At 70.8% G+C, this 53,368-nt stretch carries 78 protein-coding genes (1 of these 78 running past the window's edge); 28 read left to right on the top strand and 50 right to left on the bottom strand.

Features of this window, described 5'->3' with window-relative positions:
- Both AC067J_RS18905 and AC067J_RS18900 read left to right on the top strand, forming a co-directional pair.
- A protein-coding gene (locus AC067J_RS18905) for a glutamate-cysteine ligase family protein (RefSeq protein ID WP_478300544.1) crosses the window boundary here: on the top strand, window positions 1-1,465 show its 3' portion. 41 nt of this gene lie to the left of the window's left edge; only the last 1,465 of its 1,506 coding nucleotides appear in the window; its start codon lies off the left edge, out of view; it ends in the stop codon at window positions 1,463-1,465.
- Window positions 1,466-1,600: 135 nt separating this feature from the next.
- Entirely contained in the window at window positions 1,601-2,389 is a 789-nt protein-coding gene (locus AC067J_RS18900) for a CPBP family intramembrane glutamic endopeptidase (protein ID WP_478300542.1), read from the top strand.
- 117 nt (window positions 2,390-2,506) lie between these two features.
- Here the strand turns inward: AC067J_RS18900 and AC067J_RS18895 are convergent, their stop codons facing one another.
- Window positions 2,507-2,806: a hypothetical protein gene (locus AC067J_RS18895; protein WP_478300540.1), complete on the bottom strand. Its 300-nt coding sequence runs from the start codon at window positions 2,804-2,806 to the stop codon at window positions 2,507-2,509.
- Window positions 2,807-2,927: 121 nt separating this feature from the next.
- On the opposite strand from AC067J_RS18895, the gene AC067J_RS18890 reads away from it, so the two are divergent.
- Entirely contained in the window at window positions 2,928-4,520 is a 1,593-nt protein-coding gene (locus AC067J_RS18890; RefSeq protein WP_478300538.1) for a recombinase family protein, read from the top strand.
- Between the two features lie 61 nt (window positions 4,521-4,581).
- On the opposite strand, the gene AC067J_RS18885 is transcribed toward AC067J_RS18890, so the two are convergent.
- The 41 genes from AC067J_RS18885 to AC067J_RS18685 all read right to left on the bottom strand — a co-directional run bounded on the left by AC067J_RS18885 (window position 4,582) and on the right by AC067J_RS18685 (window position 36,087).
- Window positions 4,582-4,803, bottom strand: coding sequence for a hypothetical protein (locus AC067J_RS18885; protein ID WP_043477742.1), 222 nt, complete (start codon window positions 4,801-4,803; stop codon window positions 4,582-4,584).
- Window positions 4,804-4,827: 24 nt separating this feature from the next.
- Entirely contained in the window at window positions 4,828-5,022 is a 195-nt protein-coding gene (locus tag AC067J_RS18880; RefSeq protein WP_405007482.1) for a hypothetical protein, read from the bottom strand.
- Window positions 5,019-5,621 (bottom strand): hypothetical protein, encoded by a 603-nt coding sequence (locus tag AC067J_RS18875; protein ID WP_478300535.1) that lies wholly within the window; start codon window positions 5,619-5,621, stop codon window positions 5,019-5,021. The genes AC067J_RS18880 and AC067J_RS18875 overlap by 4 nt, the downstream gene beginning before the upstream one ends.
- The gene (locus AC067J_RS18870) at window positions 5,605-5,775 is read right to left on the bottom strand and encodes a hypothetical protein (RefSeq protein WP_478300533.1); all 171 of its coding nucleotides are present in this window, start codon (window positions 5,773-5,775) and stop codon (window positions 5,605-5,607) included. Before AC067J_RS18870 ends, AC067J_RS18875 begins: the two co-directional genes overlap by 17 nt.
- Window positions 5,772-6,077, bottom strand: coding sequence for a hypothetical protein (locus AC067J_RS18865; protein ID WP_478300531.1), 306 nt, complete (start codon window positions 6,075-6,077; stop codon window positions 5,772-5,774). The genes AC067J_RS18870 and AC067J_RS18865 overlap by 4 nt, the downstream gene beginning before the upstream one ends.
- An 18-nt stretch (window positions 6,078-6,095) precedes the next feature.
- A complete protein-coding gene (locus AC067J_RS18860; protein WP_159400751.1) occupies window positions 6,096-6,272 on the bottom strand; it encodes a hypothetical protein in 177 nt (58 codons plus the stop codon).
- Between the two features lie 58 nt (window positions 6,273-6,330).
- Window positions 6,331-7,386 carry a sigma factor gene (locus tag AC067J_RS18855; protein ID WP_478300529.1) on the bottom strand — a complete coding sequence of 352 codons (1,056 nt, stop codon included), beginning with the start codon at window positions 7,384-7,386 and terminating at the stop codon, window positions 6,331-6,333.
- A gap of 214 nt (window positions 7,387-7,600) precedes the next feature.
- Window positions 7,601-7,984, bottom strand: a complete 384-nt coding sequence (locus tag AC067J_RS18850; protein ID WP_478300527.1) for a hypothetical protein — start codon at window positions 7,982-7,984, stop codon at window positions 7,601-7,603.
- A 172-nt stretch (window positions 7,985-8,156) separates the two neighbouring features.
- Window positions 8,157-8,603 carry an endonuclease domain-containing protein gene (locus AC067J_RS18845; RefSeq protein ID WP_478300525.1) on the bottom strand — a complete coding sequence of 149 codons (447 nt, stop codon included), beginning with the start codon at window positions 8,601-8,603 and terminating at the stop codon, window positions 8,157-8,159.
- Window positions 8,593-10,452 carry a DNA polymerase gene (locus tag AC067J_RS18840; RefSeq protein WP_478300524.1) on the bottom strand — a complete coding sequence of 620 codons (1,860 nt, stop codon included), beginning with the start codon at window positions 10,450-10,452 and terminating at the stop codon, window positions 8,593-8,595. The genes AC067J_RS18845 and AC067J_RS18840 overlap by 11 nt, the downstream gene beginning before the upstream one ends.
- An 11-nt stretch (window positions 10,453-10,463) precedes the next feature.
- On the bottom strand, window positions 10,464-12,005 hold the full coding sequence (locus AC067J_RS18835) for a DNA primase family protein (RefSeq protein WP_478300522.1): 1,542 nt from the start codon (window positions 12,003-12,005) through the stop codon (window positions 10,464-10,466).
- Window positions 12,002-12,907, bottom strand: coding sequence for a toprim domain-containing protein (locus AC067J_RS18830; RefSeq protein ID WP_478300520.1), 906 nt, complete (start codon window positions 12,905-12,907; stop codon window positions 12,002-12,004). The genes AC067J_RS18835 and AC067J_RS18830 overlap by 4 nt, the downstream gene beginning before the upstream one ends.
- Window positions 12,908-12,929: 22 nt before the next feature.
- On the bottom strand, window positions 12,930-13,334 hold the full coding sequence (locus AC067J_RS18825; RefSeq protein ID WP_478300519.1) for a hypothetical protein: 405 nt from the start codon (window positions 13,332-13,334) through the stop codon (window positions 12,930-12,932).
- Window positions 13,334-13,513 carry a hypothetical protein gene (locus AC067J_RS18820; RefSeq protein ID WP_478300518.1) on the bottom strand — a complete coding sequence of 60 codons (180 nt, stop codon included), beginning with the start codon at window positions 13,511-13,513 and terminating at the stop codon, window positions 13,334-13,336. The genes AC067J_RS18825 and AC067J_RS18820 overlap by 1 nt, the downstream gene beginning before the upstream one ends.
- Window positions 13,510-13,689: a hypothetical protein gene (locus tag AC067J_RS18815; protein WP_478300517.1), complete on the bottom strand. Its 180-nt coding sequence runs from the start codon at window positions 13,687-13,689 to the stop codon at window positions 13,510-13,512. The genes AC067J_RS18820 and AC067J_RS18815 overlap by 4 nt, the downstream gene beginning before the upstream one ends.
- On the bottom strand, window positions 13,686-13,991 hold the full coding sequence (locus tag AC067J_RS18810; protein ID WP_478300515.1) for a hypothetical protein: 306 nt from the start codon (window positions 13,989-13,991) through the stop codon (window positions 13,686-13,688). Before AC067J_RS18810 ends, AC067J_RS18815 begins: the two co-directional genes overlap by 4 nt.
- Before the next feature lie 85 nt (window positions 13,992-14,076).
- A complete protein-coding gene (locus AC067J_RS18805) occupies window positions 14,077-14,829 on the bottom strand; it encodes a recombination directionality factor (RefSeq protein WP_478300514.1) in 753 nt (250 codons plus the stop codon).
- A gap of 117 nt (window positions 14,830-14,946) precedes the next feature.
- The gene (locus AC067J_RS18800; RefSeq protein WP_478300512.1) at window positions 14,947-15,744 is read right to left on the bottom strand and encodes a hypothetical protein; all 798 of its coding nucleotides are present in this window, start codon (window positions 15,742-15,744) and stop codon (window positions 14,947-14,949) included.
- A gap of 775 nt (window positions 15,745-16,519) precedes the next feature.
- A complete protein-coding gene (locus AC067J_RS18795) occupies window positions 16,520-16,717 on the bottom strand; it encodes a hypothetical protein (protein WP_478300511.1) in 198 nt (65 codons plus the stop codon).
- Window positions 16,714-17,265 (bottom strand): deoxynucleotide monophosphate kinase family protein, encoded by a 552-nt coding sequence (locus AC067J_RS18790; protein ID WP_478300509.1) that lies wholly within the window; start codon window positions 17,263-17,265, stop codon window positions 16,714-16,716. The genes AC067J_RS18795 and AC067J_RS18790 overlap by 4 nt, the downstream gene beginning before the upstream one ends.
- Before the next feature lie 191 nt (window positions 17,266-17,456).
- Entirely contained in the window at window positions 17,457-18,083 is a 627-nt protein-coding gene (locus AC067J_RS18785; RefSeq protein WP_478300507.1) for a hypothetical protein, read from the bottom strand.
- Between the two features lie 187 nt (window positions 18,084-18,270).
- Entirely contained in the window at window positions 18,271-18,519 is a 249-nt protein-coding gene (locus tag AC067J_RS18780) for a hypothetical protein (protein WP_478300505.1), read from the bottom strand.
- Window positions 18,520-18,596: 77 nt separating this feature from the next.
- The gene (locus AC067J_RS18775) at window positions 18,597-18,836 is read right to left on the bottom strand and encodes a hypothetical protein (protein WP_478300503.1); all 240 of its coding nucleotides are present in this window, start codon (window positions 18,834-18,836) and stop codon (window positions 18,597-18,599) included.
- Complete coding sequence (locus tag AC067J_RS18770; RefSeq protein ID WP_478300502.1) at window positions 18,836-20,659, bottom strand: LysM peptidoglycan-binding domain-containing protein; 1,824 nt, start codon at window positions 20,657-20,659, stop codon at window positions 18,836-18,838. Before AC067J_RS18770 ends, AC067J_RS18775 begins: the two co-directional genes overlap by 1 nt.
- Window positions 20,660-20,747: 88 nt before the next feature.
- The gene (locus AC067J_RS18765) at window positions 20,748-21,269 is read right to left on the bottom strand and encodes a hypothetical protein (protein WP_478300500.1); all 522 of its coding nucleotides are present in this window, start codon (window positions 21,267-21,269) and stop codon (window positions 20,748-20,750) included.
- Window positions 21,266-22,435 carry a hypothetical protein gene (locus AC067J_RS18760; RefSeq protein ID WP_478300499.1) on the bottom strand — a complete coding sequence of 390 codons (1,170 nt, stop codon included), beginning with the start codon at window positions 22,433-22,435 and terminating at the stop codon, window positions 21,266-21,268. The genes AC067J_RS18765 and AC067J_RS18760 overlap by 4 nt, the downstream gene beginning before the upstream one ends.
- Complete coding sequence (locus AC067J_RS18755) at window positions 22,435-23,583, bottom strand: hypothetical protein (protein ID WP_478300497.1); 1,149 nt, start codon at window positions 23,581-23,583, stop codon at window positions 22,435-22,437. The genes AC067J_RS18760 and AC067J_RS18755 overlap by 1 nt, the downstream gene beginning before the upstream one ends.
- Before the next feature lie 14 nt (window positions 23,584-23,597).
- Entirely contained in the window at window positions 23,598-24,803 is a 1,206-nt protein-coding gene (locus AC067J_RS18750) for a phage distal tail protein (protein WP_478300495.1), read from the bottom strand.
- Window positions 24,804-24,807: 4 nt separating this feature from the next.
- The gene (locus AC067J_RS18745; RefSeq protein ID WP_478300494.1) at window positions 24,808-26,979 is read right to left on the bottom strand and encodes a hypothetical protein; all 2,172 of its coding nucleotides are present in this window, start codon (window positions 26,977-26,979) and stop codon (window positions 24,808-24,810) included.
- 44 nt (window positions 26,980-27,023) lie between these two features.
- Window positions 27,024-27,563, bottom strand: coding sequence for a hypothetical protein (locus AC067J_RS18740; RefSeq protein WP_478300492.1), 540 nt, complete (start codon window positions 27,561-27,563; stop codon window positions 27,024-27,026).
- A complete protein-coding gene (locus AC067J_RS18735) occupies window positions 27,524-27,868 on the bottom strand; it encodes a hypothetical protein (RefSeq protein WP_406111272.1) in 345 nt (114 codons plus the stop codon). Before AC067J_RS18735 ends, AC067J_RS18740 begins: the two co-directional genes overlap by 40 nt.
- A 561-nt stretch (window positions 27,869-28,429) precedes the next feature.
- The gene (locus tag AC067J_RS18730) at window positions 28,430-29,029 is read right to left on the bottom strand and encodes a phage tail tube protein (RefSeq protein ID WP_478300489.1); all 600 of its coding nucleotides are present in this window, start codon (window positions 29,027-29,029) and stop codon (window positions 28,430-28,432) included.
- 19 nt (window positions 29,030-29,048) lie between these two features.
- Entirely contained in the window at window positions 29,049-29,477 is a 429-nt protein-coding gene (locus AC067J_RS18725; protein WP_478300487.1) for a phage tail termination protein, read from the bottom strand.
- Window positions 29,474-29,761 (bottom strand): DUF5403 family protein, encoded by a 288-nt coding sequence (locus AC067J_RS18720; RefSeq protein WP_478300485.1) that lies wholly within the window; start codon window positions 29,759-29,761, stop codon window positions 29,474-29,476. Before AC067J_RS18720 ends, AC067J_RS18725 begins: the two co-directional genes overlap by 4 nt.
- Window positions 29,742-30,125, bottom strand: coding sequence for a hypothetical protein (locus tag AC067J_RS18715; protein WP_478300483.1), 384 nt, complete (start codon window positions 30,123-30,125; stop codon window positions 29,742-29,744). Before AC067J_RS18715 ends, AC067J_RS18720 begins: the two co-directional genes overlap by 20 nt.
- On the bottom strand, window positions 30,122-30,559 hold the full coding sequence (locus tag AC067J_RS18710; RefSeq protein ID WP_478300482.1) for a hypothetical protein: 438 nt from the start codon (window positions 30,557-30,559) through the stop codon (window positions 30,122-30,124). Before AC067J_RS18710 ends, AC067J_RS18715 begins: the two co-directional genes overlap by 4 nt.
- Window positions 30,556-31,482, bottom strand: coding sequence for a major capsid protein (locus AC067J_RS18705; RefSeq protein WP_478300480.1), 927 nt, complete (start codon window positions 31,480-31,482; stop codon window positions 30,556-30,558). The genes AC067J_RS18710 and AC067J_RS18705 overlap by 4 nt, the downstream gene beginning before the upstream one ends.
- A 163-nt stretch (window positions 31,483-31,645) precedes the next feature.
- Entirely contained in the window at window positions 31,646-32,134 is a 489-nt protein-coding gene (locus AC067J_RS18700; RefSeq protein ID WP_478300479.1) for a hypothetical protein, read from the bottom strand.
- An 8-nt stretch (window positions 32,135-32,142) separates the two neighbouring features.
- Window positions 32,143-33,003 carry a VG15 protein gene (locus tag AC067J_RS18695; protein ID WP_478300477.1) on the bottom strand — a complete coding sequence of 287 codons (861 nt, stop codon included), beginning with the start codon at window positions 33,001-33,003 and terminating at the stop codon, window positions 32,143-32,145.
- A complete protein-coding gene (locus AC067J_RS18690; RefSeq protein WP_478300475.1) occupies window positions 32,963-34,426 on the bottom strand; it encodes a phage portal protein in 1,464 nt (487 codons plus the stop codon). Before AC067J_RS18690 ends, AC067J_RS18695 begins: the two co-directional genes overlap by 41 nt.
- Entirely contained in the window at window positions 34,426-36,087 is a 1,662-nt protein-coding gene (locus AC067J_RS18685) for a terminase (RefSeq protein ID WP_478300473.1), read from the bottom strand. The genes AC067J_RS18690 and AC067J_RS18685 overlap by 1 nt, the downstream gene beginning before the upstream one ends.
- Before the next feature lie 75 nt (window positions 36,088-36,162).
- On the opposite strand from AC067J_RS18685, the gene AC067J_RS18680 reads away from it, so the two are divergent.
- Window positions 36,163-36,486: a hypothetical protein gene (locus AC067J_RS18680; RefSeq protein WP_478300471.1), complete on the top strand. Its 324-nt coding sequence runs from the start codon at window positions 36,163-36,165 to the stop codon at window positions 36,484-36,486.
- A gap of 6 nt (window positions 36,487-36,492) precedes the next feature.
- On the opposite strand, the gene AC067J_RS18675 is transcribed toward AC067J_RS18680, so the two are convergent.
- From AC067J_RS18675 to AC067J_RS18665, 3 genes are read right to left on the bottom strand one after another with little or no spacing between them, the layout of a single operon-like run.
- On the bottom strand, window positions 36,493-36,723 hold the full coding sequence (locus AC067J_RS18675; RefSeq protein ID WP_478300470.1) for a hypothetical protein: 231 nt from the start codon (window positions 36,721-36,723) through the stop codon (window positions 36,493-36,495).
- Window positions 36,724-36,735: 12 nt separating this feature from the next.
- Window positions 36,736-37,086 (bottom strand): hypothetical protein, encoded by a 351-nt coding sequence (locus AC067J_RS18670; RefSeq protein ID WP_478300468.1) that lies wholly within the window; start codon window positions 37,084-37,086, stop codon window positions 36,736-36,738.
- Window positions 37,083-37,406 carry an HNH endonuclease gene (locus AC067J_RS18665; protein ID WP_478300466.1) on the bottom strand — a complete coding sequence of 108 codons (324 nt, stop codon included), beginning with the start codon at window positions 37,404-37,406 and terminating at the stop codon, window positions 37,083-37,085. The genes AC067J_RS18670 and AC067J_RS18665 overlap by 4 nt, the downstream gene beginning before the upstream one ends.
- Before the next feature lie 572 nt (window positions 37,407-37,978).
- On the opposite strand from AC067J_RS18665, the gene AC067J_RS18660 reads away from it, so the two are divergent.
- From AC067J_RS18660 to AC067J_RS18595, 14 genes are all read left to right on the top strand, one after another.
- The gene (locus tag AC067J_RS18660; protein WP_478300465.1) at window positions 37,979-38,185 is read left to right on the top strand and encodes a hypothetical protein; all 207 of its coding nucleotides are present in this window, start codon (window positions 37,979-37,981) and stop codon (window positions 38,183-38,185) included.
- 36 nt (window positions 38,186-38,221) lie between these two features.
- Entirely contained in the window at window positions 38,222-38,611 is a 390-nt protein-coding gene (locus AC067J_RS18655; protein ID WP_478300463.1) for a hypothetical protein, read from the top strand.
- Between the two features lie 30 nt (window positions 38,612-38,641).
- On the top strand, window positions 38,642-39,475 hold the full coding sequence (locus tag AC067J_RS18650) for a hypothetical protein (RefSeq protein WP_478300462.1): 834 nt from the start codon (window positions 38,642-38,644) through the stop codon (window positions 39,473-39,475).
- A 68-nt stretch (window positions 39,476-39,543) separates the two neighbouring features.
- Complete coding sequence (locus AC067J_RS18645; RefSeq protein ID WP_478300461.1) at window positions 39,544-39,708, top strand: hypothetical protein; 165 nt, start codon at window positions 39,544-39,546, stop codon at window positions 39,706-39,708.
- Between the two features lie 46 nt (window positions 39,709-39,754).
- On the top strand, window positions 39,755-40,063 hold the full coding sequence (locus AC067J_RS18640) for an antirestriction protein ArdA (RefSeq protein WP_478300459.1): 309 nt from the start codon (window positions 39,755-39,757) through the stop codon (window positions 40,061-40,063).
- A gap of 115 nt (window positions 40,064-40,178) precedes the next feature.
- Window positions 40,179-40,493, top strand: a complete 315-nt coding sequence (locus AC067J_RS18635; protein ID WP_478300457.1) for a hypothetical protein — start codon at window positions 40,179-40,181, stop codon at window positions 40,491-40,493.
- 97 nt (window positions 40,494-40,590) lie between these two features.
- Window positions 40,591-40,836, top strand: coding sequence for a hypothetical protein (locus tag AC067J_RS18630; protein WP_478300455.1), 246 nt, complete (start codon window positions 40,591-40,593; stop codon window positions 40,834-40,836).
- Window positions 40,833-41,069, top strand: coding sequence for a hypothetical protein (locus AC067J_RS18625; protein ID WP_478300453.1), 237 nt, complete (start codon window positions 40,833-40,835; stop codon window positions 41,067-41,069). Before AC067J_RS18630 ends, AC067J_RS18625 begins: the two co-directional genes overlap by 4 nt.
- Before the next feature lie 88 nt (window positions 41,070-41,157).
- A complete protein-coding gene (locus AC067J_RS18620) occupies window positions 41,158-41,628 on the top strand; it encodes a hypothetical protein (protein WP_478300451.1) in 471 nt (156 codons plus the stop codon).
- Between the two features lie 93 nt (window positions 41,629-41,721).
- Window positions 41,722-41,916, top strand: coding sequence for a hypothetical protein (locus AC067J_RS18615; protein ID WP_478300449.1), 195 nt, complete (start codon window positions 41,722-41,724; stop codon window positions 41,914-41,916).
- Window positions 41,917-41,990: 74 nt separating this feature from the next.
- The gene (locus AC067J_RS18610) at window positions 41,991-42,488 is read left to right on the top strand and encodes a hypothetical protein (RefSeq protein WP_478300447.1); all 498 of its coding nucleotides are present in this window, start codon (window positions 41,991-41,993) and stop codon (window positions 42,486-42,488) included.
- A gap of 90 nt (window positions 42,489-42,578) precedes the next feature.
- Entirely contained in the window at window positions 42,579-43,055 is a 477-nt protein-coding gene (locus tag AC067J_RS18605) for a hypothetical protein (protein ID WP_478300445.1), read from the top strand.
- Window positions 43,056-43,104: 49 nt separating this feature from the next.
- Window positions 43,105-43,314 (top strand): hypothetical protein, encoded by a 210-nt coding sequence (locus AC067J_RS18600; RefSeq protein WP_478300443.1) that lies wholly within the window; start codon window positions 43,105-43,107, stop codon window positions 43,312-43,314.
- The gene (locus tag AC067J_RS18595) at window positions 43,311-43,712 is read left to right on the top strand and encodes a hypothetical protein (protein WP_478300442.1); all 402 of its coding nucleotides are present in this window, start codon (window positions 43,311-43,313) and stop codon (window positions 43,710-43,712) included. Before AC067J_RS18600 ends, AC067J_RS18595 begins: the two co-directional genes overlap by 4 nt.
- Here AC067J_RS18595 and AC067J_RS18590 read toward each other — a convergent pair.
- A complete protein-coding gene (locus AC067J_RS18590; RefSeq protein WP_478300441.1) occupies window positions 43,642-44,856 on the bottom strand; it encodes a hypothetical protein in 1,215 nt (404 codons plus the stop codon). The two genes, AC067J_RS18595 and AC067J_RS18590, sit on opposite strands and share 71 nt — an antisense overlap.
- A gap of 136 nt (window positions 44,857-44,992) precedes the next feature.
- Between AC067J_RS18590 and AC067J_RS18585 the strand changes: the two genes are divergently transcribed.
- On the top strand, window positions 44,993-45,208 hold the full coding sequence (locus tag AC067J_RS18585) for a hypothetical protein (RefSeq protein ID WP_478300439.1): 216 nt from the start codon (window positions 44,993-44,995) through the stop codon (window positions 45,206-45,208).
- A 285-nt stretch (window positions 45,209-45,493) separates the two neighbouring features.
- On the opposite strand, the gene AC067J_RS18580 is transcribed toward AC067J_RS18585, so the two are convergent.
- On the bottom strand, window positions 45,494-45,868 hold the full coding sequence (locus AC067J_RS18580) for a hypothetical protein (protein WP_478300438.1): 375 nt from the start codon (window positions 45,866-45,868) through the stop codon (window positions 45,494-45,496).
- Window positions 45,868-47,124: a helix-turn-helix transcriptional regulator gene (locus tag AC067J_RS18575; RefSeq protein WP_478300436.1), complete on the bottom strand. Its 1,257-nt coding sequence runs from the start codon at window positions 47,122-47,124 to the stop codon at window positions 45,868-45,870. The genes AC067J_RS18580 and AC067J_RS18575 overlap by 1 nt, the downstream gene beginning before the upstream one ends.
- A 362-nt stretch (window positions 47,125-47,486) precedes the next feature.
- On the opposite strand from AC067J_RS18575, the gene AC067J_RS18570 reads away from it, so the two are divergent.
- The 9 genes from AC067J_RS18570 to AC067J_RS18530 all read left to right on the top strand — a co-directional run bounded on the left by AC067J_RS18570 (window position 47,487) and on the right by AC067J_RS18530 (window position 51,604).
- The gene (locus tag AC067J_RS18570) at window positions 47,487-47,717 is read left to right on the top strand and encodes a hypothetical protein (RefSeq protein WP_478300434.1); all 231 of its coding nucleotides are present in this window, start codon (window positions 47,487-47,489) and stop codon (window positions 47,715-47,717) included.
- Between the two features lie 54 nt (window positions 47,718-47,771).
- Complete coding sequence (locus tag AC067J_RS18565; protein WP_478300432.1) at window positions 47,772-47,942, top strand: hypothetical protein; 171 nt, start codon at window positions 47,772-47,774, stop codon at window positions 47,940-47,942.
- On the top strand, window positions 47,939-48,241 hold the full coding sequence (locus AC067J_RS18560; protein WP_478300430.1) for a hypothetical protein: 303 nt from the start codon (window positions 47,939-47,941) through the stop codon (window positions 48,239-48,241). Before AC067J_RS18565 ends, AC067J_RS18560 begins: the two co-directional genes overlap by 4 nt.
- Window positions 48,242-48,247: 6 nt before the next feature.
- Window positions 48,248-48,397 (top strand): hypothetical protein, encoded by a 150-nt coding sequence (locus tag AC067J_RS18555; RefSeq protein WP_478300428.1) that lies wholly within the window; start codon window positions 48,248-48,250, stop codon window positions 48,395-48,397.
- 134 nt (window positions 48,398-48,531) lie between these two features.
- A complete protein-coding gene (locus AC067J_RS18550) occupies window positions 48,532-48,702 on the top strand; it encodes a hypothetical protein (protein ID WP_478300426.1) in 171 nt (56 codons plus the stop codon).
- A 115-nt stretch (window positions 48,703-48,817) separates the two neighbouring features.
- Window positions 48,818-49,744 (top strand): hypothetical protein, encoded by a 927-nt coding sequence (locus AC067J_RS18545; RefSeq protein ID WP_478300425.1) that lies wholly within the window; start codon window positions 48,818-48,820, stop codon window positions 49,742-49,744.
- A gap of 34 nt (window positions 49,745-49,778) precedes the next feature.
- Entirely contained in the window at window positions 49,779-51,032 is a 1,254-nt protein-coding gene (locus AC067J_RS18540; RefSeq protein ID WP_478300423.1) for a tetratricopeptide repeat protein, read from the top strand.
- A gap of 49 nt (window positions 51,033-51,081) precedes the next feature.
- Window positions 51,082-51,267: a hypothetical protein gene (locus tag AC067J_RS18535; protein WP_478300421.1), complete on the top strand. Its 186-nt coding sequence runs from the start codon at window positions 51,082-51,084 to the stop codon at window positions 51,265-51,267.
- A gap of 109 nt (window positions 51,268-51,376) precedes the next feature.
- Window positions 51,377-51,604 (top strand): hypothetical protein, encoded by a 228-nt coding sequence (locus AC067J_RS18530; protein WP_478300420.1) that lies wholly within the window; start codon window positions 51,377-51,379, stop codon window positions 51,602-51,604.
- A gap of 76 nt (window positions 51,605-51,680) precedes the next feature.
- Here AC067J_RS18530 and AC067J_RS18525 read toward each other — a convergent pair whose 3' ends face one another.
- Both AC067J_RS18525 and AC067J_RS18520 read right to left on the bottom strand, forming a co-directional pair.
- Entirely contained in the window at window positions 51,681-51,917 is a 237-nt protein-coding gene (locus AC067J_RS18525; RefSeq protein WP_478300419.1) for an HAD domain-containing protein, read from the bottom strand.
- 100 nt (window positions 51,918-52,017) lie between these two features.
- On the bottom strand, window positions 52,018-53,340 hold the full coding sequence (locus tag AC067J_RS18520) for an MFS transporter (RefSeq protein ID WP_478300417.1): 1,323 nt from the start codon (window positions 53,338-53,340) through the stop codon (window positions 52,018-52,020).
- Window positions 53,341-53,368 lie beyond the last annotated feature (28 nt).

Below are 53,368 nucleotides of genomic sequence, written 5' to 3'. Positions count from 1 at the left end.
CCGGCAGCTCTACCGGCGCAAGCTGCAGTCCTGCCTCGACGTGCTCGGCCGAATGCTCGAAGAGGACCGGTTCGACCGGCCACGGGCCGTGATGGGGCTGGAGATCGAGCTCAACCTGGCCGACGAGCAGGGCCTGCCGGTGATGAACAACGGGCAGGTGCTCACCGCGATCGGGTCCAGCGACTTCCAGACCGAGCTCGGCCGGTTCAACATCGAGGTCAACATCGCGCCGCACCGGCTCTGCGGGCACGTCTTCGAGGACCTGCGCGAGGAGATCGACACCGGGCTGCGCTACGCCGACCGCCGGGCCGGCGAGGCCGGTGCGCGGATCGTGATGGTCGGCATCCTGCCGACCCTGGAACACGACCACACCGGGCTGGACTCGATGTCCCACAACCAGCGGTACAGCCTGCTCAGCGACCAGATCCTGGCCGCCCGGGGCGAGGACATCACGCTGGACATCGAGGGGGTCGAGCACCTCCAGCTGGAGTCCATCACCATGGTGGCCGAGGCGGCCGCCACCTCCCTCCAGCTGCACCTGCAGGTGACCCCCGAGCGGTTCTCCTCGGTCTGGAACGCCGCCCAGGCGATCTGCGGCCCCCAGCTCGCGCTCGGCGCCAACTCGCCGTTCCTGTTCGGCCGGGAGCTGTGGCGGGAGACCAGGCCGGTCCTCTTCCAGCAGGCCTGCGACACCCGTTCGGCGGAACTCAAGGCGCAGGGGGTGCGCCCGATCACCTGGTTCGGCGAGCGCTGGGTGGACTCGGCGTACGACCTGTTCGAGGAGAACCTGCGGTACTTCCCGGCGCTGCTGCCGATCTGCGACGACGAGGACCCGGTCAAGGTGCTCGGTTCCGGCGGCGTGCCCCGGCTCGCCGAGATGCGGCTGCACAACGGCACCATCTACCGCTGGAACCGTCCGGTGTACGACGTCAGCGGCGGGGTGCCGCACCTGAGGGTGGAGAACCGGGCGCTGCCGGCCGGTCCGACCGTCGCCGACACGCTCGCCAACGCGGCGTTCTACTACGGCGTGGTCCGGGTGCTGGCCGAGCAGTCGCGGCCGATCTGGACCAGGCTGCCGTTCGAGCGGGCCGACGAGAACTTCCGGCAGGCGGCCCGGTACGGCGTCGACGGGGTCTTCCAGTGGCCGCGGTCCGGCCGGGCCGGACGCGGCGGCGGTCTGACCGCGGTGCCCGCCGTCGACCTGGTGCTGGGCGAGCTGCTGCCGATGGCCCACCAGGGACTCGACGCCTGGGGCGTGGAGCCGGCCGACCGGGACCGCTACCTCGGCATCATCGAGCAGCGCTGCCTGCGCCGGACCAACGGCGCCGCCTGGCAGAGCGCGACCTTCCACCGGCTGCGCGAGCAGTACGGGATGGACCGGCCGGCGGCCCTGGCGGCCATGACCCGGCGGTACATGGAGTACTCGCGCGGCGGGGAGCCGGTGCACACCTGGCCCGTGGGGTAGCGCGCGCCCGGGCGCCGCGGACCCGGACCGGGCCCCGGGACGCGCCCCGGGGCCGCTGTGGAAGGATGACCGCTCCGGCGGTCGGCCGACGGCCGGAGCGACGCCCGTCCGCCGCCGTCCGCGCTGGAGCACCTGGTGACCACCGTCCCGACCGAACCGGAGACCGCGAAGCCCACCCGCCGGCTGCTCGGGGTGGAGCTGCTGACCGTCCTCGGCCTGTCCCTCGGGGCCAGCGGCGTCGGCGCGCTGATCAGCTTCGCCGGCTCGCTCACCGAACCGCTCAACCTGGGCCGCCAGGTCGCCACGCTGAACGGCTCGCGCGCGCCCGGCCGGCCCTGGCTCGACCTCCTCTGGCAGCTGTACTACATCGGCCGCGGACTGATGCCGGTCGTGCTGGTCGGCTACCTGCTGGTCCGCGAGGGCGTGGCCCTGCGGGTGCTCGGCTTCGACCTCGGGCAGAAGCTGCGCGACCTGGGCCGGGGCACGGCGGTCGCGGCCGCGATCGGCGGTTCGGGGCTGGTGCTGTACCTCGCCTCGCAGGCGGCCGGCTACAACCTGACGGTCGCGCCGTCCGGGCTGCCCGACGTGTGGTGGCGGATCCCGGTGCTGGTCGCCTCGGCCTGGCAGAACGCGATCCTGGAGGAGGTCGTCGTCCTCGGCTACCTGCTGCGCCGGCTGGGGCAGCTGGGCTGGTCGTGGCCGGCCGCGGTGGCGGCGAGTTCGGTGCTGCGCGGCTCGTACCACCTGTACCAGGGGGTCGGCGGGCTGGTCGGGAACATCGTGATGGGGGTGGTGTTCTGCCTGCTGTACCGGCGGTGGGGGCGGGTGATGCCGCTGGTGGTGGCGCACGCGCTGATCGACACGGTGGCCTTCGTCGGGTACGCGTTGCTGGCCGGGCACGTGAGCTGGCTGCCGACCGGGTGAGGCCGGGAGGCCGGTTCGGCGGGTCCGGTTGGTCCGACGGGGTCGGTGGGTCCGGTGGGTCCGGTCGGGTGGTTCGCCGTGCGGGCCGGGTGGGGGTGGAGGGGAGTCAGCGGGGGGTCAGCCGGCCCCGGGCCGGGCGACCGGCGGGCGGAGGGCGGCGGGACGCGGCGGCCGGGCCAGCAGCCGGTCCACGTGGCGGCGTTCGAGGCCCTGGCCGGGGTCGATCGGCAGCAGTACGCGGTCGCGGCGCCAGAGCGCGTTGCGGACCAGCCGGCCCGGGATGACGTCGTCGATCCAGGCGAACGGCCGGCCGGCCGCGTAGCGCAGCAGCGGGGCCCACTTGCGGGCGGAGAACAGCTCCATCAGGGGGACGCACGGGTCGCCGGGCTGCGGCGTGTAGCCGGTGAAGCGGACCACCGGCAGCTCCGGCAGGCCGATCGCGGGGGCGATGTGGGTGTTGGCGTGCTCCTCCCAGAGCGACGGGTCGCCCTTGCACCTTCAGGATGCAGGCCCGTGCCGCTGACTGGAGAGTGGAACCATGGCTCGGAAGCCTGCCGGACCGGTGCGATATGTCGACCTGCTTCTGCGGAAGTCGCAGGTCGTCCGGGGTACGGCTGCCCGGGACATCCTGTCGCTGAAGGCGCAGGAACTGAGGGGCCGGGCGTGGGCCAAGCGGGACGGGTACGAGATCCGCAGGATCTTCCGCGAGAACCTTTCGGCCTACAAGAAGGGCGTGAAGCGTCCCGACTTCGACGCGGCGGTGCACGCGCTGCTTGACGGCGACTCGGACTGCCTGTGGGTGTACGACTCCTCCCGCTACTCCCGGCAGGGTGCGGGCGACGTGCTCAAGATCCTGGACGTCCCGGGCAAACGGCTCGTGTTCGACCTGGACCGGCTGGACACCGACATCCCCGCCGACCGCTCCCGCATCGTCGGCAAGGCGGAGGACGCCCGCGAGTACAGCCGGGTGCTGTCGGAGAAGGTCCGCGACACGAAGGCCCAGCAGCGCGAAGAGGGCAAGTGGCTCTCGATGGCCCCCTACGGGCTGAAGGTCACGAAGAAGCGCAAGCTCAAGCACGGCAAGTTCTGGCCGGTGATCGAGCGCATCCACCGGGAGGCCGCAGAGGGCAAGTCGAACTGGAAGATCGCGCTGGGGCTGAACGCCGACGGCTTCCGCTCGACGCGGGGCGGACCGTTCCGCTCGAACACGGTTGGCAAGATCCTTCGGAACCCGGTGTACCTCGGATGGCAGGTCGTGATCGTGAAGCGGCAGAGCCAGATCTACCTGAACGCGAAGGGCAAGCCGGTTCGGGTGTTCGCCAAGGGGGTGGAGGGCATCCCGCAGGAGGTCTGGGACAAGCACCGCAAGATCGCGGCCGGGATCGACCGGCGCGGGAACCTGCCGACGGTGGAGGAGCAGGCCAAGCCGGTCGAGCGCTCGCCCGCGTCGGGGCTGATGTGGTGCGACGGCGGGGGCCGCGACCCGAAGAAGGGGCACAGCGCGACGATCCATGGCGGCTCCTTCCGCTGCGGCCCGCTCAACCTCGGCGAGAAGACTTGCCCCGACCCGGTGACCGGGATGCGGACCTCGGTGGAACGGGTCCTCGCCAAGGAATGGCACACGAAGCTGACCACCGCCAGCCCGCTGGACCCGGTGATGCTGGCCGTCGCCGAAGGCTGGGTGGCCCTGGCACACCCGGAGGAGAGCAAGAAGGAGAGCGAGGCGCGCGGGCAGATCAAGCTGGCGGAGGAGGCCGTGGCCAAGCTCGACCGGCTCAACGCGGGTGGCGCGTACACCGGCCGCGACGGCGAGGAGACGTTCATCAAGCTGCGCCGCGCTGCGGTGGAGGACGTGGAGAGCGCGCGGAAGGAGTGGGAGGCTGTGGCCAAGCCAATGGCGGACATCGCGGTGCTGAGAGATCCCGAGCGCTGCCTGAAGCTGTGGGAGACCGGGGACGCGCACTACCGGGGACAGCTGCTGCGCCTCGCCATAGACAAGGTGTTCTTGAAGAAGGCCCCTTACCAGGGAGCGCGGTTCAAGGCGGACCGGTTGGACATCGTGTGGAAGACGCCGCGCGGGTGGAAGCCGCCGAAGAAGGCGGAGAAGAAGCCCGGGGCGGGCGAGTCCTGAAACGTAGAAAAGGCCCCCGGTCAGCACTGTGCGAGCAGTGCCGGCCGGGGGCCTTGGTGTGTCAGGAGACGAGGGTTTGGAGGATGGCGAGGGCCAGCCTGCGGGTGCGGCCGATGTCGGCCAGGAGGGGTACTGCCTCGGCGGGGACGCGCGGGGCGTTCAGCAGGGCTCGGGCTTCGGCGGTGCTGACGTACTGGGTCAGCAGATACTCGCCGTTTCGCCGGTCGGCTTGGAGCACACTGAGAACCACCTCGGCGATCACCCAGCATTCGGGCTCGCGCATCTTGCTATCAAACCACCGCAGGTGTCACCACCCGAGGCTTTCGATGTCATTGGACAGATCGAGCGCCACGTGCTCCGGAAGGGGGACGACCGTGCGGGTGATCTGGCCGGGAGCGTGGTGCTCGGTCTCGATGACGATGACGCGCTCTCCGGCGGGGGTGCGGGCCTCGTAGGCGCGGGCGGCCTGGTGGACGACGGCGTGGACCACGGGGACGCTCACGACGCGCCCTTCAGGAGGTAGTTCGCCATGGCGATCTTGGAGGCGACTCCGGCGTCCGGGCCGAGCAGTTCGGAGGCGCGCAGGAACGCGCGCTCGCGCTCGGCGGTGCCGGGCTGCGGGAGCATCGTGTCGGCGAAGGTCGGCGGCTGTGGGGCGGGGTAGGCGGTCGGGTAGTCGGTGACGATCGGCTGCGGGGCAGTGAGCTGGTCGGCCAGGACCGGCTGCGGGAGGGCGGAGGGCGAGGTGGAGCCGCCGGCCGCGAGGTAGGGGGTGCCGTCCTGTCGCGCCTGCTCGGCCTGGCGGGCGGCCTCCATCTCACCGAGGCGTCGGGCGGCCTCGGCCTCCTCCTGGCGTACGCGCTCGATCTCCAGCGCGGTGGCGCGGGACTGGGCGGCGGCCTGGACGAGGGTGGCGCCCAGGGACTCGGCCACCTCGGGGTTGAGGTAGATGGAGGCGGCGGTCTCGCCGCAGTGGACGAGCAGGCCGATGTCGCCCTCGCCGTCCACGTGGGTGCGTGCGTAGTCGCGGGGGCCGTCGTACTTGCAGGGGAAACGGTGCTCGTCCAGGTGGACGGTGTGCTGCTCAGTCGCGGTGGTCATCGGTGCTCTCTCCGGTGGGTGCGGTCAGGAATTCGGCGATGCGCAGGACGGCGCTCACCCGGGCGTCGATCGGCTGGTCCTGGTAGCCGCGGGCGTTGGTGGCCATCTCGGTGACGGTCTTCTGGGCGAGGGCCAGGGCCTCGGGGCGGTTCACCGCTTCTCCCAGTGCGAGTCGATGCCGAACAGGGGCGGCGGGGCGGGGCGGTCGTACAGGCCGCCGGCCGTCGGCTTGGGCGCGGAGACGCGTTCGGCCTTGGCCTCGCGGTCCAGGACGCTGGCCTGTCGGGCGAGGTAGGCGGACAGCTCGCGGCACTGGTCGGCGGTGAGGCGGGCGGGGCGGGCGGTCTCCGCACCCACGGACAGGGCGAGGACGCCGTGCATGCGCTCGTTGCGCACGCCGACGACGGAGCCGAGTCGGACGGTCAGGGTGGCCTTGTGCTCCGTGCTCTCGATCATGGGGTTCTCTCTCCTCGGTCAGGTGAACAGGTTCATGAAGGCGTGGACTTCGCGGGCGGTGTGCCCGCCGTCGTAGCGGACGCTCTCGCCGTTGTGGGTGATCTCCAGGCCGTAGCCGTCGCTGTGGCCGGGGTCGGCGAAGACGCGCAGCACCGCGCCGCCGGACAGCTCGTAGGTTCCGACCGGGGACTTCATCTCGCGTTCCTTCCGTAGGGGCTCGGAAGGGTTGAGTCGGGGCGGTTAACAGCGGCGGTCACGCGGCGGCCCTCATCTTCTTCAGGGCGCGCGACCACGTGGCCTTCACGGTGCCGGGGGTCTTGCCCAGGGCCTCGGCTATCGCGGTGGCGTCGAGCTTCCCGGCGGAGGTGAGCATCGGGGGCTCGCCGTCGAAGCCGAAGGCGGCGCGCGCGATGGCGGCCTCGCCCGGGGACATCGCGGCCAGTAGCGCACCGGCCTTCACCTCGGCGGCGGCGGTGAAGCGGGCGCTGGTGTCGGCGTCGGCTTCGTGGTCCACGATCGCGCCGCTGGCGTGCTTGCCCCGCTTGGTGCCGGTGACCTTCACGCCCTTGCAGCGAACGGCGTCGCGCGAGACCTCCAGGGGGTTGAGGGCCAGGGAGGGCTGGAGGGTGGTGCACCAGCCCGCAGTGGTGGCGGCGGCGACGACCGGCAGCCCGTCCTTGACGGCCAGGCGCAGGCGGGCGGCACGGGGGGTGGTGCCGAGCTGGGTGTACTCGACCAGACGGTCCGGGTCCTGCGCGGTGGAGGCGTCGAGCGCGCTGTCCGGCACGGCGGTGATCGGCACGGGGCGCTCGAAGGCTGCGGCGACGGTGGCGGCCCGGTCGGGCGAGAAGCGGGCGCTGGTCTCGGGGTGGTTGATGAGTTCGGCCTTCGCGGCTTCGAAGTCCCCGCCGGAGCGGGCCAGGGCGCCCATGAACGTGCCTGCGCTGTCGCGGGCCACGCCGGGGGCGATCTCGCGGGTGGCCGCCGAGCGGCCGTCGAGCTTGGCCCGCTGGAAGGCGTAGCTCGTGAACTTGGCGGTGTTGTCGCCTTCGGTGTCCCAGGTGTGGATCGCGCGCCAGAAGGAGAGGCGCATCTCCTGGGCGATGTCCTGGGCGGCCTGATGGCTGTCGCCCTCCATGTGTGCCGCGCGCTTGCGCGCCACCGAGCGGGCGATGCCGTCCAGCTCGGTCAGGATCTCCTCGGTGGCGACCCGGCCTCGGTCGAGCTTGCCCATGCCGGTCAGGGCGGTGAGGGGCTTGGGGGTCTGGGCGAGGGAGATCAGGGCGGGCGTGATGCAGGACGAAGACATGGTGGTTCCTTGGCATGTACAGAACAGATAGGTGGGCGTGCGGTATCGCCGCGCGGCGGACCGCAGAAGGGCATGGCGAAGCCCACGGCCGGCGGATCGGCCGTGTCAGGGCATGAAGAAGCCCCGGCGGGCACTGGGCCGCGTCGGGGCATGAAGAAGCCCCTGCTGTGTCGGGTCAGCCGAGAGCAGGGGCGGGCGGCGGACTGACGTCAGGTCAGGCCGCGGGTACTCCCGGGCCGCTTCGGCAGGGGCCGGGCGAGTCCGAGAGGGTGAGGCGTCGGGAGATCAGGGCCATGCAGCGCGACAGTCGCAGGTGGGCGGCTCGCATGCGCCGCACCTGGCGGGGGGCGAACCGCACCGCCCGGTGGGCGTGCCGACCGGCTAAGGCCCGCAGCATCTGCCGGATGAAGTCGCATCCGGCGGGCTCGGCGGCAAGCGCCTCAAGGGCGAGGTGGCTGCCGTCGATGATCCCCATCGCGCGGCGTACGGCCAGTGCGATGGTGGGGGTGATGGTGCGCGCGACCTCTCGGCGGACCCGGCCGATACGGCGCAGGTGCCACCGGGAACCACAGGTGCGCGACCATCCGCCCCGCCTCATCGTGACTCCCAGTAGTGGGCCGCGCATCCTCCGGCGCAGCATGTGAGGCGAGCCTAAACATGTGTCTGTTGTGTGCTCAACAGGTGTATGTCGAGTGAATAGAGACTTTCGTCCCGATCATGGCCACTGCCTGCGGATTCGTGGGTAAAAGGGAGGTAATGTGACGTCTGCCTCACTTGCCGTGTATGCGTAGATAGTCCGCTCCTCGGTCGAGCCGGGCGGAGGAGTCCCCGAAGTGCCCCAGGGCGCTGTTCTCGCCCCTGCACAGAAGCCTTCTGACGGCCTGTCCGTAGGGTTTGTCGTGGTCGTGGTCGACCACCAGACGGTCCCCGGCGGCGGCCTTCTGGCCACAGATCGCGCACCGCCACCGCTGGCTGCGACCCATTCGTTCGTAGTCGCTCAGGGTGATGCCGTAGACCCTGCGGAGCCGGGCGTCGCGCCGCTTGCGGATGACCTGCGGGTCGCGGCTGGCCCGGTTGTTGGCGGCCTTCACGCACGGCCGGCACACGTTCGCCCGCCCGTTGGGGGCGCGCTTGCGCTTCCCGAACTGCGGCAGGGGCTTCTCGTCGTCGCAGACCTCGCAGAACTGCGTGAACTCGCTTTCCGGTTCACGCCGCATAGGCCCACTCCTTCGGCAGCTTGTAGCCGTCGGCCCAGCTCGGCCCGTAGACCTCCGCGTCGGTGTCCAGCGGGACGCCCAGCAGGTCCATCCGCATGGCCTCGGCGCAGGCGCGGGCGACGTCCGCGGCCTCCTTCTTCGGGGCGGTGCCCACGACTTCGTCGTGCACCCACATGGTCAGGTAGGGGGTCAGGCCCTGCTCGTCCATCTTGATCAGCGCCTGTCCCATCGTGTCGCGGGCGGTGGACTGGCAGGCGTAGGCGACGCTCTTGTACAGCTTGTCCCGGTCCAGGTGGAGGCGGCGGCCGGTGACCGTGGTCATCGTGCACCGCTCCGCCAGCGCGACCCGTTGCATCTTGCGGGCCCAGCGCTTGATGCCGGGGAACGCCTTGCCGTAGCGCTGGAGGGTGTCGCGCATGACGTCGACCGGCTGACCGGTCTGCTTGGCCAGCGTCACCGCGCCGCCCTGGTAGGCGGTGCCGAGCCCGGCAATTTTGGCCAGGGTCCGCTGGGCCTTGGTGTACTCCTCGCCGAACATCAGCGTGGCGGCGTAGCCGTGGAGGTCGTGGCCTTCGGCGATGGCCCGGGTCATCCGGGTCTCGCCCGACAGGGCGGCCAGCACCCGAAGCTCGACCGCCTGCTGGTCCACGCTGAAGTACACGTGCCCCCGCTCGGCGACCACCGCGCGCCGGATCTCCCACCCGTGGGAGGGAAGCTGTGCCATCGCCGGGTCGGAGTGCGAGGCACGACCGGTCTGGGCGCCCAGTGGGTTGATCTTCGGATGGATGCGGTCGAACGCGTCGCGGCCCGCCAGCATCGCCTGGGCATAGCTGGTCGACCACTTCCCGGCCCTCTTCGCCCGCAGTACGGCGTCGGCCAGGACGTTGGGCTCGCGCATCCCCAGGCGCTTCCAGTCCTGATCGAGATCGGCCAGCGGCAGAAGCACCTCCTTGGCCACCGACAGCGCGCCGCTGTCGGTTTTCTCCGTCAACCGCTCGCCCATCCCGAGCAGCGCGCCGGCCACCTGGTCCGGGGAGTTCACCGAGTCGACGCCGAAGCGCGCCGCCACAGCGGAGAACTTCTCCTTCTGCGCGCCGAGCCGACCGACCAGGCCCTCGGTGTACTCCGGGTCGATCAGCATCCCGCGCCGCTGGAGCTTGGCGCACACCAGCGCGAGGCGGTGTTCGTAGGGCAGCAGCGCCGAGCGCAGTCCCTCGGCCTTGTAGCGGGCCAGCAGCCTGGGCAGCAGCCTGGCGACCAGCAAGGCGTCGAGACCGGCGTACAGCTCGAAGACGGGGTGCGAGAGGCTGATGCCCGCCCACCCGGTCGCCTTCGTGAACCCCAGCCCGTTGAACACCTGCGTCAGGTCGCCCTGCGTGTCGGGCGCGGCCGGGTCGACGTACCAGGCCGACAACGGCTTGAGGGACAGGCCGATGCCGCCCTCGTAGTCGTGGCGGCTGTCCAGGAGGTGGGCGGCCACCCGGGAGTCCTGCGCGCGGGGGTAGAGGTCTTCGAGCCGGATGCCGAACTCGGTGTCGACCTTCAGCGCGTCGAAGCTCAAGTTGTGCGCGACGAGGTTGGGCAGCTTCGCCAGGGCCTCGCGGGCGGCCTCGCGGAACGCACCGCCGAGTTCGACGGGGATGACGTACGCGGTGTGGGTGTCGCCGAACTGGACGAGCCGTATTCGGTCCGTCCACGCCAGGCCGGTGGTCTCGGTGTCGAAGCCCAGCAGGGTGCCGGCCGCCGCGTGGGCGGTCCACCAGGTGCGGAACTCCCGCAGGTCGGCCGCCCGTTCGGCGACCTTGATCTCGACCGGCTCTCCCGCCAGTCGGTACGGGTGTACCCGCATGTGCTCGCTTCCTAGTAGTCGTTGGTGGTGTCGAACACTCCCGGCCCGGCCGGAACCGCCTGGCCCGCGAACCTCACGCCGAGCAGCACCCGGCCCTTCGTCATGCGGTGCTGGCGGATGCCGCGCTCGTCCAGTGCGCTGATGAATCCGCGGCGCGTCCATGCCTTCTCGCCCTGCGCCTCCGACCAGTCCCGATACGCGTTGTAGGCGTCCTGGGCAGGCACGTGGCTCTTGTCGCTGTCGACCTTCACCAGCACGTCCGTCAGGAACTCCGCCAAGGCGTCGGAGTTCTCCTTGAAGTTGGAGGTGGCGGACTTGATGCAGTCGGGCTCCTTCAGGCCCTCGGCGTACCACTCGACGGCTCCCTGGACGGCCCACGCGGCGATCCCCTCGGCCTCCTCGCGCAGATCGGCGAAGATGCCGTGGTCCCGCTCCTCCGGCTTGAAGTACCGGTCGAACTTGATCAGCTTCACGCGCCTCCACAGGCCGGTGTCCTGCGAGCGGAAGTTGGGCGAGTGGTTGGAGGCCAACCACAGGAGGAAGGTCGGCTGGTAGGTGAAGAAGTTCTCCCGCATGAACCGGGCGGTGAGGCGGTCCGAGCCGGTGGCGCGCTTCAGCACGCTCTCGCTCATCGGCTTCCCGGCCTCGCCCTCGCTGGCCATCACCATCCGGGCCCCGCGCAGCGCGGCCAGGTCGGCGGGGATCGAGCTGCCCCGGTCTTCGAACGTTTCGAAGCGGGTGGTCTCGGACAGCGCGTCGAAGACGTAGGACAAGGTGTCCAGGAACACCGACTTGCCGTTCGCGCCGACGCCGACCAGCACCGCGAACGCCTGCTCCGCGGTCGACCCGGTGATGCCGTAGCCGCACAGGCGGCGCATGTAGTCGACCATCAGCGGCTCGTTCGGGAACACCTCCTTCAGGAACCTCCGCCACCGCTTGGCCTTCTTCAGCCGGTCGTACTTCCACGGGAGGGCCTTGGTCAGCATGTCCGCCGGGTCGTGCGGCTGAAGGCGGCCCGTGCGCAAATCCACGGTCCCGTTGGCGAACGAGATCAGGTGCGGCCGGTTGTCGAAGTCGTCCACGTCGCAGTGCACGCCGCGCACCGACGCCAGTTCGCGGATCAGGTCGTCAATCCTGCGGGCCATCGTGAAGCCCTTCGCCGCCTTCGCCAGCGGCAGCGCCTGCACCTGCTTCTCGTACTCGGCGTCCAGCGCCTCCCCGGCGAGCTTCAGTTCCAGGGCGGCGCGGATGATCTCCTTCTCGCGGGCCAGCGTCTCCACCATCGCCGCCCCGAGGTCGTGGGCGGCCTGGCGCACCAGCACCTCGGACCGCGTCCAGCAGGTCCCCGTCCACACGTGGAAGCCGACGCCCTCGGCGTACTTGATGCCGCCCTTCATGAACTGGACCAGGGCGTGGGCGTTGACGATGTCGCTCGCCCCGTACCGGGACGCCGCCTCGCGGTAGGCGGCCACCGCCTCGGCCGGCGGCAGCGTCAGCGCCGCCTTCTGCGGCGCGTAGGGGGTAGTCAGGCTGTCGATGGCGTATGCCGTCATCGCTTCTCTCTCCATACTGCGTAGTCCTTGAAGCCCTCGGGCAGCGTCAACTGCCGGGCGGTCACCTCCCGTTGGTGGAGGGCGGCGAGGATGGTCCGGGCGAACTCCCGCCCGGAGCGGTCGTTGTCGCCACACACCCGCACGTCGCGGCCGGCCAGTCCGGCGGCCAGCGCGTCCAACGTGGTCGGGTCGTTGTTGAGCAGCGCGGCCCCGCGCACGCCGACGGCGTTGTAGCCGTCGGCGACGACCGCCAGCGGGTCCGACAAGCCTTCGGCCACCACCCACGGCGCGGCCGGGTCGGGCCCGGGGAACACACCGAAGCGCTGCCACTCGTAGCCCTCGGGGTTGGCGAGCGAGATCCACCGGCCGGGGCAGCGCCCCGTCAGGTCCCGGCCCTGGGCGCCCCTGGCCACTCCCGCAAAGTCGGCCATCGGCACTACGAGGCGGGGATACCGGACGAACGAGACCGGAACCCAGTCGGGGCACGGCTGCGGCCCCGGCCACCAGCGCAGGCCCAGCCGGCCCTGCTCGGCCGCCGACAAGCCGAAACGTTTCTGCGTGTAGGACGTGGCCGGGGCGGCGTCGACCTCACCGGCCGGCAGGGAGTCCAGCCACACCCGCAGGCCCGCCGTCAGGAACGGGGAGACCGGTTCGGGCCGGGCCTCGGCGACGGCGACCAGGCCCTCGGCGTCCACGTTGAACAGGTGCCGGGGCAGCAGGTCCAGCGCGGCGACGATGTCCTCGAAGCGGCACCCGGCGCGGCAGGCCAGGCCCACCATGCCGCTGGTCTTCAAGTTGATCCACAGCGACGGCTTCCCGTCGTCGTGGGCCGGGCAGCGCGCCACCCACTCGCCCGCCTGGTAGTCCCGCCACTCCTCCAGGCGATCCAGGATCTCCCGCATGCGCACTGCCCTGCTCCTCTCTTCAGTAGCCGGCCTCCCGCAGAGCGCGGACGATCGCGGCGTGCGTGCGGATGGACGTGACGGCGTACCCGTCCTCGGTCCGGGCCCGGGGTCGCTTCACGTACGCGACGCCGAACGGCAGCCCCGCGTTCTTCGCCTCGACCTCGGCCTGGCGGACGTAGGCGGCGAGGTCGTACGACTTCTCGGCCTTGCACTCACCGGCGAACGGGCGCACCCCGAGATCGCCGATGTCGTTGACGCCTTCCTGGACCTGGCGGCGGATGTTGTCCGGGTCCAGGGGGTCCTTCCATCGGACAGCGCGGTCGCCGTCCTTCCACAGCTCCCGGTATTGGCCGAGCTGTTCGTTCAGGTAGTCGGCCACCGCGGTCTCCCAGCCGGTGCCCTTGGCTTTGTTGCGGTTGGCCACTAAGCGGTCACCACCGTCAGGCCCGCGCCACGGAACACGGCCACCGCAGCGGCCTCCCAGTAGCGGGCGAAGTCCGGGCGCTGCCGGGCGTCGTGGAGGAAGAGGACCAGGTCCCCGGGGCCTGCGGTGCGCAGGTCACCGAGGGGTGGGGCGATGCCCGCCCCGACGCGGTACGTCACGTCTCGCCCTCCCCCTGGCGCGGTTCGCGGAAGTCGACGGTGTGGGCGGCGTCCGAGGCCCGCAGCAGGCGGCGCGGAGAAGCACCTTCGGCGGCCAGCGCCCGCGCGCGGGCGTGCAGGAAGGCCCGGCGTTCTTCGGGCGGGACCTTCCACAGCGGCGTGGAGTGGTCGGTCACCGGGCCGGGCCCTCCTCCGGCAGATGCGTCCAGGAGGTCCGGCGCGCGATGTGACGGCATGCCCGCTCGGAGATCTCGAAAGCCTCGGCGAGGGCGGAGAGGCTGGCGCCCAGGTCGGCCGCGCGCCTGATCGCGTGGACCTTGCGTTCGGTCAATTTGGCCTGGCTGTTGCGGGTGCCGGCCGACGGCGGCCGGGGCGACTCGCGGAAGGCCATGCGCATGATCTCCTGCGCTCGGTCGGTCGCAGGCAGGACGTTGACGAGGCGGGCCGGGATCGGCTCCGCCGTGGTGGGGGTGTGCACGGGGTTCTCTCTCCAGGGAAACGGGAGCGGGACCGGCCTCCGAAGAAGCCGGTCCCGCTGGTGGTGGTGCTGGGTGGAGCGCCGGTTAGAACGGCGGCTCCTCCTCGACGGCCGAAGCCGGAGTGTCGGTGATGGCCTGCTCGTACGCCTTGATGACCTTGGCGGTGAGCTTCTGGTAGTCGACCTCTCGGCCGGCCTTGTTCGTGTAGTTCACGCGCTCGTTGATCAGGTTGACCAGCGCGGGGCCGTCGACCTTGGCCAGCGCGTTCTTCAGCGCGGGCAGCTCACTGATCAGCGACCAGCCGCTGGACTTGTAGCGGAAGACGCCCAGGTGCGGGTCGTGGGCCAGGGTGAAGGCGATGCGGATGTCCGGCTTGGGGCCCCGCTCGTCCTTCGCCCGCGCCTTCAGCTCCGCGATGGTGCGCGGGCAGCGGCACGGCACGCCCACGTCCTCCGGCGGGGACAGGAAGGCCCGGGTGTCGCAGTGGTGGGCGAGCTTGCCGTTGACCCAGTGCTTCATGTCGAACTGGATCGCGTCGGGGCCGTCGATGACGACCTCGACCCGGTCGGTGTCGGTGTCCACCGCGATGGCGTCCTCGGCCTCGGTGTCCAGCTCGTGAGGCGTGCCGCCCAGCAGTTCCGCCACGGCGTCGGCGGTGGCCGGCACCGCGCTGGTGACGCGCCACTTGTGCAGGGCACGGGGGAAGCCGCCGTTCGGGTCGGGCTCGTAGGCCCGGAAGGTCCCGGCGATGTCCGGGCGGGCGTTGGCCTCGGCGCGCTCCGCGCGCTCCGCCAGCTCGGGGTCGGAGTTGAAGATGTTGTCGAGTGCGTCGCTCAAGTGCAGTCCGTTCTTTCGGGTCGGTGGCCGCCGGTCGGTCGGCCCCGTGGGTGTTGAGTCGTGGCGGTTAACAAGCCGCCCCGAGAGGGTTGAGTCGTGGCGGTTAACAGGCCCTGGTCAGGAGGCGCGCCGGGCGGTGCCGGTCACGTGGCCGGACTCGTGCTTCCAGGCGACGCGGCCGATGATCCCGGCGTCCGAGGCCCGGTCGTCGGCGAAGCGCTGGCGCAGGGTGAGGAACCGGTCGAAGATCGGGCGGTCGATCGTCACCGGGCGGAACTCGGCGCGGGTCGGGGTGATGTGCAGCACCGCCCCGGCGTCGACCTTCGGGAACGGCACGATCCTGCGGTCCACGGTGATCAGGTGGTCCGCGTGGGCGTAGGCCGCGAGCTGGTAGGCGACCGACAGGTACACGCTCTTGCTGGTCTTCAGGTCGCCCAGGACCGTCTTCCCGTTGATCTTCACCATGAAGTCGAAGCTTCCGGCGTAGTTGTGGCTGGACGACCAGGCGACGTCTTCCGCGTTCAGCAGCTCGGGCTGGTAGCGGTCGAGCCACGATTCGATCGCCGGGACGTACGGCTCCACGTCGTGGTGCGGGTAGGGCACCTCCTCGCCGCGAAGCCGCAGTTCGAAGAAGTCGTGGACCAAGCTGCCGACGTCGGCGCGCAGCTTGGTGTACCGCTTCGCGGAGTACTTGAGGAAGTCCACGGCCGCCTGGCGGTCGCGGGCGGCGATGCGCTGGACGACATCCAGGTCGGTCACCGCGGCCTCGGCCGCCATGCCGGCCGACCAGTCCTGAAGGAAGGGCTTCGCCTCCATCGACAGGATGCTGGTCACCGAGGGGGCGAGGTCGCCCGACTCCGGGTGGACGTAGTAGCGCGAACCCTTCTGGTGGATCGTGCGGACGCCTTCAGACATGTGTTCCTTTCGGTGGCGGGCATGAAAAAGCCCCGACCGTCCAGAGGACGGCCGGGGCCCAGGCTTACCTGCCTTACTTACCTTACTTTGCTTGCTTGTACGTGACGGCGGAGCAGCGCCCATAGGAGAGGTGCGGTCGTGCCGACAGTAGCGGCGGCCATCACTGACCAGCCGTCCTGCTCATGGAGAACCACAGTCGTCAGCGCACCGTGTGCGCCAACCACCACGTCTCCCCAGGTCACGGGCCTACTGGCCCCTGCGGGAGGAAGGGGATTCCACTGTGTCATGATGGGGGGCGTTCCTTTCGGGTCCCTAAGAGAGTCGCGCGAGGAATACGAGGGCCACCCCCTGTCCGGGGTGGCCCTCACTCGCATTTGGCATCTTAGGGCCCGTCAGATACGCGCGCCAAATCGCCGACCCCGAAGATCGATCAGCGGACATCGATGCAGGTCAGAGGCTTTCCGAATGACTGTCATGTTGCAACCTGTGGCGATGTCAGTTGGCGTCCGGGGAGGCCAGTTGCCAGACATTAGCCTTTGGGGTCCCAAAGGCTAACTTCAGAGCATGATTACAAAGCTCCGGGCTAACAAGTATTGAGAAGCAAAACGATTACTCTTTCAGCCTAACGAAACGATTGCTCTTTCAGCCTAACGAAACGGATAGTCTTTGAGACTAACGAATCCGTTATCTTTGGGCCTAATCGGCACGGTATCCATCCCGTATCGAGCTGGTTAGACATACGACACGGACCGTATGTCATCCGCGTTAGACCCGGTCAGGCAGCGGAGAGCAGCGAGGGCAGGGTGTCCGAGAAGCCGGGCACCTCCGCCTCGACTCGCCCGTTCGCGGCCTGCTCGTCGGCCTCCCGCTCGTCCGGCGTCAGCAGGTCCGGCACGGGCGTGTAGATGAAGACGACGTTCTCGATCGCGGTAGCGGTGCGGTCGATCGCGTCGAAGCGCTCGCGCAGTGTCACAGGGCCTCCAGGGCTTCGCGGATTCGGGTGTGGAAGTCGGGCAGGGTGCCGGTGTTGGGGACCACCAGGTCGGCGTGCTCGGGTCCGAGCTGTTCGCTCGGGTGCTCGCCGTCGGCTCCGCCCCGGTCGATGAACCAGACCGCGAAACCCGCGTTCCGCAGCGCGTCCACCTCGTTCACGAAGCGCACGTCCGTAACGACGACCGGGCCAGCGATTGCGGCGGCGGTGCGCAGGCAGCGGGTGATCCAGAAGTCCGGGTCGACGTGGCGGCGGACGCCCTCCGTGCCGAGCCGCTGAAGGAAGCGCCGGGCCTCCGGGAACCTGTCCTTCACGGCCTCCCAGCCGTGGCGGTCCACCGCGTCGGCCAGGTGGACCGGCACCGGGGCGTTAACGCCCAGCAGCTCGATGCCCACCACCGGGTCGATGTCGTAGGCCAGGGCCTTCAGCGGGTCGGCCAGCGCGAGCCGGGTGACCCCGTACTCGGCCAGGACCCCGGCCGCCGTGTCCTTGCCGGACCGGGCCCGGCCGATCAAGGCGATGTTTCTCATGTCTAGACCTCCTCGCCACTGTTAAGCGGCCACGGTTAACACCGGCACCCTGGGCCGCGCGCCGGCCAACCCGGTGCACCTCTCCACAGCCGTTGAGGCGCCACGGTTAACAAGCACGCCAGCGGCAGGCCCGGAACGCGAAAAGGCCCCGCCCTCCCCGAGGTGGGGAAGGCGGGGCCTGGGGTCGGAGGTCAGCTCAGGGAGTCCTCCAGCGCGAGCAGCGCGGCGCGGGTCTCGGCGAGTTCCTGGCGGAGCTGGTCACGGGTCTCCGCGTCCAGCGCCTGCGGGCTGAGCGTGGCGAGGGCGAGGCGGAAGCTGCGGACCACCTGCGGGCTGCGGGCCGGGGGGATCGCCAGGTCTTCGTCCTCGGCGAAGGCGATGCGGCTGGCGACCTGGAGTGCCCGGCGGTTCGCCGAGACGATCTCCTTCTGAGCCTGCGGCACGATCCGGTAGTACGCGAAGATCTCGTCCGACGAGGCCAGCCCGGGGAACAGCTTCTCCCGCTGGGCGGGGTCGTGGTCCAGGCTTCGGACGTAGTCGACCCGGACCTGGGACATGGCCGCGCGAACGGCGCGCGAGGCGGTGTCGCGGTCCTCCTTCAGCTTCTTCCGCCGCTCCGTGGAGTCGCCCGGAACAGGCTTCAGGCCCATGGCGTCCAGGAGATCGGACATCCACATCCGTGCGGCGTAGCTCTCTCGACGCAGGTCCGGCCGACCGTCGGCGTTCGTGAACAGCAGCGCAGTCTCGAACACGACTTCCGCGAGGGGCCCGTACTCGCGAGCTTGGACAGTCTTGGCGAGCGGCAGGGCCCTGTCCATGATCTCTTGGGCGCCAGGGACGTCCTGCCAGCTCGCTTTGGACGGTTTCCTCGCGGCCATGGATTCCTCTCAGGTGGATCGGGCGGAATCCGGTACGAACACCGTCCGCCAGCCATCCATTCCACCACGCCGTCCCCCGGAACGAGGAAAGGCCCCGGCCCGCCCGAAGGCAGGCCGGGGCCCGGGTTCATCGCTTGATCTTCATACCGTCCTCGCCGACCACCGGGGCCTGGCTCTGCTCGGGGTGCGGGCAGGCGCAGCACTCGGCGAGGGCTTCGGTGCGGGCGGCCTCGCTGTTGGCGGCGTCGGTGGCGTGGGTGACGACGCGCTTACCCGCGGAGTGCCCGCCGGCCATCGCGGCGGCGGCGAGCAGCAGGCCGACGATGGTCTCGTTGGTCTCGATTCCGGCGAGCTTGGGCACGACGGTGCCGAGCACGGTCAGCAGCGCGACGACGGCCGAGCGGGCGCGGACGGGGTTGTCGGTGATCCAGGTCTTCAGGTTGTCGATGGTGGTCAGCCCTTCAGGCGTACGACGACGTCGGTGATCAGGGCGGTGCCGCCCGCGAGGCCGGAGGCGACGACGCCGTAGCGCCAGACCTCCAAGGCGCGGACCCGGTCTTCGTGGTCGCGCAGGGTCTGGTCGACGGCGTCACTGCTCTGGGCCAGCGAGCGGACGTCCTCCCGCACGCCCACCAACTGGTCGTATATCTCGCGCGGGCCGATGACCACGCCCAGAGGCTCGTTCTCGGGCATCAGTAGCCCCCTTCGTTCCAGGCGATCGACTCGAAGCTGCCGTAGGTCGCGTTCGCGTAGCGAACCCCGGCGACGATGGAGTCCACGGGGTTGAGGATGTTGCGGTGGCCGGGCAGCGAGTACGCGTCGAACGTGGGCTTGATGGTCTGGAGCAGGCCGTACGTCCCGCCGTAGAGCGCTTCGTTCGAATCCCAGTGGTTTTCGGCGAGGGGGTTGCCGCCGGACTCGACCATCGCGCGGTGTTCGATCGCCGCCGCGCTGGGGACGAGGTCGCCGTTCGCCCGGAGGATGTCCCGGGCCTGTTCGATCCACCCAGCGAGGTCGTCGGAGTAGCCGGTGTTCGGGGTGGCCGGCACCTCCTCGACCTGCGGGGCCGGGGCGGGTTCGGCCGGTGCGGACGCGGCGGGCTCCGGAGCCGGGGCGGGGGCTGCCTTGGGCGGGGCCGGGCGCGGGACGGGGGCGGAGCCGTCCGGGATCACGACGTCCTGGCCGGGGAAGATCAGGTCGGGGTTCGCCACGGTGCCCGCGTTGGCGGCGACCAGCGCCTCCAGGGTGACGCGGCGGTCGGCGGCGATGTCCCACAGGGTGTCGCCGGGCACGACGGTGTGGACCGGCGCGGCGGCGGCCCCGGCCGTGGCGGTGGGCAGGCTGATGACCTGCCCGACCTCGATCCGGTCGGGGTCGAGCACCTGCGGGTTGGCGTTGACCACGGCGTCCAGGCCGACGCCGTGGCGGGCGGCGATGGCCGAGAGGGTGTCGCCCGCTGCGACGGTGTGGGTGGCCGCGCCCGGGGCCGGGGTCGGCAGCGGGTCCGGGTTCGGGGCGGGCTGCTCGGTCTCGGCCGGAGCAGGGGTCGACTCCGGGGTGGGCTGCTCGGTGGCCGGGGCGGCGGTCGGGGACGCGGTGGCGGCGGGGACGGTGATCTGCTGGCCCTCGGTGATTCGGTCCGGGTTGTCGATCTGCGGGTTCAGCGAGAGCAGCCCGGCAACCGTGGTGCCGAGCGCCACGGCGATGCCGCCCAGGGTCATGCCCCGGCGGACGGTGATCGTGCGGGTGGCCGGCGGGCGCGGCACGGGGGCGTCGCCGAACTGGGCGAGAAGGCGGGCGAGCTGCCGGGGGCCGGGGATGCCGTCGGCGTCGGCGGTGTCGCCGAGCTTGAGCTGCCAGGCACGGAAGGACTCGGTGTCCGCGCTGCCCCAGACGGGGCCGGGGCCCTCGGTGTAGCGGGAGCAGCCCGCCCGGACGAGGGCGCGGCCCATGACGGTGATGTGCTCGCCGCGCGCACCCGGGCCGTACGGCTTGCCGTCGATGGTGACGGCCTGGCCGCTCGGGGTGCCGGTGCTGCCGCTGGTGGTGTAGGCGGGGCGGCCGACGCCGAGCACGACGGAGCGGGGGCGGACCTTGCGGGCGACGCAGCCGCCGGAGCCCTGGCCCGCGCCGGAGCTGCGGGCGGTGTTGCCCTCGACGGTCTTCACCTGCTGGCCGGGCGCGGAGTCCTCCAGCACGATGCCCACGTGGTCGGCGGTGGGGCCGCCGTCCCAGGTGAAGAAGATGACGTCGCCGCGCTTGAAGGCGGCGTCGCGGCCGAGCCACTGGCCCTTGTTGCGGAACGCCTGGACGTGGCTGGGGCAGTAGGCGAAGCGGCCGACTGCTGCGGCCTCGCCGCCCTTGTCGGCGCACCAGGAGACGAACATGTCGCAGAAGGGTTCGTGGTTGAAGCCCGGGGCGTACCACTTCCCGAAGGGGGTGTCGTAGTACTTGCCGTTCGGGGAGAGGCCGCCCCGGTAGTTCTGGTCGGCCCACTTCAGGGCCTCGGTGATCATTGCTTCGCGGGAGATGGAGCAAGTTCCTTTCGGGCATGGCGAGTGGACCTCCTCGTTGGAGGAGGTCCACTCGCCATCAGCTGGGGGGTCAGGCGTAGCCGGGCGGGAGGGGGACGAGGGTCCAGGTGCCGGCCTCGGTCGCCTGCGGGGCTTGGTTGAAAGGGAGGGCCATGGCTACGCCGGGGTCGACGGTGCCGCCTCCGGTGACGTCGGTTCGGGTCTGGAGCAGGACTCGCTGCCACTCGCCGGGCTGGCCTCCGCCTCGGGGCAGCACCCAGTCCAGGCGGACCCACGAGTTGTTGAGCGCGCCCCCGGTGTACTGCCACTCCGCGGTGACCGCGCGGGCCTTGTCGACGTCGAACAGGCGGAGCCAGACGTTGGCGCCCTGCTTGGAGGAGACGCGGCAGTCCAGGCGGATGACGGGGTGGGCGATGCCTGCGGTGGGGATGGTGGCGGCGGCGCGCCAGGTGGTGGCGACGTCCAGGCCCTGGCGGTAGGGGGTCATGGGCAGCACCGCGCCGAGCGCGGACGCGGTGCGTTCCATCGCGGACAGCCGGGTGTCGATGCCCTGGAAGGAGTCGGCGAGGGTCGGCCGGCCGTAGACGGTCATGCGGCCATCACCAGCTCTCCCTTCACCCAGTCGTCCACGCGCTCGAAGACGGTCGTCGGGACCAGGGCGAGGGTGGTCTCCTCGCCGCTGCTGGTGACCCTGGTGGCGATCTCCTGGACGACGTATTCGGCGTCGATGCCGGGCCACTTCGCGGTGCGGGCGCGGACGCGGATCTTGTGGCCGACGCGCAGCTCGGCGGCGGAGTACTCGCCGCCCGGGTGCAGGGTGACCTCGGGGACGACGATCGGGAAGGCCCCGACCGCGACCATGCGCTCGGCCTGGGCGGTGAGCGTGTCGACGCGCACCACGGAGTTGTTGGTCTCGACGGCGGCCAGGCGCGGGATGCGGCGGCCTTCCTCGGTCTCCAACTGGCCGTTGTACCACCAGCTCTTGAGCTGGCTCCAGCCTTCGCCAGCGCCGTTGACGCCGGTCTCGGTGCACATCTTGTCGCCGTCGGAGGTGACGGAGGTGACGGTGCAGTTGGTGCCGTGCTCCAGGACGATGCCGGTGTCCACGCCTCCGGCCGGGTACAGGAACCGGAAGCGGTTGCGGATCACCCGGGCGTCCACGTCCCAGTCGTGGTCAATGCGGAAGTCGAAGCCCTTGATGACCCCGCCGAGCTGTTCGACGGCCTCACCCACCGACTTCCACTCGTACCAGGGGTAGGTGCGCTCCCGGGCCATGGTGGTCAGGTCGGGGCCGAAGGTGAGTGCGCCGGGCCCGTTGCTGCCCCAGTAGCCGGGCTGGCCGGGGGCGACCGGAGAGGGGTTGTCGGCGAACTGCTGGATCAGCTCGCGGGCGATGGTGGTCTGCTCGCGCGGCACGGTGCCGGTGGAGTACCCCAGGTTGATCATGTTGCGGCGGTAGTACTCCCACAGGCCCACGCAGTCGAGCGTCATCTCCTCGGCGGCCAGGTCCACAGACCAGGTGAGCAGAGGGCCGCCCCACAGGACGCGGCTGCCGCGCTGGACGTGGGCGATGATCCGCCAGGGCGAGATCAGCGACCAGTCCAGGCCCGCGAGGGGTTCGGCCGCCAGTGGCACGCTGAAGGTCGCGGAGCCGGGGGCGTTGAGGATGGAGCGGAAAGACAGGCCCGAGACGGGCAGCTCGGCGAGCAGAGCGCCGCCCTTGAACTCGGACAGGATCACGCGGTAGTCGTCGCTCATCAGGCCGCCGGGACGGTGAACGCGTCGGCGGCGCTGGTCCAGGCCGCCACGAACCGCACGTTGTTGTTCTGCGTGTTGTCGGGGCTGACCATGCTGGCGACGCTGAGTGGAGTGCCGGCCGGGACGCGGATGGTGGCGCTGCCCCGGGCGTCGCGGGAGTCCCCGGCCCGGACGTACTGGGGTCGGCCCGCGCGGCGGCGCTCACCGTGGCCGGTGACCAGCGGGGTGATCCAGCCCTCGCCGAACTCGCCCTTGTACGACACCTCGAAGGAGACGGTCACCAGACGCGGGAAGGTCGCGGCGGGCGCGGTGAACTGGTGCCAGCCCTCCGCGCCCCACGCGCCGTCCCCGGCCTGGTAGGAGGCGTCCAGGCGCACGGCCCCGGGGACGAGAGGGGCGGTGGTGTTCGGGCCGGTGACCTTGTGCATCGCGGTGCTGACCGAGTCGTAGACCAGGCTGCCGGCCGGAGCCCCCACGGCGGCCTGGGCGATGCCCTGGGCGCCTGCGGTGCGGAGCTGGCGCAGCGGGGTGGTGTCGAGCTGGCCTGCGACGACGAACCGCTGGTCCTCGATGCCGGTGATGCCGGTCTGGGCGATGTTCACCAGCGCCAGGCGGATGCAGTTGGACGGGACGGGCCAGTCGCGCGCGCCCGGGGTGGACTCGGCGAGTACGGCGATCGACCACCCCTTCGCGCCCTCCTTCGTGACCTGCGTACCGGAGGCGGCAGCGGCGTAGGGGGTGCCGTCGGCGGCGTAGGTGACGGGCTGCATGTACTGGTCCGCGGTGGTGCGGATGTCCATCAGCAGGGGACCTGCCGGGGCCGAGTCGGGGTCGGCGAAGGCCACCACCATGTCGGTGCGCGCGGCTTCGCCGGGCTTGGGGGTGGAGCACTGGAGCTGAATGCTGGCGTCCAGGTTGGCGAAGTGCACGGCCCCCTTGTGGGAGACAGCCACATCGTCCGGCAGCCACACGGAACCTGCGGCAACCGAGATCCTGGGGGTGGGGTTGTCGACCTTCTCGACCAGGAGGGCGGTAGGCCCGGAGACGCCGACGTGGGCGCCCCGGGTACCGCCGATCATCGTGCGCAGGTCCAGCGCGTCGTAGCGGCCCTGCTGCACGAAGAGCGGAGCACGGAGTTCAACAGCCAAAGAAACAGGGGTCCTTACATCCAGGCGGAGCGCCAGGAGACGTCCGCCGTGACCCCGTCGGGGCCTTCCAATACGTCGAGTTGCACGGTGCTGCCGCCCGGCGGCAGGGCGAACCAGGACGAGCCGGGGTCGACCTGCCCGAACCGGGAAGCGCCGTTGAGGGTGATGCGCCGACGCCCCATGTCGATCACCAGGGCGTCCCCCCGGCCGACCCGCAGTCCCCGGACGGCGAAGCGCTGACGCACCCCGCCGTGGACGAGGGTCAGCGACGGGTCGCGGATCTCGCCCGTGGCGGGGGTGATCCGCACGGTTGGCCAGGTGTCGACCGAGCCCCGGTTGTCGATGTCCGGCGCGGAGCGCGCGGCGGGGCCGGTACCCATGTCGAAGGGGAACGTCAGCGGGAAGATGGGCCTGCCGCCCCGGGGGACGGCCACCGCCACCTTCGCCCGTGCCTCGTCGGCCGAGTACAGGCGGGGGTCGGTGGCCAGCAGCTCGACCGTGACGCGACGGCGTCCCGCGTGGAACTCCTTGTCCACGGTGACGGCCCGCTTGCGGACCCGGGCCATGATCCGTCCGCGCCCGCCGGCCACCCCGGGGAACGCGAACTCGAACGGCTTCTCCGGCCCGCCGGGGGCGGTCGCGGCCAGCAGCTCGGGCAGCTCGTGGTCGTCCAGGGCCAGCATCGTCAGGGTGACGGTGCGCGCGCCCATGTAGTCGGTCCCGGGGGTGAGGCCGTCGCGCTGAAGCAGCTCGGCGTCCGAGGTCCGCACATCGGGTGCGTCCAGCAGCCCGGCCACCTCCTCCAGGACGACGGAGGAGTCCTCACCGAGCAGCAGCCCGCCCCACGACGCGGTCCAGGGCTGGCCGGTGTAGGGGTTGAGGGCGCTGGGCTGGCGGCCGGTGTCCGGCAGGGCCGGGGGCGGCAGGTCCGGCAGCGTGCGGAACACCACCGGCTCCGACCAGAGGTCCAGGCCGGGGCCGGTGGAGTGGTAGCGGACCCGGTACTCGGTGTCCGGCTCCAGCGGCGGGTCGTCCGCCAGCGGGCCCCGGTCGCCGACCAGCGCGGTGCCCGGCCACTCGGGGTCCTCGCCGTCGTAGTGGGCTTTGCCCGTAACGGTGTTGGTGGTCTCGATGTCCGTCCACGCGCCCGGCGTCTTCGTGAAGAAGACGCGGGCGGTGTGGGCGGTGACATCCGAGATGAAGGGTGGGGAGAGCCCCAAGCAGTTACCTCCCGGAGGTCTTCAGCTCCCAAGCGATGGCCTTGCCGATCTCGTGGGGGTCCGCGTTGGTGCGGGCGTTGACGGTTATGGCCGTGCCGTAGCGCTCCCGGCCGGCGTCCTTGGACGCGGTGTCGGGATGGCGCAGACCGGCGGCGGCGCGCTGGCCGTAGCCGTAGGAGTCGAGCGAGCGCAGCCCGGAGGCGACCGGGCGCAGGGCCTGCTCCAGCGGGCTCGCGTACGCGGCCACCGGCACGGCGGCCAGCGCCATCGGCGCGGCCATCAGGGAGCGCGGAGCGGCCTGCGGGGCGGGCGCGGACTTGAACGGGTTGAGGCTGCTGACGATCCCCGAAGCGATGCTGCCGACGTTGATCGACTTCATGCCGTTGATCAGCCCTTGGATCGCCGACTTGCCCTTGTCGTAGAGCAGCGAGCCCAGGTCACCGATCGCGCCCAGGATCTTTCCGGGCAGCCCGGCGACCAGCGAGACGACGTTGCCGATCCCAGTCGTCACCGCGCTGGCCGTACTCGACCAGGCCGAACTCACCGTGCTGACACAGGAGTTCCACGCCGATGACGTCCAGGAGGTGACGTTCCGCCAGCCTGCGGCCACGGCCGAGCCCGCCGACGAGACCGACGACGACACGGTGGACGTCACGGACGCCCAGGACGACGAGGTCCACGACGTCACGGAACCCCAGGTGGACGACGTCCAAGAAGAAACGTTTCTCCACCCGGCCGAGACGGCGTTGCCCGCCGACGACGCGGCGTCCGAGACCCACGAACGCACGGACGACCAGGTCTCCGACGTCCACGACTTCACGTTCGACCAGGCTGCGGACGTGGCGGATGTCAGCCCATCCCAGGCTGCCTGGACGGCGTGCCAGGCCCACACGGCACCGGACGCCAGCGCGTCCCAGCCGGCCATCGTGACGCCGAAGGCCAGCACCAGGGCGCGCAGCCCGAGGTCGACGGTGCGCATCAGCATTGCCGTGGCCTGCGCGTTGTCCTTGAAGACGTCGAAAAACTGGCGCAGGGTGTCCGCGAACCATGAGATCGACGCGGCGATCTCGGGTGAGAACTGCACCGCCAGGGAGGCCATCCCCTGGAGCACGGCGTCCAGGACGCCGACCAGCGGGCTCAAGATCAGCTTGAGCCGGTCGCCCCCGGTGGACAGGGTCAGGAAGAAGTCGCCGAAGGCGGCTCCGATGCCGACCAGCGCCACCGGCAGCTCGTCGGTGAACGCCTTCATCCCCGGCGACGACATCGCCGCCGTCAACTTCGGGAAGAGGACGTCCGTGAAGTCGGTGATCGACTTCACCATGGGGCGTACGAACTGCGCCCCGGCGTCGAAGAACGCCTTGATCACCGGCTCGGCCTGGCGGAACCAGGCCGTGACGTCCTTGACCGCGCCGCCAAACTCGTTGCGGATGGCGGCAGTTGCAGGCTTCAGCGCCTCGGACGCTGCCTGCATCGCCTCCTCGGCCTTCTTGCCGAGGGCCTTCATGTCGCCCGCTGCCGCGATGGCCGCGAGGCCGATCGGCAGCACCGGCAGCGCCGCCAGCGCGATGACGGCGACCAGCCCGGAGGCGACCACCGTCACCCAGGAGGCGATGGCGGTGACCGCCACCAGCAGGGGCAGCGCGGCGGCGGCGGACTGGGCGAATCCGGCCGCGATGCCCAGGGTGCCCTGGGCAGCCGAGCTGATCCCCGACCCGATGCCCTGGAGGGCGGAGGCCGTCTGCTCGATGCTGAGCGTGAACAGCCGGCCGAAGTTGCGGGCGACGTCCGCAGCGCCCGAACCCAGCGTCGAGAGACCGGACTTGACCCGCTCGAAGCCCCCTCTGGCGAGGTGGACGTTGATCCCCAGCCGCCAGCGGCGGCCGGTGAACCGGCGGATCTGGGCCTCGGCCGGGCCGGTGTCGGCGTCGACATCGGCCCGGATGCGGACCGTTCGCTCGCGGGTGAGCGCGGCGATCCTCGCTGCGGCCTCCGCCGTGTCGGCGAAGACGTTGACCCGGGTGGTGCGGTCCTGAGTCAGCTCCCGCAGCCGGGCGGAGACCCCGGTGGTGTCAAGGTCCAGTTTGACCTTGAGCTTGGTGTACTTCTCCAGCATCTCCAGGTACGCCTTCAGGCGCTGGCGGAAGTCCGAGGTGTCGGGCAGGACGCGGACGTGCACGCGCCCGGCCTCTTTGCCGCCGGGACCGGCCATCGGCTCACCTCCTACGTGAGTCGGACCGGTGCCGGCCGGACCGGCGCGGCGGAGCGCGCGAGCACGGCCGCCGGTAGGCGGAACGTTTCTGCAAGGGGGGAAGAAGGCTCGGCGACGGCCGGGCCTCCGCCTTCGCCGACCTCGCGCTGGAGGGCCTGGGCGAAGGGGTTGGTGGCGGCCTGCCGACGGGCCCGCTTCGCGTACGGGCGGGGGTAGGGCTTCGGCCGCTCGACCGAGCGCGGGTTCTTGGCGCCCTTGGCGACCTGGACGTGGGTGAGCGCCTGGACGGCGTCCACCAGGTCCGCCAGGACGTACGTCGCCGCGTCCCAGCCCAGGGCCTCACGGCCCCCGCGGAGTGCGGCCAGCGTCGCCGAGTCATCGGGAAGCGTCCCGATCAGGGCGAGGACGAGACGGGCGGAGTGCCGACCCCGGAACCAGTCCAGGATGTCCACGCCGAAGTAGCGGCGCAGGTCGGCGGTGATCTCTGCGCCGTGCTTGTCCAGCAGCCTGATCAGGCCGACGCTTCCCCCGGCGCGGCCTGCTCCATCCACGCCTCGACCACGGTCATGGTCTGCTCCAGCGGCAGCGCGTCCACGCTCTCGCGCATGGCCTTCTTGTCGGAGGCGACCGCGACGAGCAGGCCCGTCATCGCCTCGATGCGGCGCTCGTTGCTGACCTTCTTCGACTGCACCAGGTCCAGCAGGGACAGCGCGGCCTTCAGGTCGCCGCCGGGCAGGGCCTCGATCCGGCGCAGCCGGACCTTCTTGCCGCCCTTGGCGACGAACTTCAGGCCCTTGCCGGTGTGCTTGCGCTCGGCCTCGGCGGCGAGGTCGGTGAACGTCAGGGTGGTGCTCAAGTGCGCGCCTTTCCTTGATGATTTGACAGGCGTGACGCTCCGTCAGGTAGGGTGATGAAACGATCGGCTCACGCCGGGTCGGTGTTAAAGATCCGTCCACATGATGCTTTTGCTAGCGCAGCTATGTGCCGGTGGGCATGGCAGCGTAATCCAGTTAGACGCCTGAGTCCCCGCATGTGCGGGCTGTGATTTGGTTTTGCGTGCGGCATGTGCCGCTACATCTCCGTATCGAAGCGTGCTTCGATAAGCACTCGATGACCTGCACCGGCGGGTCTCGATTCGACTACCGCTTGCGGTGGGTCGGGTCGAGCCTGCCCTCTTACAGGTCCACTCCCGATCTGCCTTCAGATACAGGGAGTTACGGGTGCAGATTCCTGAGTGGATGTGGACTGCGGGCGCCATCATCGGTGGTGTTCTCTATGGAGTCCGGCTCGTGCTTCGCCGATGGATTCCATCGCTGAGCGAGGACACGATCATCTCTATCCGCGCGATCCGCAGGGTCCAGGCGGAGTTGCGGAAGGGCCGGGTACCCGCACGGTCGACACTCCCGAACCCCGATGATCAAGCCACGGGTTGAAGCCCGGCGGCCAGGTCGAAAACGGGGGTGACGGAGCCGAGCGGGGTCGCCTGGTTGAGGGCGACGACGGTCGCCTTCACCGGCATCTCGCCGAGTGCGGCGGGGTCCATGGTCACGCTGTCCGCGCCGATGATGCTGGTCTTCGGGTAGTGCCAGACCACGGCCTTCGTGCCGTCCACGGCCGCGACCATCAGCGCACGGTTCTGCGCGGTGGGGGTGGTCGGGATGGAGAACATCCCCTTGGCGTCCAAGCCCTTGTCGGTGCCGTAGTACAGCCGGTACGACTCCGCGGTGAAGTCGGACAGGTTGATCGTCACGGCGTAGGTCTTGCTCGGGTCGGTGGTGCGCAGGGACTTGCTCTGCCAGCTCCCCAGCACCTCGGGCTCGTCGCCGTCGACGCTCATCTCGATGCCGTTGTCCAGGCTGGTGTTCCCGATGGACTTCCAGGTCAGGCCCTCGGGGCCCCACTTGGTCGAGTCCTTCGGGTCGAACCCGGCCTTGCTCAGGTCCGGCAGCGCGGTGCCCGGCGGGGCGACGTAGATGTATCCGGTGCCCGGTACCAGGACCGAGGGGTCGTCAGCCAAGCTGAGTCCGTTCCGGCCCTCAACGGGGCCTCGTAGTGATCATGTAGTTGGCCGAGAAGCGGAAGAAGTCCGTCTGGGCCTCGGTCATGGGGTCGGTCGTCATGAACGGCCCCGTGGCCTCGCGGAACCTGCTGAGGTAGCCGTCCGCGTTGCCCCACTGCTCGAAGGTCAGGCGGACCAGGCCGGCGCGGGCCCGGCGGGCGAGCAGGGAGGCGTCCGCGCGGCTGGTGGCGTAGGTCTGGACGGTGAACATGCCCTCGTCCACGTAGCGCTTGTCCTTCATCACCCCGCCGACCCGGCGGGCGATCACCAGGCCGCCCGACTTGCGCAGCGAGAGCTGCCAGTCGGTGGGCAGGTAGACCGCGCAGCGGTGTTCGGGGAGGACCGTGCGCAGGGCTTCCAGGAGGATGCGCTCGGAGTCGGGCATCAGGTACGGCTCGCGGGTCACCACAGGGCGGCCTCCATCGCGTGGATGCCGTCCACCGGCCGCCCGGCCCGCTCGTTCCAGCCGCCCCAGTTCTTGTGGGCGGCCAGCGGGTCCAGATTCACGATCGCGTAGCCCTTGGCGTGGCGGCGCACCTTGATCCCGGCGATGAACTCTCCGGTGTCGATGTGCAGCGCGGCCTTCGCCACGACCCGGGCGGCACGCTCCTCGGCCTCCAGCTTGAGGGCGCCCATGACGCCGGGGAGCCCGGCGATCACGGAGTCCAGGTCAGGACGGATCTCCGCCACTCTGGCCACCACCTTCCACGACGACGGTCACGAAGCGCATGCGGTCCGAAGCGCCGTGGTGGGCGCGGGGGGCGTCGACCACGGCCCAGTGGGTGCCGGGGTCGCCCTGGTCCTCGAAGGTGACACCGGACCACTTGTCGATCACGACTTCCGGGCCGAACACGATCTTGCGGCGGACCGGGGGCGACCAGCCGACCTGTGCGCCGACCGGGGCGCGCCAGCCTGCGGCGTCGCCGACGGGGGCGACCCAGGCCGAGTAGGTGGCGGACGGTCCGGGTGCCGGCCGACGGTCGCCGTAGCCGTCATCGACCATGACGACGGTGTGGACGCTCACGCGGGTGCGGCCCCGCTCCAGCAGGCTCACGCGGCACCCCAGGCGTCTTCGGGGTCCGGGAACGGGTAGCCGGTGCGCAGGCCGCGCGAGGCGACCTCGCGGCGGGCCTGGACGGAGCGCAGACCACCGCGGCCTGCCACCCGCTCGATCAGGGCAACCTCGCCCCGGGTCAGGGACAGACCCATCGGGGAGCCGTCCGGCATCCGGTAGGACACCTCTCCGGCCTGCTCCTGGACGTACCCCTCCGGGTTGCGGAAGCGGCGGTCGGCGACGGCCAGGGCCAGGGTGCGGATCACGGGCGGGTGCCGCTCGGGCGACCACGCCGGGTGGCCCTGCGCGCGGATCACCCAGAACGCGTCCTCGATCGCGGCGGACGCCCGCGCCCAGTCCGGGGTGTCCGGCACGGGGGCGGGGCGTCCGAGCCGGGCGAACAGCGCGTCGACCGTCAGCCCGGCTGCCGTCACGCGGCCAGGGCGAGCTTCGGCTCGCCGGTGAAGGTGACCCGGATGCCGCGTACCTTGACGATGTTCTTCGGGTCCTGCCAGTTGGTCTCGCCCTTCTTCAGGTCGGTGACCAGGGTGGCGCCCCAGTACGAGCTGAGGAACGAACGCTCCATCGCCGCGCCGCTGTTGTAGTCCTTGATCCAGCGCAGGGAGAAGCCGTCGGCGTTGCTCCGACCGCCCTTCGCGGACTCCGGGACGGACGGTGCGCCGGAGACGAGCTGGATCGCGCTGCGGTGGAAGGCGTAGACGCCCAGCGGGCTCAGGGTGTCGCTGGTGGACTCCACCAGGCGGAAGCCGTGGACCCGACCGAGGGTGCTCTCCTTCAGGGCCGCGCCGCCGTCGGCGTGCTCGGCGGCGTTGAGGATGGAGGAGGAGTTCAGCAGGTAGAACGCGGCCTCGGAGCCCAGCACCGCGACGCGGCCCTCGGCGGGGACGTTCTCCCGGTTGAGCTGGACGCGCAGGCGGGCGAGGGCCTTGCGGATCATCTGGCCGGCCGCCTCGTCGGACGTGGCCTTGGTGAGGTCGACCGGGATCTTCGCGGAGGTGGCGACGTCCGGGAACTGGTTCATCGCGGTGGCGACCTTGCGCTCCAGGCGCTCGGTGATGGTGTCGACCTGCGGCACCATGACCTGCTCACCGAAGCTCAGGAGGTCGAGCGACAGTTCCGCGTCGGAGAGGTCCACCGCGGAGTAGGCGTGGGTGTCCATACGGACTTCGAGAAGGCCCTCGTTCAGGGTCTCCGACTTGATCCAGGTAGCGGTGTCGTTGAAGGCGCGCTTGGTGTCGATCGCCTCCTCGGCACCCTTCAGGCGGCCGGGGCGGCGGATCGAGATGACCTGACCGGTCGCGTTGACGAACTGCTCGGCCGGGCGGCGGTCGAACATGTTCGCCAGGACGACGCTGTCCTTCAGGTTGGCGATGGCCTGAGCGACGAGCTTGTCCGGGTTCTGGAAGGCGTTGGCACGTGCGGGGTTGGTGCTGATGGCGCTGTTCCTCGGGGTAGCGGAAAGCCGCCCCGGGGCAGGGCGGCCTAGGTGAAACGTTTCTTCAGATGCCGTAACGGCGCTGGCGCAGCTTCTCGGCCAGGCCCTTGTACGGGTCGGGCTCGGAGTGCGGGGTCAGCCCGCCCGCGCCCAGCAGCGGGCGGGGGGCGGCGACGGCGGCCAGGGCCTCGGCGTGCTTGCGCACCTCGGTCTCGTCGCCGCCCTGGACCAGGGCGGCGAGGACCGGCGGCAGCGCGTACTCGGAGGCGATCCGGTCGCGCAGGGCCTGCTCCTGGAGCTGGGCGACCTGCGCGCGCAGCTCGTCCGCCTCGACGCCGGCCTCGGTGGAGCGCTCGCGGGCGGACTGAAGGTCGGCGTTCAGCCGCTCGTACAGCGCCTTGTAGTCCGGCTCCACCGGGGCCGTGCTCTCCTCGCCCTGCGGGGCCGGGGCCGGGGCCGGGGCCTCGGGCTGCGGCTCAGCGGCCGGCACGGTGGCGGGGTTCACCACGCCGCCGGGGATCGCCTCGGCCGGGGTCGGGGTCTGCTCGGTCAAGCTCTCTCCTAGGTCTTCGTGGTCTTGCTGTAGTAGGTGCGCCAGTCGGCCAGCGAGCCCCCGCCGAAGTCGCGCCACATCCGGGAGAACTTCGTGTTCTCGGAGGGGAGTTGGTAGCGGCGGGAGAAGATCGGGACCGGCTGGCAGTGGCAGTGCGGGTGCGCGCCGAACGCGGCCGTGCGCTTGGACTTGTAGACCGCGCCCCGGGAGGCCATGAGCGCGCAGAAGTAGCAGGGGCTCGCGTCGGTCTTGCGGTAGTAGCCGAGCGCCCCGGGGTCGTCCTGGAGGGCGGCGTGGATCGCGTCCCGGCCGCCGTCCTGGACGAGCATCCCGCCCGCCCCGCTGCTGCCGGTCTTCAGCGACTCGGCGAACTCGCGCTCCCAGGCGAGCAGGGCCGGGTCGTCCAGCGCGGCCGAGCCCTGGCGGGCGGGGCGCTCGCGCTCGTGGCGCTCGACGCGGTCGGCGACCTGGTGGCGGAACGTTTCTTCAGCCCTGCGGGCCTCACGCGCCAGGTCGGCGGCGGGGAAGGGGTCGCGGGTGTCAACGGGCAGAGGCGTTGACGGTCCGGAGCCGGTCCGCCTGCCCGTGGCACGGTTGAAGTCGACCCACAGGGAGCCGAGCGAGGAGGCCGGCCGGTAGCCGGGCCCGCCGATCACCCGGCCGGTCTCCAGCGCCCGCACCAGCCGGTAGTAGGCGACGGAGAGCGTCCGGGAGACGGCCGCGGATTCGCGGACCGCCGCCGTGTACTGGGCTTCCAGCTCAGTCAGCGCGCCCGCGAGCTCGCGGGCCTCGACGGCGGCCAGGGCCTCGGCCCAGCGGGCGGCGAACTCAGCGGCGAGCGCCTGCTGCGCGAGCTGGTACGCGGCCACCGCCCGCAGGATCTCGGCGGTTCTCGGAGTCCACGCCACCGGCCGTCGCCTCCTTCTGCTGCTTCAGGGCCTCGGCTTCGGCGGCCTCGGCCTTGCGGGCGGCTTCCTCGGCGGCCTTCACCGCCTCGTCTATGTCGGCCTGGCTGAAGCCCGGCACCTTGCGCAGTGCCACGCTGAGTGGGACGCCCTGCTGCATGAGCTTGACCATGGCGTCGGCGGCCTGGGCGAGGGATCGGGTGGCCTTCTCGGCCCACTCGACCTGGCTCTCGTCCTGCTCGACTTCGCCCCGGCCGGCCGCGAGCGCGCACAGCCGGAACACCGACTCCCACGACTCGCCCAGCGAGTCCTGGAGGGTCGAGAGAAACCGCTTGAACGAGGTCTCGGCGGCGGCCAGGGCGTCCGCGCTCAGGTTCACCAGGTTCGACCCGGCGAGGTAGTGCGGCGGCACGTCGGCCAGGCCCATGATCTCTTCGACGGTCTGGCGGCGGGAGGCCAGCAGGTCGCCCGTCGGCATCGTCGGAAGCTGCCCGAAGCGGGCGTCGCTGTTGGGCGCCATCAGCAGCGTGGACGGGTCCAGCGAGGGCACGTCGTACACCGGCTCGCCGGTCTCCGGGTCGCGCAGCGGGTCACCGGTCTCCGGGTCCAGCCGCTCGGAAGGGGCAAGTCCCGAGGCCCAGCGGATCGCGTGGGCGCCCCAGTGCTCGGTGAGCAGCAGGGACAGCGTCTGCTGGTTGAGGCGGTCCTGCGGCGTGATCAGCGGCTCGACCAGGCTTCGGCTGCGGCCCCGAAGGTCCACCGCCGGGGAGAACCGCACCACCGGGCACAGGCCCATGCCGTGCGGCTCGGAGGCGAGCACCGCGGAGTCGGGCTCGGCGTCCAGGTCCAGCGTGTACTTCGCCACGTCGTCCCACAGATAGCCGACGGTGCGGTCCTCGTCGGGCTGCTGCTCGGGCACGTGCAGCGCGAACAGGGGGAACTCGTCCCACGCTGGGTCGGCGTAGACGGCCACCGTGCTGATCGCGTCGTACGCGCGGATCGCGGGCTCCTTGCGGCCCTTGCGCGGGTCCGGGGTGACGACGACGTACGCGGCCCCCGAGGTCAGCGCGGCCCGGTGGACGGCGTTCTGCCGCTCGTCCAGCCGGGCCTTCTGCCAGTACTTCCACTCGTACGCGTTCTCGCCGGAGCCCGGCTTGCGGAACCCCTGCACCCTCAGCGCGTTCAGCGGGGCCTCGACCGCGAGGGAGGAGACGTTGACGATGCTCCGCTTGACGAGGTCCTTGAACTCCGCGTTGGCCTTGGCCGGCATCCACGGCGCGCGGTGCAGGCCGCGGGCGTAGCGGTCGACCAAGTTGAGCCGGTCGAAGTCGCGGTCGATCAGCGACTTCGCGTGCCGGGCGCGCTTGATCACGACGGGGAGGGACATCAGAACCCTCCTCGGGTCTGTAGCTGGCCGGGGGCCTTCGGGGGCTTGAGCTTGCCGCTCTCGGTGAGGCGGCGGTGGGCGATCCAGGCGAGGACCATGCAGGCGTACAGGTCGATTTTCAGCTTCGACTCGCGACTCTCCTTGCCGAAGCTGATGCCGTACTGGTTCGGGCGCTTGCGCGCGTTCAGCGCGTGGCGGGTGAGCGAGTAGTCGCGGACGTGCGGCAGGGCCACCGTCTCGATCGCACCGACCAGCGCCTGGTGCTCGACGGTGATCTCGCGCTGGTTGGCGCGCATGTCGAAGCCGACCGAGGAACGGCCGGACGCCTTGATCAGCAGGTGTTTGCCGTACTTCTCCGACCAGTCGGCGACGTAGGACTCCCACCCGGCGACGTCGGCGAAGAAGCCGACGACGGTGTACCGCTGGAAAGTGTGGGCCACCATGTCGTTGACCTCGGTGCCGTCGACCTCCCAGTTCTTGCCGGCCGGGCCGTCGGGCTTCTCCCACAGGGCGACCTTCTGGACCAGCTTGTCCCGAACTCGCATGGCGAGAAGCCCAGTTGAGTCGTCGTTCTTGCCACCGTCGAACGCGAGCACGATCCGCTCGCCGGGCTTGATGCCGTCGGCGGGCTCCACCGCGGCGAGGTCCCAGGTGTCCCGGTCGACCAGCGCGTCATCGTGTGAGCTGAGCTGGTTGAGGTACTTGCGGCGGGACTCGTCCTCGCTGGTGCTGGCGGACCAGATGTCCTTCATCACACGGTCGGGGTTGATCCACACCGAGTCGCCCCGGGCGCACAGGATCGCGGCGCGCAGCTGGTCCTCGTCGGCGAGGTCGACCCCGGGCGGGGCCTCCACCGAGTCGTAGTAGATACCGGCGTCGCGGTTAACCCCGTCGCGCTGCTTCTGGAAGGCGTACCAGGTGCCTTCGGCCACCGACTCCTCGCCGATCACGGGGGCGTTGGTGATCTCCATCGTTCGCCCACCAACTTTGGTGGCGTTGGGCCGAATGGTGGAGGCCAGGCGGGGGCCCCCGGTGGCCTGCACCCAGTGCCACGTCTCGTTCAGCAGTGCCAGAGATGGCCGCCCGCCCTCCGCAGCGCGGAAGCTGGACGCCTTCGCCTCCAGTCGGCACTGGCGGCCGTCGGTGTCGGCCTGGCTCGCGTAGCAGACCTCCTGGCCGAGCTTGATCGCGTACCGGTCGATCGCGGCCTGGCTGAAGATCGTGGAGAACGCCGACATCGTGTTGACGTTCTGGCCGGCCGCCGTGGCGAAGATCTGGACCCACGCCTCTTGCGGCGGACCGCCGATCGGTGAGCCGTCGGCGCGGAAGCCGACCAGGCGGCACGGGCCGACGAACTCCATCGCGCAGACGGACGCCATCATCGGGTCCTTGCCCCAGCCCTTCAGGCGGCGCAGGGTGCCGGACTCGTACTTGAAGCTCCGGCCCCAGGTCTCGGGGTCGTTCGGGTCCTCGGGTACGGCGTCGTCGCTCAGCTCGTACCAGCGGGCCAGGATGCGGCACTGCTCGGGGCTGTACTTCCAGTCCGGCCGGAAGGCGTGCGCCGACCAGCGCAGCAGCTCGCCCGCGAGGGTGCGGTGCGGGTGCGGGACGATGTCCGGGAGGGTTCGGACGGGCTTGTAGGTGATGGTCAGTGCGGCCACCTCCTGATAGCACTCCACCAATCGGCATGAGGGCACTCACTGCCCAAGCGCTTCGAGAGGAACTAAACTGACGCCATGTCATCGGCGGAAAAGCCAAATTGGACGTGGGTGATTCGCGCCCGGGGGAGGCAAATCAGGATGTGGCGGCGCAAACCTGCGGAGGCGATGGTCCGCACCGAGACGGAGATCGTAGGGGCGATACCTCCCGCTGAGATGCTGGCCAGTCTGACTGCTGCGGCAGGGGCCGCCAGCGTGATCGCCAAGGCGAAGATTGAGTCCCGGACCGAGATCCGCAAGGCAGAACTCGATGCCGAGACTCGACGGCTTGAGATCCTCGAAGAGACCAAGCGCGAGCGGCTACGCATTCAGGGCGAATCGGCCCCTCCGGACGAAAGCTGATCTCGTCTACCCAGCGCTGTGTGCCTCCCGGCGGGCGCGGGCTTCGAGCAGCCGGGCAGCGTCAGCGGAGACGTGCTCACCGGCTGCGAAGGGCGAGTTCATGTCGTGGGCCCACAGCTCGCGGGCGACGGCGTGCGCGACCTCGCGGTCAAGACACGCCTCGTAGTAGACGATCGTCCGCGCGATGCGCAGGGACTCGTCCGAGGGGCCGACGGCCCGGGTCTTGCGGCGTGCCACGGCGGCCCCTTCTCAGACTCGGTTGCCCCAGCGGGCGCCCACGGCGTCGCGGGCGTTGTGGCCCCGCTTCGGCCCGTCGCCCTCACCGCGGATTCGGGCGAGGTGGCCGGCGGCCTGCGTGCGGTTGAGCTGGGCCTGCGCGATGCCGGGGTGCAGGACCATCATGTCCTTGCGGTTGCCGCCCTCGATCATCTGACCTTCGCGCTTCACCACGGCGTCGAGCTGGGCGGCGCGGGCGAGCATCGGCGCGGCGATGTCGATCAGCGCGAGGTCGGTCGGCTCCAAGTCCAACTCGGTCTCGTACAGCTCGACCAGCGCGGCGCGGATCTTCGCCGCGTCCTTCTCGGTCGGGTCGACGTTCAACGAACCTCCCCGGGGTGGCGTCGGCGGGTTCGGGCGGGCTGCCAGCGGTCCGCGGCGGCCCTTCGGCGGGCCCGGCCGGCGTCGGCCGCGTCCTTGCGCAGGACGTGCCAGTCGCACAGGGCCCGCAAGTTGGCTGGGGTGTCGGGGCCGCCTTCGGAGGCGGGGACGATGTGGTCGCAGTGGCGCGCGGGCTCGCCGCACAGCTCCCCGGTGTCGTACCGGACGTGCTGGCAGCGCCAGGCGTCGCGGTTCATCACCGTGCGGCGAAGGCGGGCCCAGTGCGGGGGAAGCGGGGTCGTCCGGCGCGAACTCGCGGCCACGGCAACCTCCTTGAAGCGCAGGGCCCCGCCAGGTGCTCGACCACGACCGGGGAGAGAGGGCCGGAAGGGGAGCGGTGCCCTGGCGGGGCTACGGGAGGAGGCCGGCCAGGGTGCCGCTGCAACGGGTGCGCGCACGCGCGCGGAGCGGCCTCCACATGTATTAAGTCGCCACGGTTAACACCGCCGACGCCCGCGGCCTCACTCTCCGTGGTCAGTACGTGGCAGTGAGTACATCACTGCTGGTCACGCTGCGTAGATGATCCAGAAGAAGGGGTCGGCCGGCGTTCGTATCGGATCTCGACTGCTATGACGCTCCGGGCATAGAAGGAACGCGCGCGGGAGGCACCCCCCGGGGTGCCCCGCCACGATCGCCGAACCACCACGGCGACCACGCTAAATCTCTTGTGCTGCAAGGGAGTTGACTTGCTCTCGCGTAAGCGCGTCTTCCGACTTGGCGAGAACGAGCGCTTCGCTATGTGTGATTCAGATCACGCAAGATGCGTTTGACTCGGGCGTATCTCAACCCGCAGTGTTGGTCCTGCAAGCGACCGACCGAGCGAAACGAGATCACGATGCGTAACCACATCACCCCCGCCGCCCTGGCCCTGGCCATGGTCCTGGCCGGTGCCCCGTGGCAGACCGGCAACTGGGGTGGGGGCATCGCGGCGGGCATCCTGACCGGCCTTACGGCGCACGGGCTCCGGTGGCTTGCCCGCAAGGCCCGGAGGGCGTCCACCCCGGCCCCGGTCAACGCCTACGACCGCGACCGCAACGCCTGACGTTTACCGCCCCGACTCAACACCCGGAGAGGTCCCGTGAACCTGCGCCGCACCCTGGCAACCCTCACCCTGGCCGCCGCAACCGCGTTCGGCGGGTGGGCAGTTGGCCACCACCCGACCCCCGCACCCCCCAGCATCACCGCCGACGACGTCTATGCCGTGCTCGGTGAGGGGCAGACCGTGGCCGCCGCCTGCGGACGGGGTCACGAAGCCTGCGAAGCGGCCCTGACGGGCTCGCGGGGCATGGCCCTGGCCGGACGGTCGGTGACCTTCTGGGAGGACGGCTCGTGGTCGCTCGCGGGCTCCGGCCCGGCCAGCGAGGACGCGTACACCGCCGCCTTCAACGACGGGTGGGCGACCGGCATGCAAGACGCCTGCGACCAGGGGGCGGCCTACGCCTGCGACTGGCTCGCCACCACCAACTGACCGCCCCCGCACCACCGCAAGGAACACCCGATGAACGCCACTCTCGCCCCCGAACTCGCCGACGCCGTGGACAAGTTCGGCAGCAGCTACGACACCGCACAGAACCTGATCACCGAGTGCGCCGCCCACGACTGGGCCCGGATAGCCATCGTGATGGACGTGTCCGGGTTCCTGGAGGACGGGGACCACTGGTACGCCACCGAAGCGGAACAGGTGCTCGCGGCGTCCAACTACGAAGCGGCCAAGCGCATGTTCACGGAGGAGTGCGGGCCGATCGGCGGCCGGTGGGACGACACCGGATGGATCATGTACGACGCTGACGACCCCACCGCCGTACGGCTCGCCGAGCGGATCACCGGATCACTGCACGGATACCCGATCTTGGACGAGGCGGACCACAGCGAACGCGAGTGGGAAGCCATGGTCGAAGAGGTGGAGGGCTCACCCCTCACCCTCCCCGACGGGGTGGACGGCGCGGACGTCCTGCGCGAACTGTCCTGCCCCCAACTCGGTTGCATCACCATGGACATGGTGGAAGACGCCCTGTCCGGCATGGGGTACACCCCATGCTCCGACTGTGACGAGTGGCTGACCGTGATGACCGCCCGCAGCGGTGAACCGCTGTGTCGTGACTGCGCACTCGAAGAGTCGCGCCCGGAGGTGACGACGGTCCGCCCGATCCCCGGGGCCGAACCGTGGCGGGCCTACACCGTGTACGGCCGGGGCGAACCGCTGGTCGACGTCCTGACGCCGTACCTGGACGGCTACGCCACCCAGCAGGGGGCCGCGTACCGCGAGGACGTGCGCGCCATCGTCCGGGGCTCCCGCGCGGGATACCGCGCCGTGTACGGCCGGGCCGCGTAGGCACCAGGCCCCACCCCCTCCCAACTCCCGCACCACAGAACGGAAGTACCACCATGACCCGCGCCGACATGATCCGTCTTTCCGGCTACTGGCCCAACCTGGCCAAGCTCGGCATGGACCACCCGGACGACGTGCACGCGATGTTCGACGCGTTCCGCGACATGCGCGCCGAAGGGGAGACCGGCCTAGACCTCCTGCTGTCGGAACTGTTCGACGCCCCCGACAGCGTCTGACCGCCGCCACCCCGCGCCACCGCACCGACCCCAGGAAGACACCACCGTGAGCCGCACCGCCGAGTACCTGACCGAGCTTGCCGAAGACGCCGGAATCGTCGCCGAACTGGAAGCCCTCACCGCCTACGCCGCGTACACCGGAAACGCCGAATACGCCGTGCGGACCTTCGAAGACGCGTACTGCGGTGAGTGGGACGACCTGGAGGACTTCGCGCACGACTACCTGATGGAGACGGACGCCGAGTACCGCGCGGTGCGCGAGAGCTGCCGGGGGTGGCGGGCCTCCCTGGACATGGCCGCGTGGGAGTGCGACTACTTCCACGCCAGCAGCGGGCACGTCTTCCGGTCCGTGTGAGCTGTGCGCCCCTGGTGGCGGCCCGGCCCGCCCGTCGGGCCCCCGCCAAGGGTGCACAGACACCAGGCCCCACCCCCTCCCGCTTCCCCAGCGCACACCCCCTTGGAGCACAGCCATGCCCGTTGACCTGATCAAGTCCGCCGACGTTGCCCAGCAGTTCACCGAGATCGTCGCGGACTACGACCGCGCCGCCACGGACGAGTTCGCCTGTGAGGACTGCGGCGGGAAGCTCGAAGCCGCCGCCCCCCTGTGGTTCAACGTCCGCCGGGGTCCGAATGGAACCCCCGTCCTGGACGTGTACGGCGTCGGCATCGAGTCGTCCACCGTCGGCTGCGCCGAGTGCGGCCGGAACGCCGGAGAGGCCCTGGACCGGCTGATCACCGACGCCATGTGCCCGTGGGACAACGCGCTCTCCGGCCTGGAGGTCTGAGCCGCTTCGGTGGCGGCCGGACGTTCTCCGGCCCCCGCCGTGGCCGCTCTGGCAACAGGCCCCACCCCCTCCCGAACCCCGAAGGAACAGCGCCACCGTGAACACCGCCCAACTGCAAGCCATGGTCGACCGCGTCCACCGCAGCGAGCAGGAGTGGGAAGCCCTCTTCTACGACCGCATCCCCACCTACGACCCGCACCACGACGACCAGCCCGCCGAGGACCGGTACATGGGCGACTACGACGAGGCCGACGCCGACCGCGCCTTCGACAGCCGGGAACTGCTGCTCGCCCTCACCGCCGAACTCGAAGGCATCATCGCCGCTGCGGAGGGCGCCCGGTGATCACCCGCGAAGACTTCAACCTGCTCTCGCACTGGTCGTTCTGCGACCGCATCGGGGCCGACGTCGCCGACCCCGACGGCACAGCAGCGGCCAGGCTCGCCGAAGCCGGATACCTCACCCCCGGGGCCGTGGCCGGGTGCTGGCGCGTCACTCGCGCCGGACAGGCCGCCCGCGCCGAGTACACCAGTGTCCACCCCGTCGGCCGCGTCGTCGGCCGTATCCCGCTCGACTGAGCAGCCCCGCCCGGGGTGGCACCAGGCCCCACCCCGGGCGGCTGGCACCAGGCCCCACCCCCTCCCGAACCGAAGGAACAGCGCCACCGTGAACACCAGCGACGCCTACGACGACATCGTTCACCAGCTCCGCGAGCACGCGACCGACAACGGCGCGCGGGCCTACGGCACCGAACAGGACGCCCCCAGCGTCAGCCCGGACATCCTGGCCCAGCGCCTCGCTCGGCACGCCACCAGCCACGGGGCGACCATCACCCCCGGCCCGGGTGGGGCCGTCACCGCCGAGTGGACCCGGCCCGGCCGAACCGTCCGCGTGGTGTGGCGGCCGGTGATCCGCGCCCGCTGGGTCGACCTGTCCGAGCCCCTGCCCGACTGGACGCCCGACAGCACCGCCTACGGCAAGGGCGCCCAGGACGCCAGCCGGATGACGGGCTGGCGGCTCAGCCGCTACGGCTACCGGGTCTGGGCCACCGCCGTAGGACTCAGCGGCGACGACGGCGAGTGGTGGGCCTACGAGACCGGCCAGACGGACTGGTGGATCTCCCACGACGGCCGCTGACACCAGGCCCCACCCCCCGGCCGGCCGCAGGGAGTCCCCGAGGCCGGCATCAGGCCCCACCCCCGCCCGCACCACCCGCAGGAGAACCGCCCCATGCCCCGCTTCGCCGTCCACATTGACGAGACCGTGTCCTACCGCTTCGTGGTCGAAGCCGACGACTACGAAGCCGCCGAGGCCGCCGCCGTCGACCTCTTCGAGAGCGACGCCCGCAACGACGGCTACAGCCACTCCAACGAGATGCAGGTCTACGACCCGGAGCCGCTGGACGCCCTCCCGGCCGCCGCGTGACCGCGCCGCTGACACCAGGCCCCACCCCCGGCACCAGGCCCCACCCCCGGCACCACCGAAGGAACAGCGCCACCGTGAACACCCCCGACCTGACCACCACCCTCCGCCTGCCCCGCGAGGGCGGACACGCGACCGTCACCGTGACCACCCCGGCCGGACGCGCCGCACAGGCCAAGCACTCGAAGGCCGTGCAGACCGCACTGGACCTGCCGACGCTCAGCAGCCCCGGCCGCGCGGTGAAGATCGGCCCCGGGCCCCGCCCCCGGATCAAGCCCAGCAACACCCGCAGTGCAGGGGCCGGGTGGCAGCGCTGGACCGAGCCCGACGGCCGAGTCCGCTACGGCGTCGCCAGCGACACCGACCCCAGCGTCCTCGGACTCCTGCGCCCGTCCGTACGCGCGACCCGTGCCCGGTTCCGCGTGGTGGTCCCCGCCGACGGCGGGGAGCCGTTCGCCATCGCCACCGCCCCCGGCTTCGGCTGGTTCCGCGACAAGGACACCGAGATGGTGCCCGCGCTTCTCCAGGACTGCCTGCCCGGCCTGCTCGTCAGCAGCACCGAACTGGCTGCCTGACCCGCCCCGGTGCGGCCCGGACACCCCTCCGGACCGTGCCGAGCCCGGTCAGACACCAGGCCCCACCCCGAGCAGCCCAAGGAACAGCGCATGCCGAAGTACATCGTCCCCGTCGACCTGATCACCGTGCACGTCGTCCCCGTGCTCGCCCCCACCCCCGAGGCCGCCCAGCGCGAAGCCGAGCGCATCGTCACCGCCGACTGGGAGACCTGGTACGACCACGCCGAACCCGTCTGCGTCGGCGACGCCCTCACCCCCGAACAGTGGGACGCCGAGCAGAAGGAAGCCCCCCGGCTCGGCCTCGTCCCGATGGGCACCCCCGGTCGCCGGCCGAAGAAGGACACCCCCGCGGCCAAGCCCCGGGCGCCCCGCACCGACCACCACGCCGACGGCTCCGTGTGCCCGCCCCAGCACAAGCACACCAGCAGCGGCAAGCCGCTCACCGAGGGGTGCCCCGGCCGGACCTACTCCACCGCCACCTGCACCTGCGGCTGGACCACCCGCAACACCGCCAAGGGCTACACCGACGAGACCCGCCGCCGCCACCTCGCCACCGAGCACGGCTGACCGCCCGCTGGCACCAGGCCCCACCCCCTCCACGTCGAAGGAACACCCCGTGCACGCCACCCCCGAGCCGCTGCGAGTCATGGACCTGCCCCGGCACCTGACCTTCGGCTACACCGCCCCCGGCACCGTGCCGCACGTCGCCCTGGTCGACGCTCCCGAGCGCCGCGCGCTGTGCGACCCGGACACCCCGCTCACCCCGGACTGGGCGCTCAACGGTGACCCGCTCTGCCCGGCCTGCGCGCCGCTCGTCCAGCCGTGACCCCAGACCCCACCCCCACCCCGGAGACGCCCGTGCCCACCGCCACCGCCACCGCCACCCGCTACACCCTCACCTACCCGGCCACCGGCCCCCGGCCCCCGCTGGCCGTCCGGTTCACCGCCGCCCCCGACGACAAGGGCACGTGGACCGTCGAGCGCCAGCCGTTCGGCGCGGCCGGCCGAATACTCAGCGGCGACCAGCCCCGTCGGTACTTCGGCGACGAGGCCCAGGTCCGAGCCGAGGCCGCGTACCGGGGGCGCGTCGTCCGCGAAGTCCTCCACGTCGGCCAGATGCTCGGCCTGGAGCTGGAACCCCGCGACGTCCGCTTCAGCGACGGCGTCCCGACGCTCGACGGCATGGACGCCGGGGAGTGGCTGGACGCCATGGGCACTGACTGACCCCGCCCCCGCTGGCACCAGGCCCCACCCCCACCGCGCCGACCCGCAGGAGACACCAGTGCCCACCCCCCGCACCCCCTGGATACCCGGAGGCGGCACCGCCCTGGACTGGGGCCTGCGCGACACGTGCCCCGTCGGCGTCGGCCCTGGCGGCTACCGGGGCGAAGGCGGGAAGGTGTGGTGTCTGTCCTGCGGCGACCGGTATGCCGGGCGTCCCGCCCAGGTCGGTGACGACCACGCTCACCGCGACGACGCCCACCACGCAGCCCGTCTCCACGCCGACGACCACGAAGCCGAGATCCGCCGGTACGTCACCGCCGAGCGCAACCGGGAGGTCCGCGAGAAGTCCGGGTGGACGAGCAGGGTGTACGACCTCGTCTCGGCGGCCTGCGGCGACGACTACAGCGGGGTCTGGTGGGACGGCACCGGCTACCGGCTCGTCCCCGTCGGGGCCCGGCTCGACGCGAAGGGCCGACGGGTGCGCCGCTGCGTGGTCGAGCTGGTCGTCAAGGCCGGGTTCCTCCACCGGGACGAGAACGGCAACGTGACCGCCACCCCGGACGGTCGGACCATGCTCAAGGTCTGGCAGCACCACCGCGCCGACCTCGCCGAGCCCTGGCCCGTCCGGCACGAACCCGAGCGCCTGCCCCCGCTCCCCGGGGGCCAGGAGGACAAGCGCCGCCAGGAAGCCGCCCGCAAGCTCTGGGCCCAGCTCCAGCGCGAGCACGCCCAGACCCGGGCCGAACTCGTCCGCCTCCGCGAGCAGGCCGAGCAGCGGTACCAGGACGAGCTGGCCGCCGAGCGCCAGCGACGCGAAGACGAGCGGGCCGAGCGCGAGCGCGCCGAGCGGGCCCGCACCGGGGAGGACATCGACCTGACGTGGTCCGCGGTGGCCGCCAGCCGCTGGACCGTCACCGGTGCCGGCCACGACCGCCGCCTCGACGTCACCCTCAACACCACCGACTTCGCCCACGACTCCTACGAGATCCGGGAGAACGGCTACTTCGTCTCCCGCCACCGATACCCGCACCAGGCCGACGCCGCCGTGCGCCAGCTCCTCACCGACGCCGTCGAGATCGGAGAGCGGACACCAGGCCCCACCCCCGCCCAGCCGTCGGCCGAAGTGCCCGTCGACCGCTGGCACCAGGCCCCACCCCCGCCCACCCCGCAGAAGGAGACCAGCCCTGACCATCCACCCCGACAACGTCCTGCCCGACGGCCGATGGAACGACCGGCTGTTCGACCTCGAATACGAGGGCAGGAGAGGCCACTACCGGGTCGTGCGCGGCCTGGGCGAGCAGATCGGCACCGTGGAGAAGCACGGGGGTGTCTGGATGGCCAAGGACGCCTCCGGGGCCTGGGTCGGTGCAGCCGCCGGCCGACGCGGCTACACCACCCGCCAGGTCGCGGCCATCGAGCTGTCCACCATGGTCCCCCTGCCCCCGCCCGAGGAAGAAGAGCAGTACCGGGTGGCACCAGGCCCCACCCCCGCCTGAGCACGTACTCCGCTGCCGGGCCCGTCGTGGCCAGGGCCGACACCTGCCGTGTCGGAATGCTGAGTGTCGAAGCCAATCTGGGTCGAGCCTCACCAGTAGGGCCTATGTCTATGTTCTTCTTAAAATGTCGTCTAAAAAAGACATAACGACATAGCCACTACGCTGTACTACCCCAACGGCGACCCAGCGTGACCGCAAGCCAGAGGCCCCACCCACCCCGACGCCGGGGACAGGCGGGGCCTCTGTGGTCGGGACCGTGACGGGCAAGGCGCTGAAGCGCCGAACTCAGGAGTGGGCCCGCTCGATCGTCTCGAAGATGTCCGCATCGGTCTCCTGCTGCCAGAGCGGTAGGTCGCTCCAGTCAGCCACGTATCCGGGCTTCGGATCTTCGATGTGCTTGTAGATTTGGGCGATCCAGCACGTAGCGACGAACCGTCCCTTTTGCTCGCGGGTGAGCTTGGACGTATTTCCGCCACTCACGCTGATGAACTCGTGGATCTGGCCGGACACCGCCGCAGCGCAGTCGCGCTCCCATTGAGGGGTGTCTTCCCATGGCGTGATGTAGCCGGCCTTTGGTTCGCCAGGAAAGTGCTTCCGCACTCCGGCGATCCACGCCTCGCGGAAGATTTGTCCGTCAGCCGACAAGGAAGACTCCTTCATCAGACAGCGCCTTCGAGCGCTGAGATTTGTTGGTGCAGTGCTGAAGCCCGGCCGTCGGCCATCAGGGGGGCGAGACGATTGCGAACGCCCTCCAGCTTTCGGCCGATGTAGCCTGACCCGGTCTGGTCTGCCAGCTCCAAGGCTGCTCGTGTGTAGTGGAGTGTTTGATCAAGGTCGTGGCGCTCGGCACCTAGGGCTGCTAGCTCAGCAAGTACCGCCCCTCGGCGGCGCATTGAGAGCGACTGCGAGAGTGCGGCTATCAGGGCTTCCTCAGCCAAATCCGGTCGGCCGAGTGCGAGATAGCAAGTCCCGCGTTCTTCCGCGAGGCGAGAGCCGTCGAAGCGGAGCCACCCGCCGTTATGAAGCGTGTCAGAGAGGTTTCGCACCTTGCTCGCGTTGTCGAGTGCGTGATTGGTCGCATCAAGGTCGCCAAGGCCCGCGTGCACCTCAGCTTGGACTGCGGCCACCCAATACCGGGTCGACAGATGGGGGTCGCCTCGCTCAGCAACCCGGGAAGCCGTCTCCAGTATCGGAGCTGCGGCCGAGAACCGTTGCTCGTAGAGTTCTACGAACGCATGGCGGGTCAATGCGCAAGCCCACATGTCAAAGTCGCCAGCTTCCCGGCTCGCACTGGCGGCCAGGGTGTAGCAGTACGCGGCATCGGTGTACCTGTTGGCGTCGAAGAAGATTTCACCGGCAAGCTGGTAGAGATCCCCTACGAGCGCGCACAGCTTTTGGCGAGAGGTCTCGCTTTGGCTTTCGCCGAGGCCCTTGGCCAAGAGACCTAGTTGGTGCCTAACCATCGGATAGACAGCCTGCTTGGAGTCGGAGAGACCGAACACCTTCCAGAGGTGGGAGTTCAACTCAGGTCCCATCTCCAACAGGGACGCGGCCACTCCGGGCCGAGACTCGGGCACTTCGGAGCCTGGTAGTGCGATGAGCGCACCGGTCACAGCAAGCAGGCCCAGAACATCGCGGCGCTTCATGTCGTCAGTATCACCAAGAGAGGGGGCAGCGGTGTAGACCGCCGAGCGATCAGGGACCAGCACCTCTGGTGAGAGGAGGTCCGCCAGCCCCTCCTGGGTGACCTTTAAGAGTCTTGCCAGCTTCGGGTGGATGTAGCCCTGGGGGTCGGTTGTGCCGGCCTCCCAGCGGGTGACGGTGGAGACCGCCACCCCAAGGGCATTGGCGAACGCCTCTTGACTGTAGCCCAGCGCCTTGCGGCGTCGGGCAAAGTGCACCCTTCTCGAAGCCACAGCACCCCCGTGCGGATCGAAGGCCCAGGTCAGGCCGGACAGTGCGTTGATTATGCCTGACTGATGCTCACCCTTTGCTCTGGTTCTGCACAACTCCTCGGCCGTTCACTGGTGCTGGCCACCCCCACGGCGAAGGAGGAGAGATCGATGGCGACACCCAAGAGCAGGCGTGCGTACCGCGAGGTCGTGACCGGCCCCTCGAAGCACGAACTCAACCAGCCCCCGGCAGGCTGGAGCCCGCTGGCCGACTACAGGGCTGCGAACCCCGTCGGCCGCGCTCCTTCGGTGGGATCACTGATACAGCGCGATGCCGTGCTCGCCTTCTGCCTCTGCCGGGACTGCAAGGCCCGTAGAACGGCAGCGTGACCACCGTGCAGGCCCCCGGTCAGCGGATGGAGCCGCCGCCGCTGTGCCCGGCTTGCTTCCTCCAGACGTCGTACGACTCCCCGGCCCCCTCCGATGACACCTGGGGCTGCGACATCTGCGGGCGCTTCGGCTTCCTCCTGTTGGCCGACCACATCAGGACTCACCCGGGCGAGGACGCGGTGGTCGTGGTCGGCGTCGACCACCACCGCACCGGCCGCGCGGCCTGAGAAGCAACCAGCACCACCACACCGCACGCCCCGACCTGATGGAGAGGCGCAACTGTGAACAGTGTGATCCAGGGAGACCCGGTTCGGCACCGGACGGACCGCTGGACGGGCATCGTCGCCGAGACCCCGAGCCCGCTCGCCAACCACGTCTGGGTGAACCCGGACAGCTCCAGCGACCCCTACCCGCAGATGGTCCTGCTGACCGACTTGGAGCCCGCGGAGTGAGCACCCCAGCGCTGCCCGTCCGCGTGACCGCGCCGCTGCCCGTCCGCGCGAGCACCCCGCCGCCGGCCCCGGTCCGGATCGTGGGCGAGGGGGTGGTCGCGGACCGCCCCGACGGCTACCGGCAGGGGACCTGCTGGGTGTGCCACCGGGAGACGCTGGTCTGCGTCGGCACCACGCTCCAGGCCCCCGGCGACAACGAGGCCACCTGTCACGCGATCTGCGACGACTGCATTGCCCGCGCCCGCAGGCCCCGTCGCCGCGCCGCGCTGCGTGCCGCGCTCGACAAGCGCCCGGCGTAGGCCGCCGTGGACGACGGACAGGAGGAGTACCGCGAGGCCGCCGACCGGACCGCTCGGGGGATTCCGACGCCGCTGCCGGTCGCCATCGCGCAGACGGTTGCGCTGGTCCTGCTGGCGGTCGTGGCCACCGCGCTCATCGCCTCCGGCCGCTACTGACCGTCGACTCGCGCCCCCGGGCGCCCCATGAACTCCCGGCCCGACGGAGATGTCTTCTGCCGGGCCGGGCGGCACCACTGCACTACTGCTCGCCCGCATCCGGGCAAGTAGAGCCAACCCGATTGGAGAGGCACATGAGCACCGCCACCCTCAACCCCGGTGACCCGGAGGTCACCCACCTGACCCGCCGCCTGGACCACAGCGTCCCCGACGGCGACTTCGCCCCGGTGGTCACCCACCTGACCCGCCGCCTGGACCACAAGGTCCCCGACGGCGACTTCGCCCCGGTGGTCACCGAGGTCTGAGAGCAGTCTCCCAACTGATGCCGGTTAGTTGACGGCATGGGCGGGCCGGCGAGGGGCGTCCTCCTCGTCGGCCCGCCGCGCCCGGCCGCACATCCCCGATCAAGGAGAATCCGCTTTGAAGTCCGCCATCGCCGACCGCGTCCCCGCTGGCTCCTTCTTCGACCTCGACCGCAAGGACCCGGACCTGATCCGGCTGCGCGAGCAGGGCGCGGAGATGGCGCTCCCGTTCGCGCTGATGGAGCGCCTGGTGAAGTCCGGCACTCCCTACGCGGATCACGCCCGCTCCCTGCGCACCGAACCCGTGACCGTGGCCGGGGCGGCCTTCGACTGGTTCGACGCCGAGCTGTCCGCCGAGATCGCCAGCGAGATCAACCTGACGAACTACGAGATCGCCGAGCACACCGACGAGCGCCGGGCGGCCCTCACCAGTGCCTTCGCCCACCTCGCCCTGGTGCACCCCGAGGGGTTCGACCGCCTCCGCGAGTTCGTCCGTGGACTCCTGTGGGTGAGTCTCAAGCCCGACGTCCGCGTCTCCTCGCTGACCAGCTCCAGCGACCCCGCGCTCCCGTACGTCATCGTGTTCTCCGACAAGGCGACGCACCACATCCCGCCGAACACCGTCAGTGAGCAGCCCTCCCACCTCTACCTGGCGGAGAACCTGCTGCACGAGGGCACCCACCAGTCGATCAGCTTCCACGTCCTCCAGCACCAGGTCTTCGCCGACGGGTACGCCTCCCAGACCTCCCCCAAGATCGAGATCCGGTGGCGGGCGGGCCAGGGCGAGGACCGTAACCAGCACTGGGAGATCGACCGCGCCTTCCACGCGACCTGCGTCTACAACCAGGTCCTCCGCTTCCGCCAGACTGAACTGCGTCGCAACGACCTCACGCCGGCCGAGCGCGCGAACTTCCAGCGCGCCTACGACGAGGGCCTGCCGGCCGTGCGCTACCTCATGCGCGAACTCGAACTCCTCACCGAGCACTTCACCCCGCACGGCCGGGAGCTGCTGGCCGACCTCCGCCACCAGACCGACCACCTGTAGTGCCACGCTGAGCACCCCGAACGAAGGAGGTCACGTGCTGGACAACCTCATCATCCAGGACGAGAACCTGCGGATGGTCCCGACCGACCGAAGCGAGCTTGCCGCCGCAGTCGGCCGACTCCACGAGGAACTGCGGACCCTGCCCAAGGGAAGCGACCCCGCCCGAACCCGACTCCTGACCCGCTGGATCGGCATCGGCCAGCTGACCCTGGGCAACCACGACGAGGCCCTGACGTCCCTCCGGCAGTCGCTCGACCTCGCCGCGGCCCTCGGCAACACCCACGCCGTCATCGCCACGGGGCTCAACCTCGGTGACGCACACCGCTACGCCGGAGACGCCCAAGGCGCGGACGCGCTCTACCGCAGCGCTCTGCGCACCGCCCGCGACCAGCATCCGGAGCTGGTCGACTTCGCGCTCCAGCACACCGGCAAGCACCTGATGGAGAGCGGCGACCTCGCAGAGGCCCAGGCCCACCTGCAAGAAGCCCTGCGCCTGCGGATCGCCAAGGGGGACACCGAACTGGTCGGGTCCACGCAGGCCGCACTCGAAAGGGTGGAACTGCTGCTCCGCCAGGGCGGCCCCTCGGCACTCGGCCCCGCCGACGCCGGCCAGTGGAGCCGCCAGTGGACCACCTGGCTCCAGTCCCGCAGCACAACCCGAACGCCGCCCCGTTGGGCCCAGGACTTCCCGGCGCTGCGGGACGCCGTGGCCGGGTTGGCCACGTACCAACGGGTGTACCCGCGCCACCTGCGCCACCAGCGCGACCAGTCCCTCCCCTCAGCGCTGCTCGCCGCCATGACGGAGGAGGCCGAGAAGGCCATCTCCACCGACGGGTACCTTCACAACGGAAAGTGGAACGCCGCCGTCGGCGATGCCGCGAACAACTTCGCCGAACAGGTAGACCTCGCCGCCGTCGTAGCGCGCTCCACGGGGCTGGAGGTCGAACAGCCTCACACCGCCGTCTACATCGGGTATCGGGAGGAAGGGCAGTTCCTCGACTTCCACGTGGACGAGCCGGGCTTCGGCGAAGCCAACCTGATCCTCTGCCTCCGGCACGAGCGCCCCACCGGGGCCCACGGGGTCAGCGCCACCGTCTTCATCAACACCGACGGCTACCTCGAATGCGCGCTCGCCCCGGGCGACTGCGTCGTCTTCGACGGCGCCCTCACTCCGCACGGCCGCACGCCCCTCAGCCCAGGGGAGAGCGTCACCCTCATCTCCTTCGGTTTCCGCGCGCGCGACCAGGCCCTGCGCACGATCACAAACCTCCCCCCGGTACCGGCGTAGAGCTGCTGTTCCCTGCCGGCCAACCGCACCCCGCACCCCGGAGCACCCCATGGAACGCGCAGCCCTGATCGCTGCCCTGGTGATCTACCTGTTCACCAGCGTCCGCTGGTACCGCCGCCCCCGCGAGGAGGACGACTTCCCGAAGCTTCTCCACGCTCGGGTGACGGAGAAGCGGACCGTCGAAATCTGGCGCAGGGGCCTGCACCTCGACATCCGGGTCTTCGATCGCCACTGACCAACTCGAAACCCCGTCGCCCTCAAACCCCAGCCGCGGGTGCGCCCCCGCCCTGTAGCTGCCCCCGCAGCCGCAGGGCGGGGGTTCTCTCAACCTGGAGGACGCGCCCATGTGGGCCAGCACCGAGCCCGACCGGCAGCACATGCTCAAGAACCTTGTGATCGCCGCCCTGCCCGCCATCGCCCGCCGCTATGACTCGGGTGTGGGCCTTCGGGTCATCAGCACGATGTACGACTGCGATCCGGACTGGCTCCGCGACCAGATGCTCAAGGCAGGCCACCGCATCCGACCCCAGGACGAGGCCAGCGCCATGCGCCCCGCGTCCCCGCTGCCCTGAACCCCGATACAGCTTTCGGGCCGGAAGACGATTCCCTAACCCTTGCTGGAAGCGGCCACGATAGGGTTGTGGCCCCTTACACCTCAGCCCGTTTCCGCAGGTAGGGAACAAGGTGCAAGGTCAGTGCGTTCTCCCAGGTGGTGGCCCACACCAGTTCGTAGCTGCCGGCGAGCTCGCGCAGCCAGGTGCCGTGCCGGGCGGAGAGCAGCACGGTGTAGCCGAGCAGGGTGTGCGCGTCGAAGTCGGCCCCGGGGCCGGGGCAGACCGGGTTGAGCACTCCGTCGACGTCCAGGAACAGCAGTGGCTTCGGCATCGGGCGCCCCCCAGGTCTCACTCGTCGTCACCTGGTCGGACGAGCCCCGCCTTCCGGTGGTTGCCCATCGGAGGGCGCACGCGGGGGCGCATGGGGTGCGTCAGCGGGTGGGAGCCGGCTCCGCGCGCGGGGCGGCCGGATCATCGGCTGCGGTGACGGCTGCGGTGGCGGCGCTGTCGGCCGCGGTGGCGGCCGGGCGCCTGGAGAGCCGGCGGACCTGCGGCTCCAGCAGGACGGCCGCGCTGAGGAGGAAGGAGAGCACGGCGCAGGCCCAGAGCGCGCCGGAGAGGCCGAGCAGCGCGGCGGCGGGCCCGGCCAGTGCGGTGCCGAGCGGCGCCAGCGAGAGCGAGCCGAGCTCGTCGTAGGCGGCGACCCGGGAGAACGCCTCGGCCGGGATCTCCTGCTGGAGCGCGATCATCCAGTTGACGCCGAAGACGGTGACCCCGACGCCGGAGAGGAACATCGTCGCCGCCAGCACCGGCAGCGGGGCGGACAGCGCCAGGGCCGGCGCGGGGGCGCCGAACAGGAAGACGCCCCAGTTGCCGACCAGCAGGATCCGGCGCGGCTGCCAGCGCGCCATCAGCACGCCGGTGGCGACCAGGCCGACGCCGTAGGCCGCCATCGCGAGCCCCCAGTCGCTCGCCCCGCCGAGCCGTTCCTTCGCGACGATGGGCCCGTACACCGCCTCGACCGCGCTGACGCAGGCGACCAGGACCGAGAACTGCAGCACGATCACCCAGAGCCAGCGGCGGGAGGCGAACTCCCGCCAGCCCTCGCGCAGGTCGCGCAGCATCCCGCCGCCCGCGGCCGCCGCCACCGGCGGCACCGTCTCCAGGAGGAACCGCAGCGCCGCGGCGACCAGGAAGCAGCCGGCGTCCAGGGCGAGCACCCAGCCGGGGCCGACCACGGCGGTCAGCGCGCCGCCGAGCGCGGCGCCGCCGATCTGGGCGGCGTTGAGGCCCATCCGGTACACCGAGAAGGCCCGGGCGGCGTGCTCCGGTGCGACGCTCTCCAGGACCATGCCCCCGGACGCGGGGGAGTAGAACGCGTAGCCGGCGCCGCCGCCGGCGGAGAGCAGCATCAGCTGCCAGAGCGGAGCCTGACCGGCCAGCACGACCGCGGCGAGGGCCGCCTGCGCGACGGCGCTGAAGAGGTTGGCGCCGACCATGACGTGGTGGCGCGGCAGGCGGTCGGCGACGGCGCCGCCGAGCACCAGCAGCAGCACGGTGGGCAACAGCCGGGCGGCGGTGACGTAGCCGACCTCGGCGGTGGAGCCGCCGCCCTCCAGGACGGCGAACGCGGTGGCGATCGGGGCTCCGGCGTTGCCGAGGCCGCCGATCACGGTGGCGGCGGTCTGGATCCTGAAGTTGCGGCTCGCCCAGGCGAACCGGCGGTGTGGCGCGGGTGGGGGTTGGCTCTGCACCCGGTGACTATGCCGGGGGAGCGGACAG

Source organism: Kitasatospora sp. NPDC042419 (assembly GCF_056437345.1).
This window is presented reverse-complemented; position numbering and strand designations above follow the sequence as displayed.

Excerpts from the sequence above, each read along its gene's own strand:
- AC067J_RS18830 (WP_478300520.1), bottom strand. The coding sequence starts at position 12,907 with ATGCGGGAGATCCTGGATCGCCTGGAGGAGTGGCGGGACTACCAGGCG.
- AC067J_RS18650 (WP_478300462.1), top strand. The coding sequence starts at position 38,642 with ATGAACGCCACTCTCGCCCCCGAACTCGCCGACGCCGTGGACAAGTTC.
- AC067J_RS18705 (WP_478300480.1), bottom strand. The coding sequence starts at position 31,482 with ATGTTCGACCGCCGCCCGGCCGAGCAGTTCGTCAACGCGACCGGTCAG.
- AC067J_RS18635 (WP_478300457.1), top strand. The coding sequence starts at position 40,179 with ATGCCCGTTGACCTGATCAAGTCCGCCGACGTTGCCCAGCAGTTCACC.
- AC067J_RS18615 (WP_478300449.1), top strand. The coding sequence starts at position 41,722 with ATGCCCCGCTTCGCCGTCCACATTGACGAGACCGTGTCCTACCGCTTC.
- AC067J_RS18550 (WP_478300426.1), top strand. The coding sequence starts at position 48,532 with ATGAGCACCGCCACCCTCAACCCCGGTGACCCGGAGGTCACCCACCTG.
- AC067J_RS18890 (WP_478300538.1), top strand. The coding sequence starts at position 2,928 with ATGGCTCGGAAGCCTGCCGGACCGGTGCGATATGTCGACCTGCTTCTG.
- AC067J_RS18790 (WP_478300509.1), bottom strand. The coding sequence starts at position 17,265 with ATGAGAAACATCGCCTTGATCGGCCGGGCCCGGTCCGGCAAGGACACG.
- AC067J_RS18865 (WP_478300531.1), bottom strand. The coding sequence starts at position 6,077 with ATGATCGAGAGCACGGAGCACAAGGCCACCCTGACCGTCCGACTCGGC.
- AC067J_RS18800 (WP_478300512.1), bottom strand. The coding sequence starts at position 15,744 with ATGTCTGAAGGCGTCCGCACGATCCACCAGAAGGGTTCGCGCTACTAC.
- AC067J_RS18875 (WP_478300535.1), bottom strand. The coding sequence starts at position 5,621 with ATGACCACCGCGACTGAGCAGCACACCGTCCACCTGGACGAGCACCGT.
- AC067J_RS18885 (WP_043477742.1), bottom strand. The coding sequence starts at position 4,803 with ATGCGCGAGCCCGAATGCTGGGTGATCGCCGAGGTGGTTCTCAGTGTG.
- AC067J_RS18860 (WP_159400751.1), bottom strand. The coding sequence starts at position 6,272 with ATGAAGTCCCCGGTCGGAACCTACGAGCTGTCCGGCGGCGCGGTGCTG.
- AC067J_RS18775 (WP_478300503.1), bottom strand. The coding sequence starts at position 18,836 with ATGCCCGAGAACGAGCCTCTGGGCGTGGTCATCGGCCCGCGCGAGATA.
- AC067J_RS18765 (WP_478300500.1), bottom strand. The coding sequence starts at position 21,269 with ATGACCGTCTACGGCCGGCCGACCCTCGCCGACTCCTTCCAGGGCATC.
- AC067J_RS18835 (WP_478300522.1), bottom strand. The coding sequence starts at position 12,005 with ATGACGGCATACGCCATCGACAGCCTGACTACCCCCTACGCGCCGCAG.
- AC067J_RS18525 (WP_478300419.1), bottom strand. The coding sequence starts at position 51,917 with ATGCCGAAGCCACTGCTGTTCCTGGACGTCGACGGAGTGCTCAACCCG.
- AC067J_RS18645 (WP_478300461.1), top strand. The coding sequence starts at position 39,544 with ATGATCCGTCTTTCCGGCTACTGGCCCAACCTGGCCAAGCTCGGCATG.
- AC067J_RS18845 (WP_478300525.1), bottom strand. The coding sequence starts at position 8,603 with ATGCGGCGTGAACCGGAAAGCGAGTTCACGCAGTTCTGCGAGGTCTGC.
- AC067J_RS18605 (WP_478300445.1), top strand. The coding sequence starts at position 42,579 with ATGCCGAAGTACATCGTCCCCGTCGACCTGATCACCGTGCACGTCGTC.
- AC067J_RS18840 (WP_478300524.1), bottom strand. The coding sequence starts at position 10,452 with ATGCGGGTACACCCGTACCGACTGGCGGGAGAGCCGGTCGAGATCAAG.
- AC067J_RS18580 (WP_478300438.1), bottom strand. The coding sequence starts at position 45,868 with ATGAAGGAGTCTTCCTTGTCGGCTGACGGACAAATCTTCCGCGAGGCG.
- AC067J_RS18760 (WP_478300499.1), bottom strand. The coding sequence starts at position 22,435 with ATGAGCGACGACTACCGCGTGATCCTGTCCGAGTTCAAGGGCGGCGCT.
- AC067J_RS18690 (WP_478300475.1), bottom strand. The coding sequence starts at position 34,426 with ATGTCCCTCCCCGTCGTGATCAAGCGCGCCCGGCACGCGAAGTCGCTG.
- AC067J_RS18855 (WP_478300529.1), bottom strand. The coding sequence starts at position 7,386 with ATGTCTTCGTCCTGCATCACGCCCGCCCTGATCTCCCTCGCCCAGACC.
- AC067J_RS18530 (WP_478300420.1), top strand. The coding sequence starts at position 51,377 with ATGTGGGCCAGCACCGAGCCCGACCGGCAGCACATGCTCAAGAACCTT.
- AC067J_RS18770 (WP_478300502.1), bottom strand. The coding sequence starts at position 20,659 with ATGATCACCGAGGCCCTGAAGTGGGCCGACCAGAACTACCGGGGCGGC.
- AC067J_RS18850 (WP_478300527.1), bottom strand. The coding sequence starts at position 7,984 with ATGAGGCGGGGCGGATGGTCGCGCACCTGTGGTTCCCGGTGGCACCTG.
- AC067J_RS18680 (WP_478300471.1), top strand. The coding sequence starts at position 36,163 with ATGTCATCGGCGGAAAAGCCAAATTGGACGTGGGTGATTCGCGCCCGG.
- AC067J_RS18785 (WP_478300507.1), bottom strand. The coding sequence starts at position 18,083 with ATGGACAGGGCCCTGCCGCTCGCCAAGACTGTCCAAGCTCGCGAGTAC.
- AC067J_RS18535 (WP_478300421.1), top strand. The coding sequence starts at position 51,082 with ATGGAACGCGCAGCCCTGATCGCTGCCCTGGTGATCTACCTGTTCACC.
- AC067J_RS18660 (WP_478300465.1), top strand. The coding sequence starts at position 37,979 with ATGCGTAACCACATCACCCCCGCCGCCCTGGCCCTGGCCATGGTCCTG.